Source organism: Streptomyces aurantiacus (assembly GCF_001418335.1).
Taxonomy (GTDB): domain Bacteria; phylum Actinomycetota; class Actinomycetes; order Streptomycetales; family Streptomycetaceae; genus Streptomyces; species Streptomyces aurantiacus.
Genome location: NZ_LIPP01000003.1, coordinates 1 through 40,510, shown reverse-complemented (window position 1 = coordinate 40,510; position 40,510 = coordinate 1). Strand labels below are relative to the sequence as shown.

38 protein-coding genes, 1 tRNA gene and 2 pseudogenes are annotated in these 40,510 nt (G+C 69.4%); 18 read left to right on the top strand and 23 right to left on the bottom strand.

What is annotated here, in order from left to right; translation table 11 throughout:
• Positions 1-116: 116 nt before the first annotated feature.
• From AOK01_RS44570 to AOK01_RS43285, 4 genes and pseudogenes are all read left to right on the top strand, one after another.
• Positions 117-400: pseudogene (locus AOK01_RS44570) on the top strand (ATP-binding cassette domain-containing protein); the annotation flags it as partial.
• A 2-nt stretch (positions 401-402) separates the two neighbouring features.
• Positions 403-932, top strand: a 530-nt coding sequence (locus AOK01_RS44565) for an ABC transporter ATP-binding protein (RefSeq protein WP_245701999.1), incomplete at its 5' end; no start/stop codon positions are given.
• Positions 929-3,448: an FtsX-like permease family protein gene (locus tag AOK01_RS00410; RefSeq protein ID WP_055507112.1), complete on the top strand. Its 2,520-nt coding sequence runs from the start codon at positions 929-931 to the stop codon at positions 3,446-3,448. The genes AOK01_RS44565 and AOK01_RS00410, both read left to right, overlap by 4 nt.
• A 32-nt stretch (positions 3,449-3,480) precedes the next feature.
• Positions 3,481-3,648 (top strand): gamma-glutamyltransferase, encoded by a 168-nt coding sequence (locus AOK01_RS43285; RefSeq protein WP_157871145.1) that lies wholly within the window; start codon positions 3,481-3,483, stop codon positions 3,646-3,648.
• Between the two features lie 283 nt (positions 3,649-3,931).
• Here AOK01_RS43285 and AOK01_RS00405 read toward each other — a convergent pair whose 3' ends face one another.
• The 9 genes from AOK01_RS00405 to AOK01_RS00365 form a co-directional block, all read right to left on the bottom strand.
• The gene (locus AOK01_RS00405; RefSeq protein WP_055507109.1) at positions 3,932-4,879 is read right to left on the bottom strand and encodes an SGNH/GDSL hydrolase family protein; all 948 of its coding nucleotides are present in this window, start codon (positions 4,877-4,879) and stop codon (positions 3,932-3,934) included.
• A 35-nt stretch (positions 4,880-4,914) separates the two neighbouring features.
• Positions 4,915-5,580, bottom strand: coding sequence for a response regulator (locus AOK01_RS00400; RefSeq protein ID WP_055507107.1), 666 nt, complete (start codon positions 5,578-5,580; stop codon positions 4,915-4,917).
• Positions 5,581-5,613: 33 nt separating this feature from the next.
• Positions 5,614-6,777 carry a sensor histidine kinase gene (locus AOK01_RS00395; RefSeq protein WP_055507105.1) on the bottom strand — a complete coding sequence of 388 codons (1,164 nt, stop codon included), beginning with the start codon at positions 6,775-6,777 and terminating at the stop codon, positions 5,614-5,616.
• A 123-nt stretch (positions 6,778-6,900) separates the two neighbouring features.
• Entirely contained in the window at positions 6,901-9,255 is a 2,355-nt protein-coding gene (locus tag AOK01_RS00390; protein WP_055507104.1) for an MMPL family transporter, read from the bottom strand.
• 200 nt (positions 9,256-9,455) lie between these two features.
• Positions 9,456-10,997 carry a sensor histidine kinase gene (locus AOK01_RS00385; protein WP_055507102.1) on the bottom strand — a complete coding sequence of 514 codons (1,542 nt, stop codon included), beginning with the start codon at positions 10,995-10,997 and terminating at the stop codon, positions 9,456-9,458.
• Entirely contained in the window at positions 10,994-11,701 is a 708-nt protein-coding gene (locus AOK01_RS00380; RefSeq protein WP_055507100.1) for a response regulator transcription factor, read from the bottom strand. Before AOK01_RS00380 ends, AOK01_RS00385 begins: the two co-directional genes overlap by 4 nt.
• A gap of 99 nt (positions 11,702-11,800) precedes the next feature.
• Entirely contained in the window at positions 11,801-12,700 is a 900-nt protein-coding gene (locus AOK01_RS00375; protein ID WP_107099689.1) for an ABC-2 transporter permease, read from the bottom strand.
• Positions 12,697-13,674: an ABC transporter ATP-binding protein gene (locus tag AOK01_RS00370; RefSeq protein ID WP_055507098.1), complete on the bottom strand. Its 978-nt coding sequence runs from the start codon at positions 13,672-13,674 to the stop codon at positions 12,697-12,699. The genes AOK01_RS00375 and AOK01_RS00370 overlap by 4 nt, the downstream gene beginning before the upstream one ends.
• Before the next feature lie 187 nt (positions 13,675-13,861).
• The gene (locus tag AOK01_RS00365) at positions 13,862-14,779 is read right to left on the bottom strand and encodes an SDR family NAD(P)-dependent oxidoreductase (protein WP_055507096.1); all 918 of its coding nucleotides are present in this window, start codon (positions 14,777-14,779) and stop codon (positions 13,862-13,864) included.
• Positions 14,780-14,857: 78 nt separating this feature from the next.
• Here AOK01_RS00365 and AOK01_RS00360 point away from each other — a divergent pair, with 78 nt between their 5' ends.
• Entirely contained in the window at positions 14,858-15,472 is a 615-nt protein-coding gene (locus tag AOK01_RS00360) for a TetR family transcriptional regulator (RefSeq protein ID WP_245701998.1), read from the top strand.
• Positions 15,473-15,488: 16 nt separating this feature from the next.
• Here the strand turns inward: AOK01_RS00360 and AOK01_RS00355 are convergent, their stop codons facing one another.
• Both AOK01_RS00355 and AOK01_RS00350 read right to left on the bottom strand, forming a co-directional pair.
• Positions 15,489-15,680 (bottom strand): hypothetical protein, encoded by a 192-nt coding sequence (locus AOK01_RS00355; protein WP_055507092.1) that lies wholly within the window; start codon positions 15,678-15,680, stop codon positions 15,489-15,491.
• A 588-nt stretch (positions 15,681-16,268) separates the two neighbouring features.
• A tRNA-Thr gene (locus AOK01_RS00350) sits at positions 16,269-16,342 on the bottom strand.
• A gap of 271 nt (positions 16,343-16,613) precedes the next feature.
• Between AOK01_RS00350 and AOK01_RS00345 the strand changes: the two genes are divergently transcribed.
• The 3 genes from AOK01_RS00345 (at position 16,614) to AOK01_RS00335 (ending at position 19,337) form a co-directional block, all read left to right on the top strand.
• Positions 16,614-17,750 carry an ABC transporter ATP-binding protein gene (locus AOK01_RS00345; protein WP_055507090.1) on the top strand — a complete coding sequence of 379 codons (1,137 nt, stop codon included), beginning with the start codon at positions 16,614-16,616 and terminating at the stop codon, positions 17,748-17,750.
• A 267-nt stretch (positions 17,751-18,017) separates the two neighbouring features.
• The gene (locus AOK01_RS00340; RefSeq protein WP_055507088.1) at positions 18,018-18,500 is read left to right on the top strand and encodes a hypothetical protein; all 483 of its coding nucleotides are present in this window, start codon (positions 18,018-18,020) and stop codon (positions 18,498-18,500) included.
• A gap of 105 nt (positions 18,501-18,605) precedes the next feature.
• The gene (locus AOK01_RS00335; RefSeq protein ID WP_055507086.1) at positions 18,606-19,337 is read left to right on the top strand and encodes a nucleotidyltransferase family protein; all 732 of its coding nucleotides are present in this window, start codon (positions 18,606-18,608) and stop codon (positions 19,335-19,337) included.
• Between the two features lie 159 nt (positions 19,338-19,496).
• On the opposite strand, the gene AOK01_RS00330 is transcribed toward AOK01_RS00335, so the two are convergent.
• The 6 genes from AOK01_RS00330 to AOK01_RS00305 form a co-directional block, all read right to left on the bottom strand.
• Positions 19,497-21,209: a DoxX family protein gene (locus AOK01_RS00330; RefSeq protein ID WP_055507084.1), complete on the bottom strand. Its 1,713-nt coding sequence runs from the start codon at positions 21,207-21,209 to the stop codon at positions 19,497-19,499.
• 210 nt (positions 21,210-21,419) lie between these two features.
• The gene (gene rlmB / locus AOK01_RS00325; protein ID WP_055507082.1) at positions 21,420-22,364 is read right to left on the bottom strand and encodes a 23S rRNA (guanosine(2251)-2'-O)-methyltransferase RlmB; all 945 of its coding nucleotides are present in this window, start codon (positions 22,362-22,364) and stop codon (positions 21,420-21,422) included.
• 177 nt (positions 22,365-22,541) lie between these two features.
• Positions 22,542-23,942, bottom strand: coding sequence for a cysteine--tRNA ligase (cysS, locus tag AOK01_RS00320; protein ID WP_055507080.1), 1,401 nt, complete (start codon positions 23,940-23,942; stop codon positions 22,542-22,544).
• Between the two features lie 133 nt (positions 23,943-24,075).
• Positions 24,076-24,636: a 2-C-methyl-D-erythritol 2,4-cyclodiphosphate synthase gene (gene ispF / locus AOK01_RS00315; protein ID WP_055507078.1), complete on the bottom strand. Its 561-nt coding sequence runs from the start codon at positions 24,634-24,636 to the stop codon at positions 24,076-24,078.
• On the bottom strand, positions 24,626-25,378 hold the full coding sequence (gene ispD / locus AOK01_RS00310; protein ID WP_055507076.1) for a 2-C-methyl-D-erythritol 4-phosphate cytidylyltransferase: 753 nt from the start codon (positions 25,376-25,378) through the stop codon (positions 24,626-24,628). Before ispD ends, ispF begins: the two co-directional genes overlap by 11 nt.
• 360 nt (positions 25,379-25,738) lie before the next feature.
• Positions 25,739-26,221: a CarD family transcriptional regulator gene (locus tag AOK01_RS00305; RefSeq protein WP_006380568.1), complete on the bottom strand. Its 483-nt coding sequence runs from the start codon at positions 26,219-26,221 to the stop codon at positions 25,739-25,741.
• 712 nt (positions 26,222-26,933) lie between these two features.
• Between AOK01_RS00305 and AOK01_RS00300 the strand changes: the two genes are divergently transcribed.
• Entirely contained in the window at positions 26,934-27,671 is a 738-nt protein-coding gene (locus AOK01_RS00300) for a copper chaperone PCu(A)C domain-containing protein (RefSeq protein ID WP_055507074.1), read from the top strand.
• A gap of 110 nt (positions 27,672-27,781) precedes the next feature.
• Here the strand turns inward: AOK01_RS00300 and phoP are convergent, their stop codons facing one another.
• On the bottom strand, positions 27,782-28,462 hold the full coding sequence (gene phoP / locus AOK01_RS00295; protein ID WP_055507072.1) for a two-component system response regulator PhoP: 681 nt from the start codon (positions 28,460-28,462) through the stop codon (positions 27,782-27,784).
• Entirely contained in the window at positions 28,459-29,736 is a 1,278-nt protein-coding gene (gene phoR / locus AOK01_RS00290) for a two-component system sensor histidine kinase PhoR (RefSeq protein ID WP_055507070.1), read from the bottom strand. The genes phoP and phoR overlap by 4 nt, the downstream gene beginning before the upstream one ends.
• A gap of 289 nt (positions 29,737-30,025) precedes the next feature.
• Here phoR and phoU point away from each other — a divergent pair, with 289 nt between their 5' ends.
• Entirely contained in the window at positions 30,026-30,703 is a 678-nt protein-coding gene (gene phoU / locus AOK01_RS00285) for a phosphate signaling complex protein PhoU (RefSeq protein WP_055507068.1), read from the top strand.
• 154 nt (positions 30,704-30,857) lie between these two features.
• Positions 30,858-31,010: a hypothetical protein gene (locus AOK01_RS43955; protein WP_169800087.1), complete on the top strand. Its 153-nt coding sequence runs from the start codon at positions 30,858-30,860 to the stop codon at positions 31,008-31,010.
• A gap of 223 nt (positions 31,011-31,233) precedes the next feature.
• Here the strand turns inward: AOK01_RS43955 and AOK01_RS00280 are convergent, their stop codons facing one another.
• Positions 31,234-32,013: a glucose 1-dehydrogenase gene (locus AOK01_RS00280; RefSeq protein WP_055507066.1), complete on the bottom strand. Its 780-nt coding sequence runs from the start codon at positions 32,011-32,013 to the stop codon at positions 31,234-31,236.
• Between the two features lie 144 nt (positions 32,014-32,157).
• Here AOK01_RS00280 and AOK01_RS00275 point away from each other — a divergent pair, with 144 nt between their 5' ends.
• Positions 32,158-33,060 (top strand): LysR family transcriptional regulator, encoded by a 903-nt coding sequence (locus AOK01_RS00275; RefSeq protein WP_055507064.1) that lies wholly within the window; start codon positions 32,158-32,160, stop codon positions 33,058-33,060.
• Between the two features lie 54 nt (positions 33,061-33,114).
• On the opposite strand, the gene AOK01_RS00270 is transcribed toward AOK01_RS00275, so the two are convergent.
• A complete protein-coding gene (locus tag AOK01_RS00270; RefSeq protein WP_157871144.1) occupies positions 33,115-33,798 on the bottom strand; it encodes a hypothetical protein in 684 nt (227 codons plus the stop codon).
• 247 nt (positions 33,799-34,045) lie between these two features.
• Between AOK01_RS00270 and AOK01_RS43280 the strand changes: the two genes are divergently transcribed.
• The 4 genes and pseudogenes from AOK01_RS43280 to AOK01_RS46740 form a co-directional block, all read left to right on the top strand.
• Entirely contained in the window at positions 34,046-34,273 is a 228-nt protein-coding gene (locus AOK01_RS43280; RefSeq protein WP_157871143.1) for a hypothetical protein, read from the top strand.
• Between the two features lie 75 nt (positions 34,274-34,348).
• Entirely contained in the window at positions 34,349-34,972 is a 624-nt protein-coding gene (locus AOK01_RS00265; RefSeq protein ID WP_245701997.1) for an RNA polymerase sigma factor, read from the top strand.
• A complete protein-coding gene (locus AOK01_RS00260) occupies positions 34,969-35,541 on the top strand; it encodes a hypothetical protein (protein WP_055507060.1) in 573 nt (190 codons plus the stop codon). Before AOK01_RS00265 ends, AOK01_RS00260 begins: the two co-directional genes overlap by 4 nt.
• A 183-nt stretch (positions 35,542-35,724) precedes the next feature.
• A pseudogene (locus tag AOK01_RS46740) lies at positions 35,725-35,817 on the top strand (integrase); the annotation flags it as partial.
• A 99-nt stretch (positions 35,818-35,916) separates the two neighbouring features.
• Here AOK01_RS46740 and AOK01_RS00255 read toward each other — a convergent pair.
• Positions 35,917-36,678, bottom strand: a complete 762-nt coding sequence (locus AOK01_RS00255; protein WP_055507058.1) for a phosphoglyceromutase — start codon at positions 36,676-36,678, stop codon at positions 35,917-35,919.
• A 292-nt stretch (positions 36,679-36,970) separates the two neighbouring features.
• Between AOK01_RS00255 and AOK01_RS00250 the strand changes: the two genes are divergently transcribed.
• Positions 36,971-38,239 (top strand): MDR family MFS transporter, encoded by a 1,269-nt coding sequence (locus AOK01_RS00250; RefSeq protein WP_055507056.1) that lies wholly within the window; start codon positions 36,971-36,973, stop codon positions 38,237-38,239.
• Between the two features lie 94 nt (positions 38,240-38,333).
• Here the strand turns inward: AOK01_RS00250 and AOK01_RS00245 are convergent, their stop codons facing one another.
• Positions 38,334-39,539, bottom strand: coding sequence for an NsdA family TPR-like regulatory protein (locus AOK01_RS00245; RefSeq protein ID WP_245701996.1), 1,206 nt, complete (start codon positions 39,537-39,539; stop codon positions 38,334-38,336).
• Positions 39,540-39,831: 292 nt separating this feature from the next.
• On the opposite strand from AOK01_RS00245, the gene AOK01_RS40440 reads away from it, so the two are divergent.
• Positions 39,832-40,056: a hypothetical protein gene (locus AOK01_RS40440; RefSeq protein ID WP_079103060.1), complete on the top strand. Its 225-nt coding sequence runs from the start codon at positions 39,832-39,834 to the stop codon at positions 40,054-40,056.
• Positions 40,057-40,510: the final 454 nt, after the last annotated feature.

The following is a 40,510-nucleotide window of genomic DNA, read 5'->3' as shown; positions in this document are numbered from 1 at the left end:
CCCTACCCCGGTACCCCCTCCACATTGGCTCCCCCGTATGACGCCCGGCGCGTAGCCGTCCCCGCACTCTGCATCTCGTCAGCACGACAAGACCGAGAGAGAGCGGACAGCGGACCATGAGGCTACGCAGCGGCAAGCGGCAGAAGGCGGACGACCGGCCGCAGACGAACGACCGGCCGGAGACGGACGGCCGGCCAACGGCTCCGTCCGCCACACCCGGGCTCGCCGTCGAACTGCGCGGTGTCCGGCGGCAGTACGGCCGTGGCACCGGCGCCGTGCACGCCCTCGCAGGCATCGACCTCGCGCTCCCGCGCGGCACGTTCACCGCGGTCATGGGCCCGTCCGGGTCGGGCAAGTCGACCTTCCTGCAGTGCGCCGCCGGCCTCGACCGGCCCACCTCNNTCGGCTTCGTCTTCCAGGCGTTCAACCTGCTGCCGTCGCTGACCGTGGAGCAGAACGTACTGCTGCCGATGCGCCTCGCCGGGCAACGCCAGGACCGTCACCGGGCGACCGCGGTACTCGCGCAGGTCGGACTCGCCGACAAGGCGCGGCGCCGGCCCGGCGAGCTCTCCGGCGGCCAGCAGCAGCGGGTGGCCGTCGCCCGCGCCCTGATCACCAGCCCCGACGTGATGTTCGCCGACGAGCCCACCGGCGCCCTCGACACCGGCACCGCCGCCGAGGTACTCGGCCTGCTCCGCCAGGCGGTGAATGACCTCGGCGCCACCGTCGTCATGGTCACCCACGACCCGACCGCCGCCGCCTGGGCCGACCGCGTCCTGTTCCTCGCCGACGGCGCCTTCGCCGGTGGCGTGGAGGGCGGTTCCGCGGAGCGGATCGCGGAGCACATGGCGGCGCTCACGGCTCGTACAGCCCGTACCGGCCCTACTTCCCCTACCGCCCGCACGAGCGCGATGGCAGGTGTGTCGGCATGAGGATCGTCCCCAACGGACTCGCCCGCGCGGCCGTCCGCTTCAAGCCCGCGTCCTTCGCGGGAACCTTCGTCGCGCTGATGATGTCGGCGCTGATCGTCACGGCCTGCGGCATCCTGCTGGAGACCGGCCTGCGCGCGTCGGTGCCCGCGGAGCGGTACGCGCAGGTGCCGGTGGTCGCGGCGGCGGACCAGTACGAGTACGTCGTCACGGGCAGCGGCGAGGACCGCGAGGAAGAAGCCGTTCCGCTGCCGGACACCGCACGGGTGGACGCCGGCCTGGTGGCGAAGGCCGCCGAGGCTCCGGGCGCGGCCGGCGCCGTCGCGGACGTCACCTTCCCGGTGCGGGCCGGAGACGGCTCGCTCACCGCGCACGGCTGGGGCTCGCACGCCTTCACCGGCGCCGAGCTGACATCCGGGACCGCGCCCGGCACCGGCGAGGTCGTACTCGACGCCACCGCCGCCCGCACCGCGAAGGCCGCCGTCGGCGACAGCGTCACGCTCCGGACCGCCGCCGGACAGCGGGACTTCCGCGTCACGGGCGTCGCCGAGGCCGGCTCCGCGGACACCGCCCGGAACACCGGCACCGCGGACACCGGCGCCACGAGCGCGTTCGCCTGGTTCGCCGACACCGAGGCCCCCACGCTCGCCGGCCACCCCGGCACGGTGGACGCCATCGCCGTACTGGCGAAGGACGGCACCACCCCCGCGGCCCTCGCGGACGGCGTCGAGAAGGCCCTGGCGGGCTCCGGCGCCGAGGTGAACGTCGGCGACGACCGCGGCGCCGTCGAGGACCCGGGGCTCGGCTACGCCAAGGTGACGCTCTTCGGAATCGGCGGTTCCTTCGGCGGCATCGCCACCATCGTCGCGATCTTCACCGCGGCCGGGACCGTGGCCCTGTCCGTGTCCCAGCGGGCCCGGGAGTTCGCGCTGCTGCGCGCCGTCGGCGCCACACCACGCCAGGTCCGCCGCGCGGTGGCCTCCGAGGCCCTGCTCGTCGCGCCGCTCGCCGGGATCCTCGGCTGCCTGCCCGGCATCGGGCTCGCCCACTGGTGGTTCGGGCAGTTGCAGGACCGCGGCGCGATCCCGGAGGCGGCGCGGGTGCACGTCTCCGGGCTGCCCCTGCTCGCCGCCGTCGTCATCGGGCTGCTCACCGCGCTCGGCGCCGGCTGGGCGGCCGGGCGCAGGCCCGCGAGGATCAAGCCGGGCCAGGCCCTCACCGAGGCGTCGGTGGAACGGCTGCGGCCAGGAGTGATCCGTACCGCACTGGGTATCGCCGCCCTCGTCGGCGGCGCGATCCTCACCGGCGTCTCCGCCAACGCCTCGGGGGGTGACGCGGCCGGCGCCGCCCTCGGCGTCGTCATGCTCTTCATGCTCGCCGTCGCGCTGCTCGGCCCCCTGGTGGCACGGCTGTTCGCGGGCCTCTTCGGCCTCCCGCTGCGCGGCGCGGGTCCGGCCGGTGCACTCGCGGTCGCCAACTCCCGTGGCAACGCCCGCCGTCTCGCCTCCGCGATCACCCCGATCGTGCTCGCCACGGCCTTCTCCTCGACGCTCGTCTTCATGCACACGAGCGAGGACCACGTCGCCGACCAGCAGGTGCGCGCGGGCATCACCGCGGACCACGTGGTGACGGACCCGGCCGGGCTCCCGGTGGACACGGCGGCGCGCGCCGCCCGCGTACCGGACGTGGACGCGGCCGTCGGCCTGCTGAACACCCAGGTACTGGTGCCGACCGGCTCCGGCGAATTCAAGTCGCTGCTGGGCGCGGCGACGCAGGGTGTCACCGGCTCGGGCGCCGAACTCGCGAAGGTGCAGGACCTGGACGTACGCGAGGGCAGCCTCGGCCGGCTCGGCCGGGACCGTATCGCCGTCGACAGGACCCTGGCGTCCTCGGCGGACGTCGGCGTGGGCGACCGGCTCCCGCTGTACCTGCCCGACGGCACGAAGGCCGAGCCCGAGGTCGTCGCGGTCTACGGACGCGGCCTCGGCCTGTCGACGGTGACCATGGACCGGGCGTCCCTGGCCGGGCACGTCAGCTCGGGCTTCGACAGCACGCTGCTGGTGCGCGGCGGCTCGGCGAAGTCGCTCGCCGCCCTGGGCGAGGTCACCGACGCGTCCGGCTACGCCACCGAGCGGAGCCTCGACGCGAAGCTGGGCGCCTGGAGCAACAACACCATGGCCGCGGTCCTCGGCGGGTTCGCCGCCGTCGCCGCCGTCAACACCCTGGTGATGACGGCGCTCGACCGCCGCCGTGAGCTGGGCACGCTGCGCCTCATCGGCTTCACCCGGCGCCAGGTGCTGCGGATGCTCCGCTGGGAGGGCCTGCTGGTCTCCACGGTCGGCGTCGTCCTCGGCTCCGCGATCGCCGCGGCCACGCTGATCCCGATGATGCGCGGCACGACCGGCGAACTGCCCTACGTACCTCCGCTGATGTACGCGTCCCTCGCGGCCGGCGCCGGCGCCCTGACCCTGCTCGCGCTCACGCTGCCCGCACGGGCGGTACTCCGCCGCTGGTCCTAGCGCACGCCGCCGGCCCGACGACCGGAACCGTTGTGGGCCAGGCGATCGTCGACGAGCTGCGCCGACGTGGCCACGAGGTGACCGTCTCCGGACCGTGGAGCCAGGACCGGCTGTCGGTCGTCACCCGCGATCCGTACAACGGCGACCTCCGGGCGGCGGCGAACCCGCGCGGCGCCCAGGGTTACGCGGCAGGACGATGAGCCACCTCGCCTCCGGCACCCGCACCAGCGGCCGGCCGCCTGCCCGAAAGCGCGTACGACGACGCGTACAACAACACGTGACACCTGCCGGTGCTCGGTCCGGCCGTGGCGTTGGTGTCCTTCCTCGCCGGCGCGGCCGTGGGAACTGCGCGCCCTTGCCGCTCCGTGGCCGCAGGCGGTCACGGTCAGTACGACGAACGCCGCCGCCGTCACCGCGAGACCTTCGTGCACCCGGCACAGCGCGGGCGTAGGACGGCAACTCCATGCGACCACCCGCATGCGATCACCCGACTGCCCTGATGGCACGAAGAACCTCTTTCGCCATGCCACGTTGCCCCCGGGCGTTGGGATGGACCGCCGCGGCCGGATTGCTGGGGACGATCGGTTCGATCCAGCGTGTGCTCTCGGCCGCACAGGCGTCGTGTCCCCGGGAAGCCTCATACGTGTCGACGTACGTTGCCCCGGCCGAGACCGCCTGGTCCTTGAGTATCTTGTTGAGCTCGGCCTCTTTGTCGCGCAAGTAGGCGATGTCCCCCGGCGCGAGGGGGAGACCACGCCCGCAGCCGGTGTCGCCGACAGGCAGGATGGCCGGATATCCGACGACATAGATGCGGGCCTCGGGTGCACGGCGCTGGATATCGCGCAGCGCACTCGTGAGTTTCGGCTCAAGGCCGGCGATTCGCTTCTCTGTGGAGTCGATGCCGTTGTCGGTGTACGACTCACGGCAGGGAGAGTCGTGCGACGACATGTCTTTGGCGCGGTCGAGCACCTTGAAGGCCGTTCCCATGGTGACGCATCGAGTGATCATGTCGCTGAAGCCGATGTCGTTGCCGCCCATGCCCAGGGTGACGAGACGCGTCGAACGGGAAATGGCCGATAACTGAGCGGGGTTCGTCCCCTTCTTGGTGGACTGGGACGAGGTGAGGTCGGTGAGGGTGGCACCACTGCAGCTCACGTCACGGATGTCGCCCGGCTGGAGGTGGAGTTGGGCGGCGACGTGGGCGGGGTAGTTGTGGTCGGAGCGGTCGCACCCCGCGGGCCGGCCTGTCTGAACAGGTATGCGGGGCCCCGATGTGTAGGAGTCTCCGAGAGCTACGTACGGCCCCGTTCTGACGGAGGCCGCGATGCCGGGATGATCGGTGTTGTCGTGGCGTGTCACGGTGACGGCGGTGGCCAGGCCCGCGGTCACCAGGAGGAGTCCGACCAGCGTGGTGCGTAGTTGCGTCGTCATCAGAAATGTGCCTTCCGAAGGGGCAGCCCGCGGCGTCAGCGGCCGGACACCAGGCCTGATTGGTATGCGAGGGCGACGAGTTGGGCACGGTCACGCGCGCCCACCTTGGCTCTGGCGTGCTGAATGTGGGTGCGAACGGTGAGGACGCTCAGGAACAGCTCGTCGGCGATCTCGGTGTTCGACTTGCCGACCGCGGCGAGCCTCACCACCTCGCGTTCCCGGGGAGTGAGGGCGGCCAGCCGTTCGGGAGGGACGTCAGGGCCCGTGCCGGGAGTGGAGAGCAGGCGGGTAATCAGGGAGCGGGTGGCCGCGGGTGACAGGAGTGCGTCGCCCGCGGCGATGGTGCGGATACCGTCGAGGAGCGCGTCGGCGGTGGTGTTCTTGCCGAGGAAGCCGCTCGCGCCCAGGTGCAGGGCCTGGGCCACGTGCTCGTCGGACTGGAAGGTCGTCAGGACCAGGACCCGGGTGTCGTGCAGGTCCTTGTCGTTGCAGATGGCCTCGGTGGCGGCCAGCCCGTCGGTGCCCGGCATGCGGATGTCCATGAGCACGACGTCGGGGTGGTGTACGCGGGCCAGTTCGACGGCTTGCTGCCCGTCGGAGGCTTCGGCGACCACTTCGAGATCGTCGCAGGAGTCGATCAGCACGCGGAAGGTCGCTCGTAGCAGGGTCTGGTCGTCGACGATCAGTACGCGGATGGGCATGGTGGGCTTCCAGTCGGCCAGGCGTGGATGGGGTCAGGTGTGGATGGGGAGTTCTGCCGTGACAGCGAACCCGCCTTCGGGCCGGCGGCCGGCGCGGAGGTGCCCTCCGGCTGACTGGGCGCGCTCCCGCATGCCGACCAGGCCGAACCCACCCCCGCGAGCGCGCGGACGCGGGAGCGGATTGCCTTCGTCGCTGACGGTGATCGCCAGCTGGTCCCGGGTGTAGACGAGTTGGATGTGCGCCGTGCTCACCGCGGCGTGTTTGGCGACGTTGGTGAGCGCCTCCTGCACGATGCGGAAGGCGGTCAGATCCGTGCCGGCCGACAGGGGTTGCCGGGGGCCGTCGGTGTCGACGGTGAGGTGCAGTCCGGCAGCGGCGAAGGCGGCGACCAGGTCGTCGAGCCGGTCCAGACCGGGGGCCGGCTCCAGGGATTCCTGGGTGGTGTCGGATTCGCGGAGCAGGCCCACGGTGGCCTGGAGTTCGCGGAGTGCCTCGGTCGTCGTGACGGTCAGCTCGGCGAGAATGGCGTGTGCCTGCTCGGGGCGGGTGCGGTACAAGTGGGCGGCCGTACCGGCCTGGGCATTGGCCAGCGCCATGTGGTGAGCGACGACATCGTGCAGCTCCCTGGCGATGCGGATGCGCTCTTCGTAGACACGGTGCCTGGCTTCCTCTTCCAGAATTCGTTCGGCTTGTTCGGCGCGTGCCTGTACGGCGTTCAGGTACGCGCGGCGTGACCGCACCGCCGAGCCGTACATGACCGGCAGCAGAATCCAGAACGCGAGGCTCACCACCTGGTCCACCCACGGGTCGCCCTCCGAGTCCCAGCGCAGCGAGGTGGGCAGAAGCACGAGGGCGATGCAGAGGCAGTGGATGAGAACCGCCCGTTGCCCGGAACGCAGGGTGAGTTCGTACAGCGCGACGATGACCGGCAGCAACAGCAGAGGGCCGATCAGGCAACCCTGGCTGCCGACGAGGACCGTTCCGAGGGTCGTGAGGCTGACGACGAGACCGGGATGGCGGCGGCGTGCCGGCAGGCTTGCGCAGACGACTCCCGCGATGACGAACCCCGGCCACCACATGGAGTCGGTGCCTGTTCGGCGGTACTGATTACTGGTGGCGGCCCACACAAGGAGCAGGAAGACCACCTCGACGAGGCGCGGATACTGCTGGGCTTGGCGTCGCAGGTGGACGAGCATGGACTCTCCGGCGAACCTTGGCTGTTGCGTGGTGGCGGCGGTGCGAGCAGTGGGCGAAGGGCTGTTGAGGCGCCAGGGCCGCTCGTGGAAGGGGGGACGAGCGACCCTGGCAGTCCCTGTGTGTCAGACCGTCACCGATGAGGGCTGATCGGTGTTGTCGTGCAGCGCGGGTGGGGCGGGGGTGTGCTTCATGAGCGCCTCTCCCTCGACGTCGACACGGGGAAGCAGCCGGTCCAGCCAGCGCGGCAGCCACCAGGCGCGCCGGCCGAGCAGGGCCAGGACGGCGGGTACGAACGCCATGCGGACGACGAAGGCGTCGAAGAAGACGGCGCTGGCCAGACCGAAGCCGACCATCTTGACCATGGATTCGCCGCCCGTCATGAACCCGCCGAACACCGCCATCATGATCATTGCCGCCGCGCCCACGACCTGGGCGCTGTGGCGGAATCCGGTGACGATGGCCTGGCCGGACCCCTCCCCGTGGATATGCGCTTCACGGATCCGGGAGACCAGGAACACCTGGTAGTCCATGGCGAGACCGAAGATGATACCCACCAGGAAAATGGGCATGGTGCTCATGATCGGCCCGGTTTCCTCGACGCCGAAGAAGCCCGCTCCGTGGCCCTGCTGGAACACGGTGACGATTGCGCCGAGGGCCGCGCCGACAGACAGCAGGAAGCCGAGCGCGGCCTTGAGCGGCACCAGGATCGAGCGGAAGACCAGCATCAGCAGGAGAAACGCGAGGCTGACGATGACAGCGAGATAGGGGACGAGCGCGTCCTGCATTTTCTCGGCGACGTCGATGTTCAGCGCCGTGGTGCCGGTGACCTTGAAGCTCGCTCCGGTGTCGGACTCGACCGCGGCCCGCTCACCGCGTATGACGCGCACCAGGTCCTGTGTCTGCTTGCTGGTGGGCGCGGTGGCCGGGACAGCGGCGATGACCGCGGTGTCCTTCGCTTCGTTGAACCGGGCGGGCGAGACGGACACCACACCCTTGGTGCTGTCGAGCCGGTCCGAGACGGCGGCCACCGCGGCCTGCGGGTCATCGGCCTTCTTCGCATCGACGACCACGGTCAGTGGGCCGTTGAATCCCGGGCCGAACCCCTCGGCCAGCGCGTCGTAGGCGCGTCGCTCCGTGGTCGAGGTCGATTTCGCCTCTTCACCCGGCATTCCCATCCGCAGGTCAAGGGACGGCACGGCGAGTGCCCCCAGACCGACCACGGTCAGCAGCAGCACCGGCAAGGGGCGTCGCACGACGAGCCGTGCCCAGCGAACACCCCATGACGCCTTGGCGGTGCTGGCGCCGACGGTCCTGATGCCGATGGTCCTGGTATCGCCGGTCACGGCGCTGCGGGTCTCGGTGCTGCCGCTCTCGGTGCTGCCGCTCTTGGTGCTGTCGGCGCGGCGCGGGAGCCTGATGCGCGAACGGCGTCCGCCCTCGCGGGAACGGCTTTCGCCCTTGCGTTCCCGGCGGGAGAGCACGGCATCGGGCCAGAAGCCGAGAAGCGCGGGTACGGCCGTCAGAGCGATCAGCACGCCGACCAGGACCGCGCCGGCGGAGCCCAGTCCCATCTTGCTGAGCATCGGGACGCCGATCACCGAGAGGCCGAGCAGGGCGATGATGACGGTGAGCCCGGCGAAGACGACCGCGCCGCCCGCGGTGCCCACCGCCAGGGCGGTCGCCTGCTGCGGTTCATGCCCCTTGGCCCGCTCCTCGCGGTAGCGGGAGACCACGAACAGGGAGTAGTCGATACCGACGGCGAGGCCGAGCATCATCGCCAGTTCGCCGACCGTCGACGAGAATCCGAAGGCACTGCTCAGGGCCGTGATCCCGGCCAGGCTGATGCTGACGCCGAGGATCGCGGTGAGCAACGGCAGGCCTGCGGCGGCGAGAGAGCCGAAGGTGATCAGCAGCACCACCGCGGCGACGAGGACACCGAGCACCTCGCCCAGGCCTTGTGCCGCCTCGGTCTCCAGCGCGGAACCGCCGACCTCCACGGTCAGGCCGGCGTCGCGGGCCTGGTCGACGGCCTTGGTCAGAGCCTCTTTGCTGGCGTCTGTCAGGTCGTCGGAGGCGACTTTGTAGGTGACGCTCGCGTACGCCGTCGACTTGTCCTTGCTGACCGCGTCGGCGTCGAAGGGACTGGTCGCTTCGGCGACCTGCGACCCGTCGGCCGCCGAGGCGACGAGCTTGTCGATGGCTGAACGGTTGGCAGCGGTGGTGACCTGCTGTCCTTGTTCAGCGACGAACACGATACGGGCTTCGGCCCCGTCCGCCTCGGCGCCCGGGAACCGCTCGTTGATCAGGTCGAAAGCCTTCTGGGACTCGATTCCGGGCATGGTGGACGAGCCTTCCGGCGCCTCGGAAGCGCTGGTGGCCCCGAGGAACACGGCGGCCAGCACTGCCACCCATATCAACAGGACCGTGCGGCGCCTCCGAAAGGCCCAGCGGCCTACACGGTGCAAGAAAGTCGCCATGGAAATGCCATCTCCTTGTCTGGATATCTGGAATCTGGAACGTCTCTCACCCTCGCGGGTCGACCCTGTCCTTGTCGTCAGCCCAATCGACAATCCCGTCTACTGAAAAACAAGTAGGTTTCTGGGGGTCTCTCATCTGATGCTGGTAGTCGCCCTTTGCCGCGACCGGACAAGGCGCGCGAAGATTGGTCGGCCCGGCTTCAGGAATGGCTGTCGGAGCCGTCGGGATGCAACGGCAGCAGGACGCGAAATGTGGTGGCCTCGCCCGGCGCGGTGTCGACTTCGACACGGCCGTGATGGGCCGTCACCAGGGAATGGACGATGGACAGACCGAGGCCGGCTCCACCCGTCTGCGTACGGGCCCGCGCGGTGTCGGCGCGATAGAAGCGGTCGAAGACATGGGCGGCCTGTTCGGCGCTCATGCCCGGCCCCTGATCGCCCAGTTCGAGAACTGCCCGGTCGCCCAGCGTCCCCACGCCGATACGCACCGGGGTACCGGGGAGTGTGTGCGCGATGGCGTTGCCGACGAGGTTGGAGGTGACCTGACGCAGCCGGGCTTCGTCGCCCAGCACGGGGGCACCGCCGGGGGGACCGCCGCCCGGCCCCGTCAGCGTCACGGAACGTTCCGGAGCCAGGGCCCGTAGGTCGTGCAGGGCGTCGACGGCCAGGGTGCGCAGGTCCATGGGTGTGAGATGAAGGGGCAGATGCGCGTCAGCGGTGGTGTCTTCTTCGTCGAGCCGGGCAAGCAGCAGCAGGTCCTCGACGATACGGACGAGGCGGCCCGCTTCGCGTTCGACGCGGTTCATGGCCGTGTCGACATCCGTGCGCTGAGGCATGCCGCCCATGCGGTAGAGCTCGGTGAAGCCCTTGATCCCGAACAGCGGGGTACGCAGTTCATGGCTGGCGTCCGCGATGAAGGTCCGCATGCGCTCGTTGGTGGCCGCGCGGGCGGCGTCGCCGGCTTCGATACGGTCCAGCATGCCGTTGAGCGCGGCGGACAGCCGGCCCAGCTCGGTGCGGGTGGAGGCCGGCGGCGGCACACGGCTGGAGAGATCGCCCGCGGCGATGGCCGCCGCCGTCGTCTCGATACGGCGCAGCGGACGCAGCCCCGCACGCACGGCGAACCAGCCGACGACCGCCAGGAGGACGAGTACGAAGGAGTCGATGACCAGCATCCAGACGCCGAGGTGCCGGATGGTCGTGTTGATGGGGTCCAGGGACGCGGCCACGACGATGCCGGCGTGAGACGCACCGTCTGTTTTCTGCCGCTGGGCAGAATTCGGGGGCGCGGCATTCAAGCGCGCGACGGTCACGCGCCATTCGCCGTCGCCTTTCTTGGCTGCGCTCTTGAAGGGTTGACCTTTACGGGAATTGACCGCTTCGATGTCGAGGTCAGGTAATTGCGGCGCGCTTTCCTTCGGCGGTCGCAGGGTTTTCTCGACCTGGCCGTCGGCGTCGAGGTAGGCGACGTAGAGGTCGCCGGTCAGTTCCCGTTCCACCGCGTCACGAACCTGCGGCGCCGCCTCGCCCGGCGTTTCGGCCAGGTCGGACGACCGCGCCGCCGCGACGGTCGCGGTGCGGAGCCGTTCGTCCAGCTGATGTACGAGCTGCCGCTGCAGCAGGGTGACGAGCAGTGCGTTGCTGGCGAGCAGGGCGGCGATGACCAGCAGCTGGCTGATGGCCACGACTCGGCCGCGCAGCGAAAGGGACTTGATGGGCCCGCCGGCGGAGGTGCCGGTCATGGGGAGGGCTTCCGCAGTACGTAGCCGGTGCCCCGCACCGTGTGGATCAGCTTCGGCCCCGCCGTGTCGATCTTGCGGCGCAGGTAGCTGATGTAGGAGGCGACGATGGAGTCGTCACCGTCGAAGTCGTAGTGCCAGACACGGTCCAGGAGCTGGTGCCGGGACAGGACCTGTCCCGCGTTCTCCATCAGTACGCGGAGAAGGCTGAACTCGGTCGGGGACAGCTGTACCGCGTGGCCGCCCCGGGTCACCTGGTGGCTGTCGGCGTCCAGCGCCAGATCGTCCACGAGCAGGCGGCGATCGGGCTGACGGCCGCTGGTACGACGCAGCACGGCCTGGATGCGCAGGACGAGCTCTTCGAGATTGAACGGCTTGGTGACGTAGTCGTCGCCGCCCGCGCGCAGCCCACTGATCCGGTCCTCGGCCGCGTCCCGCGCGGTGAGGAAAAGGACCGGTGGGTGTCCGCTGCTGCCCGGCCCGGGGTGTCGCTCACGCAGGAGTCGGGCGACCTCGAAGCCGTTGATGTCCGGCAGCATCACGTCCAGGACGATCAGGTCGGGGCGCTCCTCGCTCACCGCCTGCAGCGCCTGGGCACCTGTCTCGGCGGGGGTCACCTGGAAACCGGCCAGCCGCAGACTGGCGGACAGCAGCTCGCGGAGCGTGGGCTCGTCCTCCACCAGCAGCAGTCGTTGCGTCGTCGTCATGGCACCTGTCCCCGGCTCACGGTCGTCTCCATAGGATCGCCTGCACAAGCATGTGCGGAATACGCGGAGTATGCGGAACATGCGGAATGCGCGGACCCGTCAGGCGTCGCGCTTGCGGAAGACGACGAACGCCGCCGCCATCAGCGCGGCCACACACCCGGCCATGACACCCAGCCCCGCCCACGGGCTCAGAAGTACGGGATCCCGATAGCTGGTGACGACCTGTCCGCCGGCGATCGGCGGCCAGTACTTCAACACCCAGTCACCGACTCCGCCGGGCAGAGCCGGAGCGAACGCCTGGACGATCAACATCACCCCGAACAGGGTGGTCACCGTCGCGGTGGTGGACCGGATCACCGTGCCCAGAGCCAGTCCGAAGAGCCCGGCCAGTGCGAGATACACACCCCCACCGACGATGCCGCGCAGTGCCACCCCGTCGGAGAGTGCCAGATGCGGAGCGCCCGCTCCGGACAGTGTCCCCTGCCCGACCAGAAATCCCGCCAGCGACATGACGATCCCGACCGGCAGCGCCAGGCCCGCCAGCACCACCGCCTTGGATGCCAGTACCCGCGCCCGGTGCGGAACAGAGGTGAGAGTGGAGACGATCGTACGTACGCCGTACTCCGAGGTGATGACCAGACCGCCCAGCAGACCGAGCGCGATCTGCGCGAGCAGATAGCCCCGCATGCTGGTGGCCAGGGGATCGAAGGTGGCCTGATCCGCCGGGCTCAGGTCCGCGAACTCGCTGCCGGCGGACGAGCCGTTCAGGGCGGCGAGCCCGATACAGAACGCCAGGGTGCCCAGGAGTAGATACAGCGTCGACCGCATCGTACGGATTTTGATCCACTCGGCGTGCAGGCAGTGCCACATGGTCGCTTGCCCACCCGGCGCACGACCGGGGTCCCGCCTCGGGCGGAGGGCGAACCGGCGACGGTGGGCGAACGAGCGACGGTAGGCCTTCGCCGGCTCCGAGGGAAGCCGCGTAGTGGTGTCGCTCATCGATCCGTCTCCTTGTCCGCCTGGTACTCCACCGCATCGTGGGTCAGCTGCATGAACGCTGCCTCCAGCGACACCTGGCGCGGCGAGAGTTCGTGCAGTTCGATCCCGCCGGCCGATGCCAGGGCTCCGATCTCAGGAGCTTCCAGACCGGTCACGATCAGAGTGTCGTCGCTGCCATCGCGGCCATCGCTGCCGTCGTTGCCATCGCGGTCGTCGTTGCCATCGCGGTCGTCGCTCTCCGCGCGTACGTCCACGGCCCCGGCCAGCAGGCTGCGGAGCGCATGGGCCTGCGGGGTGCGGACCAGGACCTCACGCCGGGAGTGCGCTTCGATGAAGTCCTTCATCGTCATGTCGGCGATCAGCTTCCCGCGGCCGATGACGATGAGGTGGTCGGCGGTCCGCTCCATCTCGGTCATGAGATGGCTGGACATCAGAACGGCGCGTCCTTCGGCTGCCATCTTCCGCATCAGCGAACGAATCCACACGATGCCTTCCGGGTCCAGCCCGTTGAGCGGCTCGTCGAAGATCAGTACGGGAGGATCACCCAGCAGAGCCGCCGCAATCCCCAGCCGCTGACGCATACCGAGAGAGAACGTTCCCGTACGGCGCCGGCTCACCTTCTCCAGACCGACTTCCGCCAGGACTTCGTTCACCCGGCTGCGCGGAATCCCGTTGCCGGCCGCCAGTGCCAGCACATGGTGATAGGCGGTGCGACTGGGGAGTACCGCACCCGGGTCCAGCAGCGCTCCGACCGCCTTGAGCGGCGCGGGCTGTGTGGCATACGGCCGCCCGCCCACGGTCGCGGTGCCGGAACTGGCGGCGTCCAGTCCCAGGACCATGCGCAGGGTCGTCGACTTGCCGGCCCCGTTGGGCCCCAGGAAACCGGTCACCTCCCCCGGCCGCACGGCAAAGGTCAGATCGTCCACGGCAAGGACTTCGCCGTAGCGCTTGGTCAGGCCACGTACCTCGATCATTGAGCCTCCAGGACCGGCGGAAAGGCGCACTCGACAACCGGGTGCACCGCTCCACTGTCAGCTGTCGACTTGAACCGGACCTGGGCAAGATGAACGTTTCATGTGAGCGACTAACCCCTGACGTGGGAAAGCGACACCGGCGGGGCTCCACGGGCCGGAAACTCACACAAGACTCACATGCAGGTGCTCAGAACCCGGTGCCGGTGCCTGCGTCGGTGTCGGTGCCAGTGTCGATGTCGATGTCTGACAGTCGTCCCGCAAGGAGTTCTTCGGAGCGCACCCACAGCCTGCGAGCCAGATCGGCATCGACAGCCTGCGGGTTCTTCGGCTCCACGTCCTTCCGCTTGTAGTAGTAGGCCCCTGACCGCCAATCACCACCCTCCGGGCTGCCTTCGGCAAGCCAGACGATTTGATCCGCACCCTGCTCGGGCGTGGACAGCAGAAGCTTGCCGAGCACTGGCTTGGTGCCGAAGAAACGGACGGTACGCATGATCGAACTGGTGGTGTCCGAGGCGAAGTTCGTCAAGACGTTGCCCGGATAGAAGGAAGCAGCCGAAAGGCCGTCGGCGTGGTGGCGCCGGTGGAGTTCCGATGTGAACAGAATGTTCTCCAGTTTCGACGCGCCATAGGCGTGGACCGGGTCGTAATCGCGGTCGTGGTCGAGGTCGTCCAGGTCTATTCGCTTGGCGAACCGAACCGTGCTGGACGTCTGGAGCACCGAGGCCCGCGAGGCGATGAGCCTGGCCAAAAGCCGACGTGTGAGCAGGAACGGCGCGAGATGGTTCACCTGGAACGTCTTCTCGAACCCGTCGACCGTCTTGGTACGGACGCCGAATACACCGCCGGCGTTGTTCGCGAGTACGTCGATCCGCGGATACGCCGCAAGGAGCTCGTCGGCGAGGCGCTCGACGTCGTCGAGGCGAGTGAAGTCCGCGACGTGGCTGTCGACTTCGAGCTCCTTGGCGATGGCGCGGGTCTTCTCGGCCGAGCGTCCGACAACGACGACGGTATGCCCATCAGCGTGCAGCCGCCGTGCGGCCGCCGCTCCGATGCCGTCGCTCGCACCCGTAAGGACAATCACCTTCCGATCGCGCAGCACTTCCATCACCCTCTCGATCTCACTTGGGACGCAATCTCATTGGTGAGACACAGTACCACTTATGATGTGCAGTATCGTTGGGCGATGAAGAATGCGAACCAGGCTCCGCGCGGCGCACGGGAGCGAGCGACTCGGGCCATGCGCGCCGAGGTGGCCGCGACCGTCCAGGATCTGGTCCTCGATCGCGGCTACGAGGAAACGACGATCGACGACATCTGTGCGGCCGCCGAGATCTCGCGCAGCACGTTTTTCCGGTACTTCCACTCGAAGGAAGAGGCCCTGTTCGGGACGACCGACGACGCCGGCGAGTACCTGCGGGACTCCCTCGCTGCCCGGCCTCCCGGGGAAGCGCCGTGGGTCGCCATGCGAAGAGCGCTCAGTCCGCTGATCGACCAGTACGAGGGCCACGACGAGCGCACCCTGCGCCTCACCCGCTTGATGGTGAACACTCCGGCACTGGCGGCCTGGCACCGCCAGAAGAACGCCCGCTGGCACGTACTGCTCCACGACGAGATCGCCCGCCGCCTCGGCGCGGACCCCGCCGACGCCGCCGACCCACGCGCCAACGCCGTGATCGCCGCCGCACTGGGCTGCGTCGAGGCCGCTCTGATCGCCTGGACCTCGACCAACCAGCCGCACACCCTCGCGCAGATCCTGGACCGGGCGATGGGAGCCGCTTTCTCCTCACCGCATCCGTGATCAACGCCCTTCGACTTCAGCCGATGTCAGACAGGAAACGGGCGAAGGAGGCCGCCAGGTCGTGAATGGGCTGGGCGGCTCCGGTCCCGGCGGCGAAGAAGCCGAAGAGGAACAACAAGAGCGCCCCGCCGGCGTTGGCCGACTTGCTTCTGACGACGAAGAAGGACGCGATGCCGAAGATCAGCACCGCCGAGGAGGTCACGTTCATCGGGTGGCTTCCGGGCGGCTGCGAAGCAACCGGCGGTTCGGGCCGGCCTGTCCGGAGGGCCCTCGTGGCGTGCCACCTTGTGTCGCGGAGCGGAGATCGAGTGAGTTGGGCCGATGGTGGAACGTCGGTTGGGGAGGCGAGCCATCAGTCGCGGCCATTCGGCTTCCTTGCGGGTCGTGGGGACAGGTACGGCCGTTGGGTGCAGCTTGGCGCCAAGGGCGTTCCGCAGCACTCAAGGTCCACGCGCACACCACGATGTCCTGACCTTCTGCCTTTGTCGTCCTCCCTGTTCTGGCACTACGGCTACTGGAACGGCAGTACGCGCGGTTCCTGACGTACATCGCTTTGAGTACGGGATCAGGGAGTACAGGAGTAGGGAGTGCAGGAGTAGGGAGTACGGGAGCAGGAAGTACGGGAGCAGGAAGTACGCCAGAACGGTCCCTGCGAGACGCCTCGGCGGTCCTCATCAAGGCTCACCGCCCTTGCGCCGCCACTGCGGGAGCTCGGCCATGGCCGAACCCAACGGGCCCACGGCCCCACGGGTCCCGCGGGCCCACGAGTCCCGCGGCGGGTCATCCATCCTGTCGGAGCCCCCTGTCGGATTCGAACCGACGACCTACGCATTACAAGTGCGTTGCTCTGGCCAGCTGAGCTAAGGAGGCATGGCGCGCTACAACGCCGCGCGCGAAGGCGGCTCCACTGTACACAGACCCCCTCGGCCCAAGCCACGCAGTTGCCGCCCTGGCGGCGGACCTCGAAAATTTCGTCGAAGTTCACACCCTCCTGCCTACTGACAGAGCGGTGAACGCGAGGTAGCGTCCAGATCCAGTCCGCTCATGTGGACTACACCACTACGGATCGTTCCGTGGTGGCACACCACCTTTACAACGGATCGTCCGGCACGTTCCTGCCGGTGAAGGGGGCCCAAGCACCATGGCCACTGTCTCGTTCAACAAAGCGACCCGCATCTACCCGGGTGGCGACAAGCCCGCCGTCGACCAGCTTGAGCTCGACGTCGCGGACGGCGAGTTCCTCGTCCTCGTCGGTCCCTCCGGCTGCGGAAAGTCCACCTCCCTGCGCATGCTCGCGGGTCTTGAGGATGTGAACGGCGGCTCGATCCACATCGGCGACCGCGACGTCACGCACCTGCCGCCCAAGGACCGGGACATCGCCATGGTGTTCCAGAACTACGCGCTGTACCCGCACATGACGGTCGCGGACAACATGGGCTTCGCGCTCAAGATCGCCGGCATCAACAAGGCCGAGATCCGCCAGAAGGTCGAGGACGCCGCGAAGATCCTCGACCTCACCGACTACCTGGCCCGCAAGCCGAAGGCGCTCTCCGGCGGTCAGCGCCAGCGTGTCGCCATGGGCCGCGCCATCGTGCGTGAGCCCCAGGTGTTCCTCATGGACGAGCCGCTGTCGAACCTCGACGCCAAGCTCCGTGTCTCGACCCGTACGCAGATCGCGTCGCTGCAGCGCCGCCTCGGCATCACCACGGTGTACGTCACCCACGACCAGGTCGAGGCCATGACGATGGGCGACCGTGTCGCGGTCCTCAAGGACGGTCTGCTCCAGCAGGTCGACTCGCCGCGCAACATGTACGACCGGCCGAACAACCTCTTCGTGGCCGGCTTCATCGGCTCCCCGGCGATGAACCTCGTCGAGGTCCCGATCACCGACGGCGGCGTGAAGTTCGGCAACAGCGTGGTGCCCGTCAACCGCGAGGCCCTCAAGGCCGCCTCCGACAAGGGTGACCGTACGGTCACGGTCGGCGTCCGTCCCGAGCACTTCGACATCGTCGAGCAGAACGGCGGCGCCGCGTCGTCCCTGTCGAAGGAGTCCGCGGACGCTCCGGCCGGCCTCGCCGTCACCGTGAACGTCGTCGAGGAGCTCGGCGCCGACGGCTACGTCTACGGCAGCGCCAAGGTCGGCGAGGACCTCAAGGACCTGGTCGTTCGCGTCAGCGGTCGCGCGGTCCCGGAGAAGGGCGCCACGCTGCACGTCGTACCGCACCCGGGCGAGACCCACGTGTTCTCGACCTCCACGGGCGAGCGCCTCACCGACTGACCCAGATCGATCCCGATCGATCCCGACCTGAACCCGGCCGATCCCGGCTCCGGCTGATCCCGGAGAATTCACCCAGGTTGACGAAGAAGGCCCCGCAGACTGCTGCGGGGCCTTCTTCGTTGCCGCTTCGTTGTCGACAAATACCCCGGCACAACGGTCATTTCGATCCCTGTTCGTCAACATCAAACTCGAAAACGAGCACGCCCCCGTCCCCCGAACTGATTACTAAATGTCGCCAAATCATCACCCCGCGCTACCCTCACTCGCGTGAAGCACTCCACTAACCACTCGACGCGACACGGCCGCGGCCCCTCCGGCCGTCCGACACGACGCGGCCGCGGTCCGGCCCGCCGAATCGGCCGTACTCTCGCCCTCGTTCTGCCCGTCGTCCTGGTGCTCTCCGGGACGCTCGCGGTCACCCGAGTCGACTGGTCGGGGAACGACTCCTCGACGTCAGCACTCGCCGCATCCGCCGAGGACGTCTCCCGGCGCGCCCCGTCCCGTGCTCCACAGGACGTGCTGCGCGACAAGCTCCTGCTGGAACTCCAGGAGAAGAACCCGGGAGCTGCCCTCACCCACCTCCAGGAGGCCGTGCACGCCCGTCCTTCCCTCGGCAGGCACTGCGCCTCCATCGCCCGTGCGCTGGGCCGCGCGGCGGTGCAGGCGTACGGCCCGACCCGCGCCCAGTCGTTCGCCCGCCCGGTGTGCGACACGTCCTTCGCAGCGGGCGTAGCAGCCCAGCACACCTGAGCCCGACTGGGGGCACGGGGCCACGCCCCGGCCCCGTAAGGGGTACGGGGAGCCCGCCCCAAACCCCGACGGTCCGCCCCGCGGGGCGCGACGTACAGTTCGGGCATGACCGATCCGAACGCCGCGTCGCGCCCCGTTCAAGCTGTCGTCCTGGCCGGCGGCCAGGGCTCGCGGCTGCGTCCCTACACCGACGACCGTCCCAAGCCGATGGTCGAGATCCCCGGCACCGGGACTCCGATCATCGGCCACCAGCTGGCCTGGCTCGCCGAGGAGGGCGTCACCGACGTCGTCGTCTCCTGCGGTCATCTCGCCGAAGTCCTCCAGGAGTGGCTTGAGTCGGCGGATCTGCCCGTCTCCGTGACCACCGTGGTCGAGTCGGAGCCCCTGGGCCGGGGCGGCGGCCTCAAGTACGCCGCCAAGCACCTGCCGCACCCCGACCGCCCCTGGTACGCGACGAACGGTGACATCTGGACCCGTTTCTCGCTGCGGGAGATGGCGGACTTCCACACCGAGCGCGACGCGGTGGCGACCCTCGCGCTGGCTCGTCCCCGCATCCCCTGGGGCGCCGTCGAGACCGACGACTTCGGTCACATCACGGACTTCATCGAGTCCCCGCCGACCGCGTACGGCATCAACGCGGGCGTGTACGTCTTCTCCCCCGAGTTCGCCGACCTGCTGCCCGCCCTCGGTGACCACGAGCGCTCCACGTTCCCGCGGCTCGCCCGCGAACGCCGCCTGGCCGGCTATCCGATCCCGCAGGGCGCCTACTGGCGCGCCATCGACACGGCCAAGGACCTCACGGAGGCGGCCAAGGAGCTGGCGGCGCTGGGCCGCTGAACCACCGCCGCCGCACCCTTCCGGGTCTGGACGCGTACGCCGATGGGGCCCCGCACCTGAGTGGTGCGGGGCCCCATCGGCGTCGTACGTGTTCAGCGTCCTACGAGTTCGGCGTCGTACGGGTTCGGCGTCCTACGAGTTCGGCGTCGTACGAGTTCCTCAGCCGAGCAGGCCGCCCACGAGGCGGGAGTTGCCGCCGGAGCCGCCGCCGGAACCACCGGAGCCGCCACCAGCGCCCGAGCCGCCGCCGGACCCGCCCCCGGAGCCGCTGCCGCCGTCCGTACCCGTGCCGCCCGTGGTGCCGCCCGAGGAGGACGGTCCCGCGGTGGTGCTGGGCGCCTGCGGGGGCGCCGACTGCTGCGGCGGGGCCTGACCCGCGCCCTGCGTCTGGCTGGGCTGCCCGGCGCTCGCGCCGGCCGTCTCGCGGGCCGGCGCACCCGGTGAGCTCGCGGCGCCCGAGGGACTCGCCGACGTCGCGCCCTGGGTGGGCGAGCCGGACGCCGACGGGCTCTGCTTGTCCCGGCGAGCGCCGGGCTCCTCCGGGAGCGGGGAGCCGGGCAGTTCGTTGCGCGGGGCCTCGCCGGGCCCGGGGACGACCACGCGGTCGGAGTCGCGGACTGCGCCGCCGAGCAACGACCCGACGAGCAGGGTGAGTCCAACGACGATGGCCGTGACGAGCGCGCCGCGCCGCAGGACGCGGCGGCGCAGTTGCCAGATCTCGGTGCGCGGTCCGAGCGTGCGCCACGCCTCGCCCGCGAGGCGGCCGTCGATGGAGTAGACGGGGGCGCCCGCGATGATCAGCGGCGACCAGGCCGCCAGGTAGATGATGTCGGGCGCGTCGTAGGCGGGGACGGACTTCCAGCTGACGGTGAGCAGCAGCGCCGCCGACAGCAGTGCGCCGACGACCGCCGCGACCCGCTGCCACAGTCCGAGGACGGTGAGGACGCCGACGATCACCTGGAAGAAGGCGATGAGGAGTCCGGCACCGACGGGGTGCTGGAGCGCGAACTCGCGCAGGGGCTCGGCGAGGTCCCAGGGGTGCAGCGAGTTGAGCCACTTGACCATGGAGCCGCGCTTGCCGCCGTCGAAGTAGACGGGGTCGCAGAGCTTGCCCATGCCGGCGTAGATGGAGATGAAGCCGAGGAAGACGCGCAGCGGGAGCAGGACGACGCCGAGGTTCATCCGGCGGCCGGGGTAGTACCCGTGCCGGACGGGGGTGGCTCCGTGCCGCTTGCGCGCCCCGTCGCCCTCGTCCCGGTACTCGTCGGCCCGGTATCCGTCGTGCCCGTACTCGTCGTGCCCGTACTCGTCGTCGTACGAGCCGCCCTCGAACTCGCCCCGCCCGTACGGGGATTCGTCGACCTCCTCGTACGCGCTGCCGGCGCTGCGCATCTGCTGCGGCAGGAGGCGGGTCTCGGGGCCGGGGAAGGTCGGGGTCTCGACGGTGGCGTCGACGTCGAACCCGGGGGGCCCGGCACCGTCGACGCGCGGAATGACCTGGGTCGCACCGCCTTCGCCCGCCGGTGTCTCGGCGCCGTACTGAAGGCTCGTGTTCCGTGCGGCCTGCAACAGCCGGGTGGCGCCGGTGTCGTCGGGGGCGGACCTGCCGCTCCAGACGACGGGCGCGCGGCGGCGGGTGCCTGCGGCGGTTCCGGCGACGGGAATGCGCGCGGTGTCGCCGCCCGAGCTCATGTCCCGTGCGGCATGCCGGGGCTGGGGCCGCGACGCGGCGCCCAGCTCCACTCGGAAGCTCGCATGGTTGACGATGACCTGCGCCGGATCGCTCGGCACCTTCACCATGCTCAGCGCGGGAACGTCGTCGAGTCCCGACGAGCGGTCCCCCGTGGGTGTGCGGGGTGTTCTGGTGTCCACACTCATCTAACCGAGTGACGTGTGGTTAGGACACTGCCTTGACCGGCCCGATCTGTCCGGACAGCATCAAGATCAACCGGCCGTCCCCGGGCCCTGCGGCCCGTAAGGAGCGCGGGGAACTGCGCGACCAGCCCCCACGCACCCGCGGATCAGATCGCCCGGCGACAGCGGTCTCCACCGTTCACGCCCGGCGGCAGCCGTCGCCGGCGTTCACGCCCGGCGCCGAGCCGCCTCGTACAGCACAACTCCCGCGGCCACACCGGCGTTCAACGACTCCGTGCCACCGGGCATGGGAATCCTGACCCGGAAGTCGCAGGTCTCGCCGACGAGCCGGGAGAGGCCCTTGCCCTCGCTGCCGATGACGATGACGACCGGGCCGCCGAGCGCCTCCAGATCGCCGACCTCGGCCTCGCCGTCCGCGGCGAGACCGACCACGACGAGGCCGGCCTTCTTGTAGCTCTCCAGGGCCCGCGTCAGGTTGGACGCGCGGGCGACGGGCGTGCGGGCGGCGGCGCCGGCGGAGGTCTTCCAGGCACCGGCGGACATGCCGGCCGCCCGGCGCTCGGGCACGACCACGCCGTGACCGCCGAAGGCGGAGACGGACCGGACGACGGCACCGAGGTTGCGCGGGTCCGTCACCCCGTCGAGCGCGACGATCAGCGGGTCCTTGCCCTCGTCGTGCGCGGCGACCGCGAGGTCCTGCGGGTGCGCGTACTCGTAGGGCGGGACCTGGAGAACGAGCCCCTGGTGGTTGAGCCCGTTGGTCATGCGGTCCAGCTCGGGGCGGGGGGCCTCCATGAGGTGGATGCCGCCGCGGTCCGCGGCGAGCTGGAGCGCCTCGCGCACCCGCTCGTCGTTGTCGATGAACTGCTGGACGTACAGCATCGTGGCGGGGACGCCCTCGCGCAGCGCCTCGACGACGGAGTTGCGCCCGACGACCATCTCGGACGTGCCCTTGCCGCCCCGGCCGCCGCGCGGCGAGGGCCGGCGCACGGCCTGCTTGGCCTTGGCGCCGGCGACGCGGTTCTTCTTGTGTCCCTTGCGCGCCTCGGCGGGCGGGGTGGGGCCCTTGCCTTCGAGACCCCGGCGTCGCTGGCCGCCACTGCCGACCTGCGCGCCCTTCTTGCCGGACATGCGGCGGTTGTTAGCGGCCATGACCTACCTGTCTGTGTGATGGCGTACGGGTGTACGCCGCGCGGATGTCGTACGTCTGTGTCGTACGTCTGACACGTCTGTGCCGTCTGTGCCGTACGGCTCCGATGCCGTCCGACGCCGTACGTCTATGAAGTGTGCCGCCCGGACACCCGGACGGCACAATCGATCAAGGAAAGTTCAGCGCGGGCCGAGGGTCCAGCGCGGGCCCTGGGGGCCGTCCTCGATGACGAGACCGGACTGGTTGAGCTGATCCCGGATGGCGTCGGCGGTGGCCCAGTCCTTACGCGCCCGGGCCGACTCGCGCTGCTGCAGCACCAGGCGTACGAGCGTGTCCACGACTCCGTGGAGGTCCTCGCCCCGGTCGCTCTCGCCCGCCCAGTGCGGGTCGAGCGGGTCGAGTCCGAGGACGGCGAGCATGGCCCTGACCTCGGCGAGCCGGGCGACGGCCGCTTCCTTGTCGTCGGCGGCCAGCGCGGAGTTCCCCTGGCGGACCGTGGTGTGCACGACGGCGAGGGCGCCGGGCACGCCCAGGTCGTCGTCCATCGCCTCGGCGAACGCCGGCGGCACCTCGGCCGCGGGCTCGACCGCTCCCCCGGCCTTCTCCACCACACGCTGTACGAAGCCCTCGATCCGCGCGAACGCCGACTCGGCCTCGCGCAGCGCCTCTTCGCTGTACTCGATGGTGGAGCGGTAGTGCGGGGTGCCCAGGTAGTAGCGCAGCACGATGGGCCGCCACTCCTTGACCATCTCGCTCACGAGTACGGAGTTGCCGAGCGACTTCGACATCTTCTCGCCGCTCATGGTCACCCACGAGTTGTGCACCCAGTAGTGCGCGAACTCGTCGCCGACCCCCCTGGCCTGGGCGATCTCGTTCTCGTGGTGCGGGAAGATCAGGTCGATGCCGCCGCCGTGGATGTCGAAGGCGGAGCCCAGGTACTTGTGCGCCATGGCACTGCACTCCAGGTGCCAGCCGGGCCGGCCGCGCCCCCAGGGCGTCTCCCAGGAGGGCTCTCCGGGCTTGACGGCCTTCCACATGGCGAAGTCCCGCGGGTCCCGCTTGCCGGTCTCGCCGTCCTCCGCGGGCTGCCGCAGCTCGTCTAGGTCCTGGTTGGAGAGCGAGAGGTAGCCGGGCAGGGACCGCACGTCGAAGTAGACGTTCCCGTCGGCCTCGTACGCGTGACCGCGCTCGATGAGCGTGCGCATCATCTCGATCATCTCGGTCACGTGTCCGGTGGCCCGCGGCTCGTACGTCGGCGGCAGGCAGCCCAGTGCCGTGTAGCCGTCGTTGAACGCGCGCTCGTTCTCGTAGCCGATGGCCCACCAGGGCCTGTCCTGCTCCGCGGACTTCCTGATGATCTTGTCGTCGATGTCCGTCACGTTGCGGATGAACGTCACGTCGTAGCCGCGGTACTCGAACCAGCGGCGCATGATGTCGAAGTTGAGCCCGGACCGGATGTGCCCGATGTGCGGAGCCGCCTGCACCGTGGCGCCACAGAGGTAGATCGAGACACAACCCGGCGTGATCGGGGTGAAGTCGCGAATCTGCCGGGCGCTGGTGTCGTACAGACGAATGGTCACCCCACCAGGGTAGTGGGCGGTGGGCGGTGCCCCGCGACCCTTCTGCCACAAGGGGCACGTATTCGTGACATCCGCACCCGATCGGTGACAGCACCGCCCGTCGGGGACTCCGTGACCGAGGCGGAAACCCCGCTCAGCCCGTCCGCGCGACCAACGCCGTGGCCACCGCCATCAGCCCCTCGTCGCGCCCGGGAAAGCCGAGGCCGTCCGTGGTGGCGCCGGACACCGACACCGGCGCCCCCACCGCCTCGGAGAGGACCTTCTGCGCCTCGTCCCGCCGCTTCCCGATCTTCGGGCGAGGGCCGACGACCTGCACCGCGACATTGCCGATGGTGAACCCCGCCGCACGCACGATCCGAGCCGCCTCCGTCAGCAGCGTCACGCCGGACGCCCCGGACCACTCGGCGCGCCCCGTACCGAAGTGCTGCCCCAGGTCTCCCAGTCCGGCCGCGGAGAACAGCGCGTTGCACGCGGCGTGCGCGACGACGTCCGCGTCGGAGTGCCCCGCGAGTCCGGGCCCCTCGCCCTCCCACTTGAGCCCGGCGCACCACAGTGCACGGCCCTCTTCGAAGGCGTGGATGTCGGTGCCGACGCCGACCTGCGGCAACACGGGCGCCGCGGAGGGCGGGGGCGCCGCGGACGGCACAGGCGACGACTGAGGGGGTACGTCGGGCACGTCGGCCTCAGAACCCATCGTTCAGCCTCCGCCGGGTCAGGACCGCCTCCGCGAGAACCAGGTCCAGCGGGCGGGTCACCTTGAAGGCCTCCTCGTGCCCGGGTACGACCACGACCCGGAGTCCGAGCTGCTCGACCATGCTCGCGTCGTCGGTGACGTTGTCGGTGACCGTCTCGTGGGCCCGTACGAGGGTGGCGCGGTCGAAGCCCTGCGGCGTCTGGACGGCACGCAGCCGGGCGCGCTCCGGTGTGGCGACCACGGGTTCGGGCTCCCCGGGCGTCCGGGCGGGCTCGACCTGCTTGACGGTGTCCGTGAGCGGCAGCGCGGGCACCACGGCGGGAGCGCCGTCCCGTACCGCCTCGATGACGCCGTCCACCGTGTCGACGGGTACGAGCGGACGCGCCGCGTCGTGTACGAGCACGATGTCGATGCCGGGCGGCAGCGCGTCGAGGCCGAGCCGCACGGACTCCTGCCGGCTGTCGCCCCCGGGCACGACGAGGAATTCGGTCCGCTCGGGCAGCGCGTGCGAGTCGATCAGTGTCTTGACCTCCGCGGCGTCGTCGGGCGGGGCCACGACGACGACGAGGGAGACGGCACGCGATGCGGCCATGGCCCGCACCGCGTGGACGAGCATGGGGGTTCCGTTCAGCGTGCGAAGCGCTTTGGGAGCGCCCGGGCCGAGGCGTACGCCTCGGCCTGCGGCCGGAATCACGGCCGCCGTACGGGCCCCGGAAGGCGAGGGGCGCGAATCGTCAGACATCGGTTCCTGTCAGGTTTGTATGCTCGGCCGACGTGGGTATGGCCTGGGCGTACCCCGGTCGACGGGCCGGGAAGTGCCGGGCGCGACCCCTTGACCGGACCCTTCCGTGAAGATGGTCGAGCCGACCGTCCGGACCCGGTGCTCCAAGGACCACAAGTATCCAAGTATCGGGGTGGCCCGGGGTCCCCGAGGTACCCGGGGGCGGTTCGAGCACTTCGAGCGCTTCGGGTGGAGCACTGGGGTATGAACATGCCGCAGCGCCCGGCGACAGTGGAGATGTCATCGGGCACCGCGGCATTTCATTGCGCCGAACCGCTCGTTTCGCCTCTGGTCGGAAAAGCGATCAGAGCGTGACGGGCGTCAGGACGCGAGGACCTCGTCGAGCAGGGCCTCGGCCTTGTCCTCGTTCGTGTTCTCCGCGAGGGCGAGCTCGCTCACCAGGATCTGGCGGGCCTTGGCGAGCATGCGCTTCTCGCCGGCGGAGAGTCCACGCTCGCGCTCACGACGCCACAGGTCACGGACTACCTCCGCCACCTTGATGACATCGCCGGAGGCGAGCTTCTCAAGATTTGCCTTGTAACGACGCGACCAGTTAGTGGGCTCCTCGGCGTACGGCGCGCGCAGTACCTCGAAGACCCGGTCCAGCCCTTCCTGACCGACCACATCACGTACGCCGACGAACTCCGCATTGTCCGCTGGCACACGCACTGTCAGGTCGCCCTGGGCGACCTTCAGCACCAAGTAGGTCTTGTCCACGCCTTTGATCTGGCGAGTTTCGATAGCCTCGATCAGCGCGGCCCCGTGATGGGGATAGACCACGGTGTCGCCAACCTTGAACGTCATGTGACAGGTACCCCTTCCGTGGCTATCCAGGGTAACACGGAAACGGCGTCTTCTGAATGGCGTTTTCGCAGGTCAGGGCGCATCTCGGGGCTTGACAACCGGAACAGGAACGTGCTGCGAAGGGGCCCCGGGCGACGGTATTCGCAGGTCGGAGCGGCTCTCCCGGCGAGGAGAAACGCGCACGTTACAACACCCTCGATCCCCTCCCACGTGCCCGAACGTCCAGGTTTGTCGGGTTCCAAGAGCCCACCTTGCGCTACTCCGTTCGGTGATCGCAGTCGCGTACGAGGCGAATCCGGAATTGATCACGGTTGATCGTGCGGGCGGAAGATCGACCGGAGATCAGCGGAAGATCAATTTCCCGGAGCCCTTGCATTTCTTACGGGAAATCCGCGAGCACGTACCGGATGGCTTACCGATCGGCTCTTATGTGAAAGACGGACGAGTGAGTGGCTCACGGGTCCATGGCGCATGCATGTACACCGGGTGACATGAGTGACCGCGAAGCGGAGAGCCGGCATCCGATCTGCGTCCGGATGTGCGTCCGGATGTGCGTCCGGATGCGTCCGACCGTGGCCGGGGAACCGTAGAGGCGGGTCGGGTGCGGCGGCACGGGAACGGCTCGGTAACCTGAGGCCGCTGACTGACCCTTAGGACGGCTTCGACAAGTGAGCCGCTCTGTTTCGCCCACGTTCAAGGAGTTGCCGCCGCCGTGAGCAGCAGCCTTCGACGCGGCGCCCTCGCCGCCGCCGCCATCGCGTTCTCGATCGCCTCGCTCGCCGCATGCGGTGCCGGCAACAAGGCCCAGACCCTGGAGATCAAGCCGGACAACGCCGCCGTCACCGTCGGCAACATCAAGATCCATAACGCTGTCGTCATCACCCAGCCCGAGCTGGAGTCGACGGGCCCGGCCGCGGTCACCGCGATCCTGTACAACAGCGGCCGCACCGCGCAGACCCTGGAGACCGTCAAGGTCGAGGGCATCGGCCAGGCGGCCCGGCTGAAGCCCGCAAAGGGCTCGAAGAAGCTGACCGTCCCGGCCGGTGGCTCGCTCGTCCTCGGCGGCAAGGACAACGCCTCCGCCGTACTGGAGAGCAGCCGCGAGGCCTTCAAGGACGGCGACGCGCAGCCGGTCACCTTCACCTTCAGCAAGACCGGTGACGTGAAGCTGGAAGCGTTCGTCGTGCCGGCCAAGGGCTACTTCTCCGAGTGGGGCCCGACCGAGGTCCCGGCGGCGCCGAGCACCGAGCCCTCGGCGTCCGAGTCGGAGTCCGGCGCGGCCACCGGGTCGGCCACGCCCACCGGATCCGCCACCGGATCCGCCACCGGGTCCGCGTCCGGCGAGACCGAGGAGACGGGTGAGGCGGGCGAGGCTAGCTCGCACGTCTCGGACGCGGCCTCGGCCAGCGCCGACGCGGCCGACGCCTCAGGGTCGGCTGAGGGCCACTGAGCGTACGTACACGCATGACGAAGGGCGGGACCCCTTTTCCGGGGGTCCCGCCCTTCGTCATGCCGTCATGCCGTCCCTGCCGTCACGCGGCTCGATCCCTGCGGGGCGGTTTACGGCTCGAACTTGTACCCGAGGCCGCGGACCGTCACCAGGTAGCGGGGCGCTCCGGGGTCCGGCTCGATCTTCGCCCGCAGGCGCTTCACGTGGACGTCCAGCGTCTTGGTGTCCCCGACGTAGTCGGCGCCCCACACCCGGTCGATGAGCTGCATACGGGTCAGTACGCGTCCCGCGTTGCGCAGCAGCATCTCCAGGAGGTCGAACTCCTTGAGCGGCAGGTCGACCTTGGAGCCGGAGACGGTGACCACGTGACGGTCGACGTCCATGCGGACCGGGCCCGCCTCCAGGGCGGCCGGTGCGACCTCCTCCGGTTCGCCGCGGCGGCGCAGGACGGCCCGGATACGGGCGACCAGCTCACGCGACGAGAAGGGCTTGGTGACGTAGTCGTCGGCTCCTATTTCGAGCCCCACGACCTTGTCGATCTCGCTGTCCTTGGCGGTGACCATGATCACCGGGACGTTCGAACGGCTGCGCAGCTGGCGGCACACCTCGGTGCCGGGCAGGCCGGGCAGCATCAGGTCGAGGAGGACGAGGTCGGCGCCATTGCGCTCGAACTCGTCGAGGCCGTCGGGCCCGGTGGCCGCGATGGCGACCTCGAAACCCTCTTTGCGGAGCATGTAGGACAGAGCGTCGCTGAAGGACTCCTCGTCCTCGACGACGAGCACTCGGGTCACGGAAGGACCTCCGGGGCAGAAAAGGGTTCGTACGGGGATGAGACGGTGGTCGTCCCGTCGGTCTGACCGGTCTCGTCGTCTTCGTCGAGACCGGGCCTGTGGTCGCCGGTCGCGCGGGCGCGGGCCTCGCCCGCCTCCGGCAGCCGCAGGGTGAACGTGGAGCCCTGACCCTCGGAGCTCCACACCGTGACCTCTCCGCCGTGGGAGGCGGCCACGTGTTTGACGATCGCGAGCCCCAGACCCGTACCGCCGGTGGCGCGGGAACGGGCCGGGTCGACGCGGTAGAAGCGCTCGAAGACGCGCTCCTTGTCCTTGTCGGAGATGCCGAGGCCCTGGTCGGTCACGGCGATCTCGATGAGGTCTCCGCCGGGCGCGGTCACCCGACGCGCGGCTATGCCGACCCGGGTGCGGGCGGGCGAGTAGTTGACGGCGTTCTCCACGAGGTTGCCCAGCGCGGCGGCCAGCTGACCCCGGTTTCCCCAGATACTCAGGTCGGCGGTGCCGCCTGCGGCCATGGTGATCTGCTTGGCGCCGGCCTGGTGGCGGCAGCGGTCGATCGCCTCGGCCGCCAGTTCGTCGACGCGTACGGGCTCGGCGTCCTCCAGCGGATCGTCGTTCTGGACGCGGGAGAGGTCGATGAGTTCCTGGACGAGGTTGGTGAGGCGGGTCGCCTCGATCTGCATGCGCCCGGCGAAGCGCTCCACGGCCTCGGGCTCCTCCGAGGCGCCCATGACCGCTTCGGAGAGGAGGGAGAGGGCGCCGACCGGGGTCTTGAGCTCATGGCTGACGTTGGCGACGAAGTCGCGTCGTACGGCCTCTATCCGGCGGGCCTCGGTGAGGTCCTCGACGAGGAGCAGTACGAGCCTGGAGCCGAGCGGTGCCACCCGGGCGGACACGGCGAGTGCCTCGCCCCGGCCCGTGCCCCGGCGGGGCAGGTCCAGCTCGACCTGTCGTATCTCCCCGTCCCTGCGGGTGTCGCGGGCCATCAGGATCATCGGTTCGACGGCCAGTTTCCCGCCCCGGACGAGGCCGAGGGCGTACGCGGCGGAGCTGGCCTTGACCACGGCGTCGGACTCGTCGAGGACGACCGCGGAGGAGCGGAGGACGGACAGGACCGTGTCGACGCCCGGCGGAAGGACCGGGTCCGTGTGCAGAGAGGTGCGGGTGGGGCGTTTCTGTTCCCGCTCGCTCCAGCGGAACGCCAGCACGGCGATGGCGCCGGTGAGAACACCGACGATCGCTGCGGCTGCGGCGACTGCCGCGTTCACGTCCATGGCTCCAGGTTAGGCATGCTGTACGCCCCGGTCACAGCCGTCCGAGGGTGGGCTCGAACACTCGTCGCCCAGAGTTCATGCTGGAGACCCTGCTGGTTCACTTGGTGCGACCGGGTCGCGGGTCCGTTCCACCGGCGGGAAGAGGCGACGTCGCCCAGAGTTCACCTGGGTGCCGGTGTTGGTTCATGTGGGAGGACGGAAACCGTCGCGTTGTGGCCGGACCGTGGGAGCGTGGGGTTCACGAGCCCCTGTGAGCCCCCCGAAGCAGACGTAGGAAAGGGACATCCTGATGCGGGACGCGTACCACGAGGAACTTGACTCGATCGGCGAGGGCCTGGTCGAGATGGCCCGCCTCGTCGGGTCGGCGATCGGTCGCGCCACGACGGCGATCCTCGACTCCGACCTGAAGCTGGCGGAAAGCGTGATCGCGGCCGACCAGAAGGTCGACGATCTCCAGCACGACCTTGAGGCACGGGCGATAACCCTGCTGGCGCGGCAGCAGCCCGTGGCCACGGACCTGCGGATCGTCGTCACCTCGCTCCGTATGTCGGCCGACCTGGAGCGCTCGGGCGACCTTGCCCAGCACGTGGCGAAGCTCGCACGGCTGCGCTTCCCGGAGCGCGCCATTCCGCAGGACCTGCACGCCACGATCCTGGAGATGGGCCAGCTCGCACAGCGCCTGATGGCGAAGGCGGCCGAGGTCATCATCACCAAGGACGTCGACCTCGCCCTCCAGCTGGAGCAGGACGACGACGCGATGGACCTCCTCCACCGCACGCTCTTCCAGCACCTCCTGGACGACCGCTGGAAGCACGGCATCGAGACGGCGGTGGACGTGACGCTGCTGGGCCGCTACTACGAGCGCTTCGCGGACCACGCGGTGTCGGTGGCGAACCGGGTGGTGTACCTGGTGACGGGCGAACACGCGGACGAGCTGCAGACTGCTCCGCAGGTGGAGGGGGCGTAGGCGTTTCGTGCCTGCGGCGGGCGTGGGCCTCGGAGGGGGCGCGCCGAGTGCGTACAGAGTGCGCGTAGGGGTGTATAAGCCTCCGTGCGCCGTTGATGCGCCCGACCTCAGGGGAATGCAATGGGGGGAGGCACAAGCCTTCGAGGAGGGACCCATGGCCGATTCCCCCACCACGCCCGACCCGACCCAGGAACGCGAGACGCAGCAGCCCGTCGAGATCAAGAGCCTGCCGCTCTTCGGCGCCTGCGGCTGCGGCTCGGGCTGCGGCTGCGGGTGCCAGTCCGGCGGCCCCTGCCAGTGCGGCTGACGCGCTGCGGCGAGGACGACCGGCGTACGACGCCGGTGCGCGACGCGTGACATCGACGCGTGACATGTGATCGACGCGTGACATGTGATTACGGAAGGGCCCCTCGAATTCGCCCAGGTGCGGGGCCCTTCCGTTGGCGGGCTCTCAAGGCACGGACGAGAACCCCGCCTGATCGGATCGGACGGTGCCTCAGTTCTGAGAGACACTCAGATCTGAGAGACACTCAGATCTGGGAGGCACCTCCGTCCACGGCGAACTCGGCACCGGTGGTGAAGGTGGCGTCGAAGGCGAGGAACGCGACCGCCCTGGCAACCTCGTCGGGATCACCGAAACGCTGCATGGGGTTCTGCGCGATCATCTGCGCCTTGGTCGCCTCGGCGGCCTCTGCCGGCATCGACCTGTCCAGAATTCCGGTGTCGACGGGACCGGGGCTGACCGCGTTGACGCGAATTCCCTGCGGGAGCAACTCGCGCGCGAGGCTACGGGTCATCGAACGCAGGGCCGCTTTACTGGCCGCGTAGGCGCTGATCATCGGTATACCCAGGACGTTGGCGACCGAGGTGGTGATGACGACGCCACTGCCCTCGCTCAAAAGCGGGGCGAGCTTCTGCACGGTGAAGTAGGAACCCTTCGCGTTGACCGCGAACAGTTCGTCGTACGCGTCCGCGGACATCGATTGGAAGGGTTCGAACCGTGTGATGCCCGCGTTCACGAACAGGGCGTCGAGCGTGCCGAATTCTTCCTTCACCCGGTCGGCAAGAGCGTCCAGGTCAGAAAGGGAAGCCACATCGCTCCGTACGGCCACCGCGTTCTTCCCGAGTTGCTCGCGCGCGGAATCCAGCGTGGCCTGGGTGCGCCCGGTGATCAGGACACGCGCTCCACCATCCACCAAGAGCTTCGCCGTGGTAAACCCGAAACCGCTGCTGCCACCGGTAATCACAACATTCTTGCCATTGAACTTACCCACAGTGGTCGCCCTCTGTTCTTTCTCAAAGTTCGTCATTGACTTTTGCCTCGGCGAGCAAACTTCTGCGCCGAATCGGACGCTTTCGCGGACGCTTTCGAGTCAAGAACAATCCGGTTCCCCTGTCCAAGACCTGTTTCGCACCTCGTCATGCAGCAGACGCATGACGAGTAGGCTCGCTGTATGGCTGACGCACCCGTGTCCCCGACCGGACCCGACCTCGACCTGCGGCTGGTGCGGTACTTCGCGACCGTGGCGGAGCACCTGAATTTCGGCCGGGCAGCCACGGCACTGCACGTGGCCCAGCCGTCACTCAGTCGCCAGATCCAACGCCTGGAGGACCAGCTCGGCGTGCGCCTGTTCGATCGCACGCCGCAGGGCAGCCGGCTCACCGAGGCCGGCCACGCGTTCCTGCCGCAGGCGCAGGCCCTGCTTGACGCGGCTCATCGGGCGACGCTCGCCGCGCGTGCCGCCGCACCCGCCCGCGCGATCACGATCGGATACGTCGAGGACCTGGTCGTCACCCCGGCGGTACGGGAGCTGCGCCGCCGTCACCCCGACGCCCAGGTACGCACCCGCCATCTGAGCTGGCAGGACACCCATGCCCTCCCGGAACGCCGGGTGGACGCACTGGTGGCCCGCAGGCCCCTCCCGTTCCCGACGGACCACCTACGCGTGACTCTGCTCTACGAGGAACCGCGGATACTCGTCGTGCCCGCGTCCCACCCTTTGGCGGACTCGCCGTCCGTCACCCTCGAAGACCTCGACGACCTCGGCGAGCAGAAGTTCGTGGCCTGCAACAGCACTGCCGCCATCTGGAGCATGTCCCGACCCCTGGAATCAGATCCCGGCCCCGGCCCCGACGACAGCTTCGAGGACAAACTCGAACTGGTCGCCAATGGCAACGCCATCGGCATCCTGCCCGCAGGCGACCGACGCAGCACACTGCGCGCGGACCTCGCCACGATTCCCCTCAAGGGAATCGACCCGTGCGAGGTGGTACTCGCCACCCGCGCCAACGACCACAACCCCCTGATCACCACGTTCCGGCAATTCACCCGAACCCACCTGACGGGCACCGCGTAGTCGCTCCACCAGAATGGGAAGAGGACACCGCCATGAGATCGGGGCGGACCGATCTCACTGATAGCCAGTGCAAACCTTCTCGCCGTCGGAGCTCGGGGTGTACCCCTTCGTAGCCACGCAGGCCATGACGTCCTCTGTGGCGGGGACCATCGGGGTGTGCAACGCGTCGACGGCGTTGGCGGGTACCGGGTCGTTGGGCGGATCCGTGTGCCGGACCCCGTCGACCGTGCCCCACACCCGCTGCCCTGCTGTGGACTGCCCCCGCTTCTCCAGGAAGAAGGTCACCGACGCCTTCCCGGCGGTGAGCGCGGCCCACTCTGTGGCACACATCTCGGAGCGATAGACCCGGGCCGTCCCGAGCCCATCAATCTGGGCAGGCCCTCCTACGGGCTTGGAGTCCTTGCCGCATCCCTGTGCGTACGGGTCCGCACTGCGCGGCCTGACCGGGTCCTTCCGCGCCGTGGCCACCGCTTTCGCGTCACCACCACTCCCACTGGCGCTGCCGTCACTCTGGGAAGCGACGGTGATGGCGGCAACCGCGACACTCGCGGCAGCCGTGATCACAGCGACCACCACAGTCGGATCGAACCGGCGCCGGCGCGCCGATCCACTCTCCGCTCCGGAGGCTCCGCTCTCCGTCTCGCCGGCACGGTCGGACGCCTCTCGGTCACCGACGGGCACGGTCTGGTCGCCGGACGAAGCCGCGTCGCGGGACGAAGATGAAGGCTGCGTGGTCAACGGTGGCCCCCCTTGGTATGACGTTGGTACGACGTATTGGGGGAGCCACTCTGCCGTGCGCGGGGACGTGTCCTCTGTGCTTTCCCGCCCGCGTCCCCCGGATTGACGGTCGGCCGCTTGCGCTTGACGCCTCCGCAACTGGTGCTGTCGGTGCGGCACCAGCGGGGCGCCCCGGGCGGGCGTCGAGCGTGGTCGCTGTGCTCGTCTTCGCGGCCCGTCAAGTGGGGGAAGCCAAAGACTATGCGCAATGACGATCTTGCTGGCAGTTCACAAGGAATGCCAGTCGCCCACCCTGAACAAGATCCGCAGGCGCCTTCGGGATGGCGAGCTTGGCGATCTGAGCCACCTGAGCACCGAGCATCTCAGCGATCGCCCGCCACTCGATGCCATTGTCGACCAGGTAGCCACACAGGCCTCCATCCCCGGTGGCGGGCCCGGCGTATGTGCGGCGATGCGACGCGGGTGGAGCGTCTGAACACCCCGCGGGGCAGCCGATGCAACGGTTTGCCGCTGCCCGGCCAAGTAACAGGTGAAGGGTCCGCCAACCACCTTGGAGGAATGGGTGCCTTTAATACCTGGACGGCCCGCAGCGCCTGAACGACGCACGCGCCGGGCCACGCCGCCGCGGCCGGACGCCGCCGGATTTTCGGCGTTCTACGAGGAGAACTTCGACGCGGTCCTCGGCTTCGTGACCCGGCGCACGAGTTGCCCACAGGTGGCCGCCGACCTCACCGCCGACGTCTTCGTCGCCGCGTTGGAGGCCGCCGGCCAGTACGACCCGAAGCGCGGGGCGCCCTACGCCTGGCTGTACGGCATCGCTCGCAACGTCCTGGCCTCCCACTACCGCGGCAGCGCCCGCGAGCAACAGGCGGTGGCCCAGCTGAACGGGCACCGGCTGCTCGACGAGGAGGACATCGCCGCGCTGGAGGAGCGGATCGACGCACAACGCGCCGCGCGCGAGTTGTCCCAGCGGCACAGCGCGCTGAGCGAGCCGCTGCGCGAAGTCCTCGATCTGGTGACCGTCGACGGCCTCACCCCGCGCGAGGCCGCCCAGGTCCTCGGCCTCAACCGGGCGACGGTGCGCAGCCGCCTGCTCCGCGCGAAGCGTGCGCTGCGCGCCGAACGTCCGTCCGTCCGCAAAGACACAGAACCCATCTTGGAGGTTGTCTCATGAGCACGCCCACCGGATTCAAGCGGCGCCTGGCGGCGGAGCTGTCGGCCATGGCCACGCACCCGGCCCCCGCTCAGGCCACCCGGGCCCCGGCCCGGCGTCTTCGCGTCCCGCTCACGATCGCCGCGGTGGCGACGGCCGCCGTCGCGACGGCGGTGGTCGTGCCGTCGCTGAGCGGCGCGGGCAGCTCGCCCGCATACGCCGTGGCCCAGGAGAGTGACGGCTCGCTGGTCATGGACCTGAAGCACGGCGACGGCATGCCCGGCCTTGAGAAGCAGCTGCGAAAGATGGGCGTGCGGGCGGCCATCCTGAAGGGGGACAAGGACTGTTCCACCGGTAAGCCGCCCATGGTTCCCGGGTCCTCCCAGCGCGAACCGGTGACGTACTTCGACAACGACCCCGGGAAGGCCCGCATCAACCCGGACCGGATCCGGGACGGCGAGACGCTGCTCATCGTGGCCGAGTTCAGGAAGGGTGACGACGCGCCCTTCGCGGTGTCCGACCGGTTGGTGCCGGAGGTGCCGACGTGCAGCGTGGGCGGGATAGGCACCTTCGTCGCGCACGCGCGGTGACCCTCGGGCAATGAGGAGGGCAGCGCGCTGGTGGCCTGCACCGGCGTACAGCGGGTTCCTCCCAATGCCTGACGCTCCCACATCAGGACGTGCGCTGAAACTCGGTGTCGCCAACACGCTTTCCAACTGTGGTGCTGGGCGCTGAGTTGTGTGCAGGAGCGCGACAGACCCCCGGTGACCACGGGCTCGACGCTGCGTGTGTACGCGCATCTGATGCCGTCCAGCCAGAAGCGCACCCGCAAGGCTGCAACCGCCGTCTTCGGCACGGCCCGGCCGGAGCCGTCCCCGCACCTGACAGCCCAGAGACGGCCCAGACACAACAACAAGCCCCCTACCAGCGGAAAACCCGCAGGTAGGGGGCTTGTTCGCGCCCGCTTACTTCTTCTTGCCCTGGTTCTTCACGGCCTCGATCGCCGCCGCCGCGGCAGCCGGGTCCAAGTACGTGCCGCCCGGGTTCACCGGCTTGAAGGACGCGTCGAGTTCGTACGAGAGCGGGATGCCCGTCGGGATGTTCAGGCCCGCGATGTCCGCGTCCGAGACGCCGTCGAGGTGCTTGACGAGGGCGCGCAGCGAGTTCCCGTGGGCCGCGACCAGGACCGTGCGGCCGGCCAGGAGGTCCGGGACGATGCCGTCGTACCAGTACGGGAGCATGCGTACGACGACGTCCTTGAGGCACTCCGTGCGCGGGCGGAGCTCCGGGGGGATCGTCGCGTAACGCGGGTCGTCCGACTGCGAGAACTCCGTGCCGTCCTCCAGCGGGGGCGGCGGAGTGTCGTACGAGCGGCGCCACAGCATGAACTGCTCCTCGCCGAACTCCGCGAGGGTCTGCGCCTTGTCCTTGCCCTGCAGCGCGCCGTAGTGGCGCTCGTTCAGGCGCCAGGAGCGGTGTACGGGGATCCAGTGGCGGTCCGCCGACTCCAGCGACAGCTGGGCGGTGCGGATGGCGCGCTTCTGGAGGGAGGTGTGGACGACGTCGGGCAGCAGGCCGGCGTCCTTGAGCAGCTCACCGCCGCGGACTGCCTCCTTCTCGCCCTTCTCGTTGAGGTTGACGTCCACCCAGCCGGTGAACAGGTTCTTCGCGTTCCATTCGCTCTCGCCGTGGCGGAGGAGGATCAGCTTGTACGGTGCGTCGGCCATGGCCCCGAGCGTAATCGAAGCCCTCGATCGCCCGCTCGCCTGCCCTCCCGCTCGCTCGTCCACCCACTCCCCGGCCCGGCTGAGTGATCCGCCGCCCGGCCGCCGGCAAGCCGGATACGAGCCCCAGCGTCCCCGGAGCGCCGCCACTTGACCGTTTCTGTTAATTGAGTGGCCCCTCCGGTCCCGCTCTCGTAAGTTGTGCTCGCACCTAGAGACGCTTACATGCAGTCGCTTGCGTGTAACCGCTCACCCGTACCCGTACCCGTACCTGCACCTGTGCCTGGGAGTCCCGATGCCGTTCACGTCCGTGAAACGTGCCGCCCGCGAGACCGTCTCGGGGCTCCCCCGCGAGTTCTGGTGGCTGTGGACCAGCACGCTCGTCAACCGGCTCGGCGCCTTCGTCGCCACCTTCATGGCCCTGTATCTCACGCTGGAGCGCGGCTACTCCGCCTCGTACGCCGGACTCGTCGCCTCGCTCCACGGGCTCGGCGGAGTGATCTCCTCGCTCGGCGCGGGCGTGATGACGGACCGGCTAGGGCGTCGGCCCACGCTCCTCATCGCCCAGTCGTCCACCGCCGTCTCCGTCGCGCTGCTCGGCTTCATGCACGACCCGGTGTCCATCGCGGGCGTCGCGTTCCTCGTCGGCATGGCGAGCAACGCCTCCCGCCCGGCCGTGCAGGCGATGATGGCCGACATCGTGAAGCCGGAGGACCGTGTCCGGGCCTTCTCGCTCAACTACTGGGCGATCAACATGGGGTTCGCCGTCTCGTCCACGGCGGCCGGGTTCATCGCGGAGGTCAGTTACCTGGCCGGCTTCCTCATCGAGGCCGGGATGACGATGCTGTGCGCGGTCGTCGTCTTCGTGAAGCTGCCCGAGTCGCGGCCCGAGCAGGTCCACAAGGAGGCGGGCGAGCCCGAAGTAGGGCTGCGGACGGTCCTGCGCGACGGGCGGTTCATGAGCGTCGTCGGGCTGTCGTTCCTCGTCGCGCTGATCTTCCAGCAGGGGTTCGTGGGCCTGCCGGTGGCGATGGGCGCGGCCGGGTTCACGCCCGCGGACTACGGCCTGGTGATCGCGGTCAACGGCGTCCTCATCGTCGTACTCCAGCTGCCGGTGACCCGTTTCATCCAGGACCGGGACCCACGAAGGCTCCTCGTCGTCTCGTCCCTCCTCGCCGGGTACGGGTTCGGGCTCACCGCGTTCGCCGGCTCGGTCGGCGTCTTCGCGCTCACGATCTGCGTCTGGACCCTCGCCGAGATCGTCAACGCGCCGACCCAGACCAGCATCGTCGTACGCCTCTCCCCCACGCACGGCCGCGGCCGGTACCAGGGCATGTACACGATGTCCTGGTCCGTCGCCGCCCTCGTCGCACCCCTGATGTCCGGTGTCGTGATCGACCGGTACGGGGCCGAGTGGCTGTGGGGTTTGTGCGCGGTCGTCGGCACGGTGGCGGGTCTGGGGTACGGGCTGCTGATGCGGAAGCTGCCGCCGGACGAGGACGCGACCTCCGCCGGGCGACCGGAGGTCCCGGCGTCGGAGCCCGTGTCTGAGCGGGCGGCCTGACCTCCCGATGTCGCCGAGGGGCAGATCACACGCCGCCTGCCGACGGCACGGTTCGTGGTGACAGAGGTTGGGTGGGCCTGCTGCCACAGTCAACTCAATCGCTCGCCTGGAGAGCATCAACCAGCTGACGCCCCTCCGCTCCTCCTTGCCGCATCAGTACAGCAGCCGTGGTGTGCAGCTCGTTCCAGGCGTGCGGGCGCCCAATCGCAGAAGCATCCGGAATCGTCTCCATCGCTACGGCCACCGCTCGTTCGGACTCCCCGCCTCCTGCCAGCGCATGCGCAAGACAAGAGCGGTACCACGCCCTGTCACGTCGGTAGGTCTCCGGAAGCGCGTCGAGCCCCGCCCCGATGTGGTCTGCGGCCCCCTGCCAGTCGCGGAAATGCAGCGCGGCCATGCCTCGCTGCAAGGTGAACCACGTCTCGTCGTAGAAGTACATCCACGGAGGCTCGTCCTCGGGATGCTGGGCGGCGCGAACAATCAGTTCCTGTGCCTCGTCCAGTAGGCGGTGCGCCTGGTCGCCGTTCTGATTGAGCGCATGGCCTCGGGCTTCCATCTGCGCGGCCATGCCCTGTACGCCCAGCGACGCGCCCGGAGCGGACCAGCGAGCAGCTTCGGCAAGTCGAACACACCGCGCACCCCGGCCACCTGACCACGCCATGTGCGCCTTCATGCTGAGCGTCGTCGCCGCCATGTCGGCGTCTCCTGCCTCCAACGCCCACTCGTGGGATCGGTCGTACCACGCGAGTGCGGCGGCTGACTGGCCCTGGTCCTGTGCCATCCAGGCAAGAAATTGAGCGTGCTCGGAGGCGAGGCGGACAACGCGCTCCTCCAGGGGGCCTCGTGCGCCTGCATACAGATCGACAACGGTACGGAGCTGCTGGCGCATGACGTCGACAAGCGGTCGGGAGCCGATGGTGTCCTCTGCCCTGCGGTGCTCGGCAAGGAGCCGGTCCAGCCAGTCGAGCGTCACCTTGTCCACGCGCTGGCAGCCATCGATGGCGTTTGTCACGCGTGCCAGCAAGTCCTCGTCCGGAGCGGGGCTCGTCAGCGCCAGGGCCGGAACTGGCAAGGCGTCCGACAGCGCTGCTCCAGCCACGATTCCGGGAGGAATCCCGAGCCCCGAAATGATGCGCTGCCGGACCTCCACTGAAGTCACCCGGCGTCGGCCACGCTCGTTGTCGGAGACATCCGGCTGGACAAGTCCTACTCGCTCACCGAGTTTCATCTGACTGATGCCTGCGAGTTGTCGGTACGTCCGGAAGACGGTGCCCCAGTCCTCCCCGGTTGCTGCCGCCATGAGCCGAGGGTGCGACCACAGGTTCGTATCAAAATCCCCCATGCCTCCAATATAGGACGTCCCTATAGGCACTTGGGATGGGTTCGTGCCGAAGTCCACGACAGGATCGATACACAAATGACCCCCGCGACCGCGCGAACGGCCCGGGGGCATGGCCCACCTGAGAAAGCAGGTAGACGTGCCGCACTGTATCGCCCTCCTCTGCACGCAGTTGCTGAGACTGCTGCTGCCCCCGCGCGGCCGGCACCGCGCGAACCCACGCCCTGCCGGCAGCCCTCCCGAGGTACCCCACGTGCCCACGCGCGAATGCGTACCCGTCCGCCGCCGGTCGCCTCACCCTCGCTGCACCCGCCTCCGCGGCGAGGACTCCGCGCTGGTACGCCCGTACGTCCTCTCCCTCGACGAGTGGCGGCACGAAAGGCAGCGGCAACGCCGACGCCGCCGCGCCCTCTGGCTGGCCACCCACGGCGTCGATATCGGGCCCCGCCGGATCCACGGCGTGGAGGTAACCGCGTAATGAGCGACCCCACATCCCCCACCGATCAGGCAACCTCAGCGAACCCGGAAAACGCCATGCACCAGCCGAACCGCATCACCCGCCTCCTCCCCTGGTCCGGCCCCGAAGGAAATCCCTGCTACCTCCTCACCGACGCCGACGGCGGTCATCTCTCCCGGACCGCCGACAACATCGAGTCCGTACAGCTCGGGATGGGCCGTGAGTGTTGCTCGGCCACGCACACGCGTTGGTCGACGACCCGAAGACGGGGCCCGTCGAACTCCGGTACCTCTCAGCCAGGTTGTCCGAGTCGCTACGGGACGTACTCCGCGTCGCCGAAAGCCGCGGGGCACGGCTTCCGGCGCCCGACGCCGACGCCGACGCCGACGCCGACGATGAGGATGAGGATGGGGATGGGGATGACGCTCCTGGCGGGGCCATCGACCTGCCACCCGCCCGGTAAGCACCCCGCGGC

Excerpts from the sequence above, each read along its gene's own strand:
- AOK01_RS43955 (WP_169800087.1), top strand. The coding sequence starts at position 30,858 with ATGGCCGATTCCCCCACCACGCCCGACCCGACCCAGGAACGCGAGACG.
- ispD (WP_055507076.1), bottom strand. The coding sequence starts at position 25,378 with ATGTCTGACGATTCGCGCCCCTCGCCTTCCGGGGCCCGTACGGCGGCC.
- AOK01_RS00280 (WP_055507066.1), bottom strand. The coding sequence starts at position 32,013 with ATGACGAACTTTGAGAAAGAACAGAGGGCGACCACTGTGGGTAAGTTC.
- AOK01_RS00355 (WP_055507092.1), bottom strand. The coding sequence starts at position 15,680 with ATGAACGTGACCTCCTCGGCGGTGCTGATCTTCGGCATCGCGTCCTTC.
- AOK01_RS00395 (WP_055507105.1), bottom strand. The coding sequence starts at position 6,777 with ATGCTCGTCCACCTGCGACGCCAAGCCCAGCAGTATCCGCGCCTCGTC.
- AOK01_RS43280 (WP_157871143.1), top strand. The coding sequence starts at position 34,046 with ATGACGATCTTGCTGGCAGTTCACAAGGAATGCCAGTCGCCCACCCTG.
- phoU (WP_055507068.1), top strand. The coding sequence starts at position 30,026 with ATGCGGGACGCGTACCACGAGGAACTTGACTCGATCGGCGAGGGCCTG.
- AOK01_RS00405 (WP_055507109.1), bottom strand. The coding sequence starts at position 4,879 with ATGACGACGCAACTACGCACCACGCTGGTCGGACTCCTCCTGGTGACC.
- AOK01_RS00255 (WP_055507058.1), bottom strand. The coding sequence starts at position 36,678 with ATGGCCGACGCACCGTACAAGCTGATCCTCCTCCGCCACGGCGAGAGC.
- AOK01_RS00275 (WP_055507064.1), top strand. The coding sequence starts at position 32,158 with ATGGCTGACGCACCCGTGTCCCCGACCGGACCCGACCTCGACCTGCGG.
- AOK01_RS00305 (WP_006380568.1), bottom strand. The coding sequence starts at position 26,221 with ATGACGTTCAAGGTTGGCGACACCGTGGTCTATCCCCATCACGGGGCC.
- AOK01_RS00390 (WP_055507104.1), bottom strand. The coding sequence starts at position 9,255 with ATGGCGACTTTCTTGCACCGTGTAGGCCGCTGGGCCTTTCGGAGGCGC.
- AOK01_RS00335 (WP_055507086.1), top strand. The coding sequence starts at position 18,606 with ATGACCGATCCGAACGCCGCGTCGCGCCCCGTTCAAGCTGTCGTCCTG.
- ispF (WP_055507078.1), bottom strand. The coding sequence starts at position 24,636 with ATGGGTTCTGAGGCCGACGTGCCCGACGTACCCCCTCAGTCGTCGCCT.
- AOK01_RS00385 (WP_055507102.1), bottom strand. The coding sequence starts at position 10,997 with ATGACCGGCACCTCCGCCGGCGGGCCCATCAAGTCCCTTTCGCTGCGC.
- AOK01_RS00260 (WP_055507060.1), top strand. The coding sequence starts at position 34,969 with ATGAGCACGCCCACCGGATTCAAGCGGCGCCTGGCGGCGGAGCTGTCG.
- AOK01_RS00375 (WP_107099689.1), bottom strand. The coding sequence starts at position 12,700 with ATGAGCGACACCACTACGCGGCTTCCCTCGGAGCCGGCGAAGGCCTAC.
- AOK01_RS00370 (WP_055507098.1), bottom strand. The coding sequence starts at position 13,674 with ATGATCGAGGTACGTGGCCTGACCAAGCGCTACGGCGAAGTCCTTGCC.
- phoR (WP_055507070.1), bottom strand. The coding sequence starts at position 29,736 with ATGGACGTGAACGCGGCAGTCGCCGCAGCCGCAGCGATCGTCGGTGTT.
- AOK01_RS00245 (WP_245701996.1), bottom strand. The coding sequence starts at position 39,539 with ATGGCGGCAGCAACCGGGGAGGACTGGGGCACCGTCTTCCGGACGTAC.
- AOK01_RS00365 (WP_055507096.1), bottom strand. The coding sequence starts at position 14,779 with ATGGAAGTGCTGCGCGATCGGAAGGTGATTGTCCTTACGGGTGCGAGC.
- AOK01_RS00400 (WP_055507107.1), bottom strand. The coding sequence starts at position 5,580 with ATGCCCATCCGCGTACTGATCGTCGACGACCAGACCCTGCTACGAGCG.
- AOK01_RS00410 (WP_055507112.1), top strand. The coding sequence starts at position 929 with ATGAGGATCGTCCCCAACGGACTCGCCCGCGCGGCCGTCCGCTTCAAG.
- AOK01_RS00345 (WP_055507090.1), top strand. The coding sequence starts at position 16,614 with ATGGCCACTGTCTCGTTCAACAAAGCGACCCGCATCTACCCGGGTGGC.
- AOK01_RS00380 (WP_055507100.1), bottom strand. The coding sequence starts at position 11,701 with ATGACGACGACGCAACGACTGCTGCTGGTGGAGGACGAGCCCACGCTC.
- AOK01_RS00360 (WP_245701998.1), top strand. The coding sequence starts at position 14,858 with ATGAAGAATGCGAACCAGGCTCCGCGCGGCGCACGGGAGCGAGCGACT.
- AOK01_RS00250 (WP_055507056.1), top strand. The coding sequence starts at position 36,971 with ATGCCGTTCACGTCCGTGAAACGTGCCGCCCGCGAGACCGTCTCGGGG.
- rlmB (WP_055507082.1), bottom strand. The coding sequence starts at position 22,364 with ATGGCCGCTAACAACCGCCGCATGTCCGGCAAGAAGGGCGCGCAGGTC.